The organism is Neoroseomonas oryzicola, from assembly GCF_012163135.1.
In the GTDB taxonomy this organism is placed as follows: Bacteria; Pseudomonadota; Alphaproteobacteria; order Acetobacterales; family Acetobacteraceae; genus Neoroseomonas; species Neoroseomonas oryzicola.
In genome coordinates, this window is record NZ_JAAVUP010000002.1 from 605,341 (window position 1) to 662,569 (window position 57,229).

49 protein-coding genes and 2 tRNA genes (1 of these 51 cut by a window edge) are annotated in these 57,229 nt (G+C 71.8%); 40 read left to right on the forward strand and 11 right to left on the reverse strand.

Annotated features, from left to right (window positions below; all coding sequences use genetic code 11):
* Positions 1-55 precede the first annotated feature (55 nt).
* Positions 56-379 (reverse strand): multidrug DMT transporter permease, encoded by a 324-nt coding sequence (locus GWK15_RS25860; RefSeq protein ID WP_245211512.1) that lies wholly within the window; start codon positions 377-379, stop codon positions 56-58.
* A gap of 63 nt (positions 380-442) precedes the next feature.
* On the opposite strand from GWK15_RS25860, the gene GWK15_RS09465 reads away from it, so the two are divergent.
* From GWK15_RS09465 to infC, 4 genes are all read left to right on the forward strand, one after another.
* Positions 443-1,579 (forward strand): glycosyltransferase family 4 protein, encoded by a 1,137-nt coding sequence (locus GWK15_RS09465; RefSeq protein ID WP_338147221.1) that lies wholly within the window; start codon positions 443-445, stop codon positions 1,577-1,579.
* Entirely contained in the window at positions 1,579-2,484 is a 906-nt protein-coding gene (locus tag GWK15_RS09470; protein WP_209442104.1) for a glycosyltransferase family 9 protein, read from the forward strand. The genes GWK15_RS09465 and GWK15_RS09470 overlap by 1 nt, the downstream gene beginning before the upstream one ends.
* Positions 2,485-2,545: 61 nt before the next feature.
* A complete protein-coding gene (gene thrS, locus GWK15_RS09475; RefSeq protein WP_168041036.1) occupies positions 2,546-4,489 on the forward strand; it encodes a threonine--tRNA ligase in 1,944 nt (647 codons plus the stop codon).
* A gap of 68 nt (positions 4,490-4,557) precedes the next feature.
* The gene (infC, locus tag GWK15_RS09480; protein ID WP_168041037.1) at positions 4,558-5,085 is read left to right on the forward strand and encodes a translation initiation factor IF-3; all 528 of its coding nucleotides are present in this window, start codon (positions 4,558-4,560) and stop codon (positions 5,083-5,085) included.
* Positions 5,086-5,112: 27 nt separating this feature from the next.
* Here infC and GWK15_RS09485 read toward each other — a convergent pair whose 3' ends face one another.
* Positions 5,113-5,508 (reverse strand): DUF1801 domain-containing protein, encoded by a 396-nt coding sequence (locus tag GWK15_RS09485; protein WP_245211513.1) that lies wholly within the window; start codon positions 5,506-5,508, stop codon positions 5,113-5,115.
* A 352-nt stretch (positions 5,509-5,860) separates the two neighbouring features.
* Between GWK15_RS09485 and ffh the strand changes: the two genes are divergently transcribed.
* The 10 genes from ffh to GWK15_RS09535 all read left to right on the forward strand — a co-directional run bounded on the left by ffh (position 5,861) and on the right by GWK15_RS09535 (position 12,870).
* Positions 5,861-7,246 (forward strand): signal recognition particle protein, encoded by a 1,386-nt coding sequence (ffh, locus tag GWK15_RS09490; protein WP_168041039.1) that lies wholly within the window; start codon positions 5,861-5,863, stop codon positions 7,244-7,246.
* Positions 7,247-7,269: 23 nt separating this feature from the next.
* Positions 7,270-7,605, forward strand: a complete 336-nt coding sequence (gene rpsP, locus GWK15_RS09495) for a 30S ribosomal protein S16 (protein WP_168041040.1) — start codon at positions 7,270-7,272, stop codon at positions 7,603-7,605.
* Between the two features lie 45 nt (positions 7,606-7,650).
* Positions 7,651-8,154 (forward strand): ribosome maturation factor RimM, encoded by a 504-nt coding sequence (gene rimM / locus GWK15_RS09500; RefSeq protein ID WP_209442147.1) that lies wholly within the window; start codon positions 7,651-7,653, stop codon positions 8,152-8,154.
* Entirely contained in the window at positions 8,151-8,891 is a 741-nt protein-coding gene (gene trmD / locus GWK15_RS09505; RefSeq protein ID WP_168041042.1) for a tRNA (guanosine(37)-N1)-methyltransferase TrmD, read from the forward strand. Before rimM ends, trmD begins: the two co-directional genes overlap by 4 nt.
* 25 nt (positions 8,892-8,916) lie before the next feature.
* Positions 8,917-9,324, forward strand: a complete 408-nt coding sequence (rplS, locus tag GWK15_RS09510) for a 50S ribosomal protein L19 (protein ID WP_168041043.1) — start codon at positions 8,917-8,919, stop codon at positions 9,322-9,324.
* A gap of 60 nt (positions 9,325-9,384) precedes the next feature.
* Positions 9,385-10,815: a 3-isopropylmalate dehydratase large subunit gene (leuC, locus tag GWK15_RS09515; protein ID WP_168041044.1), complete on the forward strand. Its 1,431-nt coding sequence runs from the start codon at positions 9,385-9,387 to the stop codon at positions 10,813-10,815.
* 1 nt (position 10,816) lies between these two features.
* Positions 10,817-11,428 carry a 3-isopropylmalate dehydratase small subunit gene (leuD, locus tag GWK15_RS09520; RefSeq protein WP_168041045.1) on the forward strand — a complete coding sequence of 204 codons (612 nt, stop codon included), beginning with the start codon at positions 10,817-10,819 and terminating at the stop codon, positions 11,426-11,428.
* A 67-nt stretch (positions 11,429-11,495) separates the two neighbouring features.
* A complete protein-coding gene (gene leuB / locus GWK15_RS09525) occupies positions 11,496-12,611 on the forward strand; it encodes a 3-isopropylmalate dehydrogenase (protein ID WP_168041046.1) in 1,116 nt (371 codons plus the stop codon).
* A 79-nt stretch (positions 12,612-12,690) separates the two neighbouring features.
* Positions 12,691-12,767 (forward strand) — tRNA-Arg (locus GWK15_RS09530).
* A 26-nt stretch (positions 12,768-12,793) separates the two neighbouring features.
* Positions 12,794-12,870: transfer RNA gene (locus GWK15_RS09535), tRNA-Arg, on the forward strand.
* A 639-nt stretch (positions 12,871-13,509) separates the two neighbouring features.
* On the opposite strand, the gene GWK15_RS09540 is transcribed toward GWK15_RS09535, so the two are convergent.
* Complete coding sequence (locus GWK15_RS09540) at positions 13,510-13,950, reverse strand: methyltransferase domain-containing protein (protein WP_168041047.1); 441 nt, start codon at positions 13,948-13,950, stop codon at positions 13,510-13,512.
* Between the two features lie 98 nt (positions 13,951-14,048).
* On the opposite strand from GWK15_RS09540, the gene otsB reads away from it, so the two are divergent.
* The 3 genes from otsB to GWK15_RS09555 are packed head-to-tail and all read left to right on the forward strand — an operon-like array spanning position 14,049 to position 17,930.
* Entirely contained in the window at positions 14,049-14,798 is a 750-nt protein-coding gene (gene otsB / locus GWK15_RS09545) for a trehalose-phosphatase (protein WP_168041048.1), read from the forward strand.
* Complete coding sequence (locus tag GWK15_RS09550) at positions 14,785-16,581, forward strand: glycoside hydrolase family 15 protein (protein WP_168041049.1); 1,797 nt, start codon at positions 14,785-14,787, stop codon at positions 16,579-16,581. The genes otsB and GWK15_RS09550 overlap by 14 nt, the downstream gene beginning before the upstream one ends.
* Positions 16,566-17,930, forward strand: a complete 1,365-nt coding sequence (locus GWK15_RS09555; RefSeq protein WP_168041050.1) for a trehalose-6-phosphate synthase — start codon at positions 16,566-16,568, stop codon at positions 17,928-17,930. The genes GWK15_RS09550 and GWK15_RS09555 overlap by 16 nt, the downstream gene beginning before the upstream one ends.
* A 9-nt stretch (positions 17,931-17,939) precedes the next feature.
* Here the strand turns inward: GWK15_RS09555 and GWK15_RS09560 are convergent, their stop codons facing one another.
* Entirely contained in the window at positions 17,940-19,331 is a 1,392-nt protein-coding gene (locus tag GWK15_RS09560) for a M20/M25/M40 family metallo-hydrolase (RefSeq protein ID WP_168041051.1), read from the reverse strand.
* A gap of 87 nt (positions 19,332-19,418) precedes the next feature.
* Here GWK15_RS09560 and GWK15_RS09565 point away from each other — a divergent pair, with 87 nt between their 5' ends.
* The 4 genes from GWK15_RS09565 to GWK15_RS09580 all read left to right on the forward strand — a co-directional run bounded on the left by GWK15_RS09565 (position 19,419) and on the right by GWK15_RS09580 (position 23,195).
* Entirely contained in the window at positions 19,419-20,288 is an 870-nt protein-coding gene (locus tag GWK15_RS09565; RefSeq protein WP_168041052.1) for an isocitrate lyase/PEP mutase family protein, read from the forward strand.
* Between the two features lie 17 nt (positions 20,289-20,305).
* Positions 20,306-21,430 carry an alpha-hydroxy acid oxidase gene (locus GWK15_RS09570; RefSeq protein WP_168041053.1) on the forward strand — a complete coding sequence of 375 codons (1,125 nt, stop codon included), beginning with the start codon at positions 20,306-20,308 and terminating at the stop codon, positions 21,428-21,430.
* Positions 21,427-22,644 (forward strand): MFS transporter, encoded by a 1,218-nt coding sequence (locus tag GWK15_RS09575; RefSeq protein ID WP_168041054.1) that lies wholly within the window; start codon positions 21,427-21,429, stop codon positions 22,642-22,644. The genes GWK15_RS09570 and GWK15_RS09575 overlap by 4 nt, the downstream gene beginning before the upstream one ends.
* A gap of 182 nt (positions 22,645-22,826) precedes the next feature.
* Positions 22,827-23,195 (forward strand): response regulator, encoded by a 369-nt coding sequence (locus tag GWK15_RS09580; protein ID WP_168041055.1) that lies wholly within the window; start codon positions 22,827-22,829, stop codon positions 23,193-23,195.
* A 6-nt stretch (positions 23,196-23,201) separates the two neighbouring features.
* Here the strand turns inward: GWK15_RS09580 and hemN are convergent, their stop codons facing one another.
* The gene (gene hemN / locus GWK15_RS09585; protein ID WP_168041056.1) at positions 23,202-24,551 is read right to left on the reverse strand and encodes an oxygen-independent coproporphyrinogen III oxidase; all 1,350 of its coding nucleotides are present in this window, start codon (positions 24,549-24,551) and stop codon (positions 23,202-23,204) included.
* A 356-nt stretch (positions 24,552-24,907) separates the two neighbouring features.
* Here hemN and tagH point away from each other — a divergent pair, with 356 nt between their 5' ends.
* Genes tagH through GWK15_RS09615 form a run of 6 tightly spaced genes read left to right on the forward strand, consistent with a single transcriptional unit; the run spans position 24,908 to position 35,334 of the window.
* Positions 24,908-27,052 carry a type VI secretion system-associated FHA domain protein TagH gene (tagH, locus tag GWK15_RS26290; RefSeq protein ID WP_168041057.1) on the forward strand — a complete coding sequence of 715 codons (2,145 nt, stop codon included), beginning with the start codon at positions 24,908-24,910 and terminating at the stop codon, positions 27,050-27,052.
* Positions 27,053-27,080: 28 nt separating this feature from the next.
* Positions 27,081-28,418 (forward strand): type VI secretion system baseplate subunit TssK, encoded by a 1,338-nt coding sequence (tssK, locus tag GWK15_RS09595; protein WP_168041058.1) that lies wholly within the window; start codon positions 27,081-27,083, stop codon positions 28,416-28,418.
* Between the two features lie 40 nt (positions 28,419-28,458).
* Positions 28,459-29,910, forward strand: coding sequence for a type VI secretion system protein TssL, long form (tssL, locus tag GWK15_RS09600; RefSeq protein ID WP_168041059.1), 1,452 nt, complete (start codon positions 28,459-28,461; stop codon positions 29,908-29,910).
* A gap of 2 nt (positions 29,911-29,912) precedes the next feature.
* Positions 29,913-33,380 carry a type VI secretion system membrane subunit TssM gene (gene tssM / locus GWK15_RS09605; RefSeq protein ID WP_168041060.1) on the forward strand — a complete coding sequence of 1,156 codons (3,468 nt, stop codon included), beginning with the start codon at positions 29,913-29,915 and terminating at the stop codon, positions 33,378-33,380.
* Positions 33,359-34,624, forward strand: a complete 1,266-nt coding sequence (tagF, locus tag GWK15_RS09610; protein WP_168041061.1) for a type VI secretion system-associated protein TagF — start codon at positions 33,359-33,361, stop codon at positions 34,622-34,624. The genes tssM and tagF overlap by 22 nt, the downstream gene beginning before the upstream one ends.
* Positions 34,621-35,334: a PP2C family protein-serine/threonine phosphatase gene (locus GWK15_RS09615; RefSeq protein WP_168041062.1), complete on the forward strand. Its 714-nt coding sequence runs from the start codon at positions 34,621-34,623 to the stop codon at positions 35,332-35,334. Before tagF ends, GWK15_RS09615 begins: the two co-directional genes overlap by 4 nt.
* 12 nt (positions 35,335-35,346) lie before the next feature.
* On the opposite strand, the gene GWK15_RS09620 is transcribed toward GWK15_RS09615, so the two are convergent.
* The 4 genes from GWK15_RS09620 to tssH form a co-directional block, all read right to left on the reverse strand.
* Positions 35,347-35,805 carry an Hcp family type VI secretion system effector gene (locus tag GWK15_RS09620; RefSeq protein WP_168041063.1) on the reverse strand — a complete coding sequence of 153 codons (459 nt, stop codon included), beginning with the start codon at positions 35,803-35,805 and terminating at the stop codon, positions 35,347-35,349.
* Between the two features lie 3 nt (positions 35,806-35,808).
* The gene (locus GWK15_RS09625; RefSeq protein WP_168041064.1) at positions 35,809-36,288 is read right to left on the reverse strand and encodes a type VI secretion system tube protein Hcp; all 480 of its coding nucleotides are present in this window, start codon (positions 36,286-36,288) and stop codon (positions 35,809-35,811) included.
* A 110-nt stretch (positions 36,289-36,398) separates the two neighbouring features.
* Positions 36,399-36,872 (reverse strand): Hcp family type VI secretion system effector, encoded by a 474-nt coding sequence (locus GWK15_RS09630; RefSeq protein WP_168041065.1) that lies wholly within the window; start codon positions 36,870-36,872, stop codon positions 36,399-36,401.
* A 70-nt stretch (positions 36,873-36,942) separates the two neighbouring features.
* Positions 36,943-39,615 (reverse strand): type VI secretion system ATPase TssH, encoded by a 2,673-nt coding sequence (gene tssH, locus GWK15_RS09635; RefSeq protein WP_168041066.1) that lies wholly within the window; start codon positions 39,613-39,615, stop codon positions 36,943-36,945.
* Between the two features lie 166 nt (positions 39,616-39,781).
* Between tssH and tssA the strand changes: the two genes are divergently transcribed.
* From tssA to GWK15_RS09700, 13 genes are all read left to right on the forward strand, one after another.
* Positions 39,782-40,900: a type VI secretion system protein TssA gene (gene tssA / locus GWK15_RS09640; RefSeq protein ID WP_168041067.1), complete on the forward strand. Its 1,119-nt coding sequence runs from the start codon at positions 39,782-39,784 to the stop codon at positions 40,898-40,900.
* 124 nt (positions 40,901-41,024) lie between these two features.
* Positions 41,025-41,528 carry a type VI secretion system contractile sheath small subunit gene (gene tssB / locus GWK15_RS09645; protein WP_168041068.1) on the forward strand — a complete coding sequence of 168 codons (504 nt, stop codon included), beginning with the start codon at positions 41,025-41,027 and terminating at the stop codon, positions 41,526-41,528.
* Between the two features lie 4 nt (positions 41,529-41,532).
* Entirely contained in the window at positions 41,533-43,026 is a 1,494-nt protein-coding gene (gene tssC, locus GWK15_RS09650) for a type VI secretion system contractile sheath large subunit (RefSeq protein ID WP_168041069.1), read from the forward strand.
* A gap of 63 nt (positions 43,027-43,089) precedes the next feature.
* On the forward strand, positions 43,090-44,622 hold the full coding sequence (gene tssC / locus GWK15_RS09655) for a type VI secretion system contractile sheath large subunit (RefSeq protein WP_338147222.1): 1,533 nt from the start codon (positions 43,090-43,092) through the stop codon (positions 44,620-44,622).
* Entirely contained in the window at positions 44,619-45,404 is a 786-nt protein-coding gene (locus GWK15_RS09660) for a type VI secretion system accessory protein TagJ (protein WP_168041071.1), read from the forward strand. The genes tssC (GWK15_RS09655) and GWK15_RS09660 overlap by 4 nt, the downstream gene beginning before the upstream one ends.
* 16 nt (positions 45,405-45,420) lie before the next feature.
* Positions 45,421-45,915, forward strand: coding sequence for a type VI secretion system baseplate subunit TssE (gene tssE, locus GWK15_RS09665; protein ID WP_168041072.1), 495 nt, complete (start codon positions 45,421-45,423; stop codon positions 45,913-45,915).
* Between the two features lie 4 nt (positions 45,916-45,919).
* A complete protein-coding gene (gene tssF / locus GWK15_RS09670; protein ID WP_168041073.1) occupies positions 45,920-47,746 on the forward strand; it encodes a type VI secretion system baseplate subunit TssF in 1,827 nt (608 codons plus the stop codon).
* Positions 47,743-48,942 (forward strand): type VI secretion system baseplate subunit TssG, encoded by a 1,200-nt coding sequence (tssG, locus tag GWK15_RS09675; protein WP_168041074.1) that lies wholly within the window; start codon positions 47,743-47,745, stop codon positions 48,940-48,942. Before tssF ends, tssG begins: the two co-directional genes overlap by 4 nt.
* Positions 48,943-48,993: 51 nt before the next feature.
* Entirely contained in the window at positions 48,994-50,496 is a 1,503-nt protein-coding gene (locus GWK15_RS09680; protein WP_168041075.1) for a class I SAM-dependent methyltransferase, read from the forward strand.
* Between the two features lie 30 nt (positions 50,497-50,526).
* Positions 50,527-52,029 carry a methyltransferase regulatory domain-containing protein gene (locus GWK15_RS09685; protein ID WP_168041076.1) on the forward strand — a complete coding sequence of 501 codons (1,503 nt, stop codon included), beginning with the start codon at positions 50,527-50,529 and terminating at the stop codon, positions 52,027-52,029.
* 141 nt (positions 52,030-52,170) lie between these two features.
* The gene (locus GWK15_RS26295; protein WP_168041077.1) at positions 52,171-52,830 is read left to right on the forward strand and encodes an OmpA family protein; all 660 of its coding nucleotides are present in this window, start codon (positions 52,171-52,173) and stop codon (positions 52,828-52,830) included.
* A gap of 10 nt (positions 52,831-52,840) precedes the next feature.
* A complete protein-coding gene (locus GWK15_RS09695) occupies positions 52,841-53,848 on the forward strand; it encodes a hypothetical protein (protein ID WP_168041078.1) in 1,008 nt (335 codons plus the stop codon).
* A gap of 85 nt (positions 53,849-53,933) precedes the next feature.
* The gene (locus tag GWK15_RS09700; protein ID WP_168041079.1) at positions 53,934-54,650 is read left to right on the forward strand and encodes a YopT-type cysteine protease domain-containing protein; all 717 of its coding nucleotides are present in this window, start codon (positions 53,934-53,936) and stop codon (positions 54,648-54,650) included.
* 6 nt (positions 54,651-54,656) lie between these two features.
* Here the strand turns inward: GWK15_RS09700 and GWK15_RS09705 are convergent, their stop codons facing one another.
* Positions 54,657-55,406 (reverse strand): dienelactone hydrolase family protein, encoded by a 750-nt coding sequence (locus GWK15_RS09705; protein ID WP_168041080.1) that lies wholly within the window; start codon positions 55,404-55,406, stop codon positions 54,657-54,659.
* Between the two features lie 10 nt (positions 55,407-55,416).
* A protein-coding gene (locus GWK15_RS09710; protein ID WP_168041081.1) for a serine/threonine-protein kinase crosses the window boundary here: on the reverse strand, positions 55,417-57,229 show its 3' portion. Its footprint extends 470 nt past the window's final position; the window shows 1,813 of its 2,283 coding nt (coding positions 471-2,283); its start codon lies off the right edge, out of view; it ends in the stop codon at positions 55,417-55,419.

Sequence of the window (57,229 nt, forward strand, 5' to 3'; positions counted from 1 at the left end):
CGCCTTCGCGGCCTCGGCCCTGCGGGCCGCAGGTTCGGGCTTCAGTGGCAGGGCTTCAGAAGAAGACGGTCGACCCGGCCACGAGCCCGGTGGCGCACAGCATCAGCGACAGGCCCGGCCAGGTCCGCATCGGGCCCCGCATCGCGACCAGCGCATTGACGCCGAGCGAGGCCATCACCGCGGCCAGCGGCTGCGACCAGTGCAATTCCCGGAAGCCCCAGATGATCAGGGCGATCCACATGACCAGCGCCGCGCGCGCCACCCAGCGCCAGGTCATGTCCGCCCCGGCCGAGGCGGGGCGCATCTCCGGCGCCTCGCAGCGGCTGTGAATGAAGCTGCCGGCGGAAAGCAGCATCATCGAGAGGAAATAGACGGACATGGCGCTCACTTGCGTCAGCGCCGGGTTCGGCGCAAGACCCGCCGGCCCGTCGCCCGACCGCCCGTGAACACTTCCCCCGCACCCCCCGCCGTCCTGCAGGTCCTGCCGAGCCTCGTCTCGGGCGGGGTGGAGCGCGGCACGCTCGAGATCGCGGAGGCGCTGGTCGCCGCCGGCTTCCGGGCCTTCGTCGCCTCGGCCGGCGGCCAGATGGTCGCCCCGCTCGAGGCACTGGGCGCGCGGCACGTGACGCTGCCCCTGGATACGAAGTCGCCGGCCGGAATCTGGCGCAATGCCGGCGCGCTCGCCGAACTGGTGCGGGCCGAGGGGATCGGCATCCTGCATGCCCGGTCCCGCGCCCCGGCCTGGTCGGCGCTGATCGCCGCGCGGCGCACCGGCGCGCGCTTCGTCACCACCTACCACGGCACCTACAACGAGGGCTTCCCGGGCAAGCGGCTCTACAACTCCGTCATGGCGCGCGGCGACCGCGTCATCGCCATCAGCGAGTTCATCGCCGGCATCGTGCGGGACCGCCACCACGTCCCGGCCGACCGGCTGCGGGTGATCCTGCGCGGCATCGACGAACGCCTGTTCGATCCCTCCCGCGTCGCGGCGGACCGCGTCGCCGCCCTGCGCGCCGCCTGGGCCGTGCCGCAGGACCGGCCGGTCGTCATGCTTCCCGGGCGCATCACGCGCTGGAAGGGACAGGGCGTGCTGGTCGAGGCCATGGCGCGCCTGCCCGGGGATGCCGTCGCGCTGCTGGTCGGCGATTTCGGCGCCAAGGCCGCCTTTCGCGAGGAACTCGAGGCGCGCATCGCCGCGCTTGACCTGCGCGATCGCGTGCGCCTGGTCGGCCACGGCGCCGACATGCCGGCGGCGCTGCTGCTGGCCGATGTGATGGTGCATGCGTCGACGGATGCAGAGGCATTCGGCCGCACGGTGATCGAGGCGCAGGCCATGGAGCGCGTGGTGGTTGCGAGCGACCTCGGCGGCCCGCGCGAGACGGTGGAGGACGGCGTCACCGGCTTCCGCGTCCCGCCCGGCGATCCGGCGGCGCTCGCCGCGGCGCTCACCCGCGTGCTGGCGATGCCGGCAGACGAGCGCGCCGCCATGGGCGCGCGGGCGCGGGCGGCCGTGCTCGCCCGCTGCACCACGGCGCGCATGGCCGCGGCGACGCTCGCGGTCTACCGGGAACTCCTGTGATGCGGATCCTGGTCATCAAGCTCGGGGCGCTCGGGGATTTCGCGCAGGCCTTCGGCCCCTTCGCGGCGATCCGTGCGCATCATCCCGGTGCGCGCATCACCCTGCTGACGACCAGGCCCTATGCGCCGCTCGCGCGCATGGCCCCCTGGTTCGACGAGGTGTGGGAGGACGGGCGGCCGTCCTGGACCGACATCCCGGCCGTGCTGCGCCTGACGCGCCGGCTGCGCGCGGCGCGCTTCGACCGCGTCTATGATTTGCAGACCTCGGCGCGGTCCTCCCGCTACCGGCTGATGGTCGGCACCCGGGCGGAGTGGTCCGGGATCGCGCGCGGCGCCTCCCATCCCCACGCGAACCGCAACCGGGACTTCATCCACACGGTGGAGCGCCAGCGGGACCAGTTGGAGATGGCCGGCATCAGGGACTTCCCGGAACCGGACCTGTCCTGGCTCGATGCCGACATCGCCCGCTTCGGCCTGCCCGAGCGCTTCGCGCTGGTGGTGCCGGGGGCCTCGCCGGGCCGGCCAGCCAAGCGCTGGCCGGCGGAACGCTTCGGCGCGCTGGCGGACGGCTTCGGCATCCCGGCTGTGGTGATCGGCGGGCCGGTCGAGGCGCCGCTGGCGGCGACCATCCTCGCGGCCGCGCCCTCGGCGGTGGACCTGACGGGCAAGACCGGCTTCGCCGACATCGCGGCCCTCGCGCGCCGCGCGGCGTTCTGTGTTGGCAACGATACCGGGCCCACCCATCTGATCGCGGCTTGCGGCTGCCCGACCCTCGCCTTGTTCGGGGAGGACAGCGACCCCGCGCTCTGCGCCCCCCGTGGCCCGCGGGCCACCTTCCTGCGCCATGTGCCCCTCGCGGGCCTGGAAACGGCCCAGGTGGCGGCGGAACTGGCCCGCCTGACTTGACCCGGAAGGGCGCGGTGCCCATGGTCCGCGCCCGTTTTTCACCCAAGGAGATGCCTTCCCGATGCCCGCGATCACCCTGCCCGATGGTTCCGTCCGGTCCTTCGATGGGCCGGTGACGGGCACGCAGGTCGCGGCCGCCATCGGGCCGGGCCTAGCCAAGGCCGCGCTCGCCATGCAGGTGGACGGCGCGACCCAGGACCTGGCGCGGACCATCGAGTCCGACGCGGCGGTGCGCTTCATCACCCGCAAGGACCCCGAGGCGCTCGAGCTGATCCGCCACGACGCCGCCCATGTGCTGGCGGAAGCCGTGCAGGAGCTGTTCCCCGGCACCCAGGTCACGATCGGCCCGGCGATCGAGAACGGCTTCTATTACGACTTCGCCCGCAACGAGCCCTTCACCCCGGAGGATTTCGGGGCGATCGAGGCGAAGATGCGCCAGATCGTCGCGCGCAATGCCGGCTTCGAGCGCATCGTCACCACCCGGCACGAGGCCATCGCGCTCTTCTCGGAGAAGGGCGAGCGCTACAAGGTCGAACTGATCGAGGCGCTGCCCCAGGGCGAGACCATCACCCTGTACAAGCAGGGCGACTGGATCGATCTCTGCCGCGGCCCGCACATGCGCGGCACCGGCGATGTCGGCACCGCCTTCAAGCTGATGAAGGTGGCCGGCGCCTATTGGCGCGGCGACCACCGCAACGCGATGCTCTCGCGCATCTACGGCACCGCCTGGCGCGACCAGAAGGAGCTCGACGCCTACCTCCATCAGATCGAGGAGGCGGAGAAGCGCGACCATCGCAGGATCGGCAAGGAGATGGGCCTGTTCCATCTCCAGGAAGAGGCCGTCGGCAGCGTCTTCTGGCACCCCAAGGGCTGGCGGCTCTATCGCACCGTCGAGGCCTATATGCGCCGCCGCCTCGATGCCGCCGACTACCAGGAGGTGAAGACCCCGCAGCTGGTGGACCGGAAGCTCTGGGAGGCCTCGGGCCACTGGGAGAAGTTCCGCGAGAACATGTTCATCGCGACGGTGGAGGACGAGGGCGAGAAGGACCGCGTCCTCGCGCTGAAGCCGATGAACTGCCCCTGCCACGTGCAGATCTTCAACCAGGGCCTGCGGTCCTACCGCGAACTGCCGCTGCGCATGGCCGAGTTCGGCGCCTGCCACCGCTACGAGCCGTCCGGCGCGTTGCACGGCATCATGCGCGTGCGGGCCTTCACCCAGGACGACGCGCACATCTTCTGCTCGGAAGACCAGATCGCCGACGAGACCGTGCGCTTCGTCGAGTTGCTGTCGTCCATCTATCGCGACCTGGGCTTCGCCGAATTCCGCGTGAAGTTCTCCGACCGCCCGGCCAAGCGCGCCGGGTCGGACGAGGTCTGGGACCAGGCCGAGGGCGCGCTGCGCGAGGCCTGCCGGATCGCCGGCGTGGAATACACGCTGAACCCGGGGGAGGGTGCCTTCTATGGCCCGAAGCTGGAATTCGTCCTGCGCGACGCGATCGGCCGCGACTGGCAGTGCGGCACCCTGCAGGTCGACTTCGTCCTGCCGGAGCGGCTGGACGCCGAGTACGTGGCCGAGGACGGCACCCGCAAGCGCCCGGTCATGCTGCACCGCGCCATCCTGGGGTCCTTCGAGCGCTTCCTCGGCATCCTGATCGAGCAGCATGCCGGCCGCTTCCCGCTCTGGCTCGCCCCGGTGCAGGTGGTGGTGACCACCATCGTCTCGGATGCCGACGACTACGCGCGGCAGGTGGCGGCCGCCTTGCAGAAGGCCGGCGTCGCCGTTTCGCTCGACCTGCGGAACGAGAAGATCAACCGCAAGATCGTCGACCATATCGACCAGCGCGTGCCGGTCCTGGCCGTCGTCGGCCGGCGCGAGGCCGAGGAAGGCAATGTCGTGCTGCGCCGCCTGCCGGGCCGCGAGCAGGAGACCCTGCCGCTCGCCGAGGCGGTGGCCCGCCTTGCGGCCGAGGCCACGCCCCCCGATCTGACGGTTGCAGCGGCGTGACCGCCGATCCATAAACGCCCCAAATCTGTCCGTCACTTCCACAGGAGACGACCATAGCCCGAGCCCCCATGCCCGCCGCCCAGGCCCCGACCCGCGACGGCCCGCGCATCAACGACGATATCCGCGTCCCGCAGGTGCGCCTGATCGACCAGCACGGCGAGATGCAGGGCGTGATGACCGCCCGCGAGGCGCTGATCCGCGCCTATGACGTCGGCCTGGACCTGGTCGAGATCTCGCCCAACGCGGTGCCGCCTGTCTGCAAGATCCTCGACTACGGCAAGTACAAGTACGAGCAGCAGAAGAAGGCGAACGAGGCGCGGAAGAAGCAGAAGGTCGTCGAGATCAAGGAAATCAAGGTCCGTCCGAACATCGACGACCACGACTACGATGTGAAGATGCGCCAGATGAAGACCTTCATCTCGGAAGGCGACAAGGTGAAGGTGACCCTTCGCTTCCGTGGCCGCGAGATGGCGCACCAGGATCTGGGCGTGAAGGTGCTGGACCGGATCCGGACGGAACTGGCCGAGACGACGAAGGTCGAGCAGTTCCCGCGGCTCGAGAACCGCCAGATGATCATGGTGCTGGCGCCGAAGTAGCAGAGTGGGGAGGGCGGTCCTCCCCCTTCAGCGGCGCGGCTTCCGGGCCGCGTTCAGCGCCACCGCGGCGCGGATCAGGGCCGTGAAGGCGGTTTCGTCGATCGCCTCTCCCTCGCGAATGTCGATGGCGCGACGGGTATTGCCCTCCAGGCTGGCGTTGAACACGCCGGCCGGGTCGTCGAGCGCCGCGCCCTTGGCGAAGGTCAGCTTCACGACGGCCTTGTAGGTCTCGCCGGTGCAGATGATGCCGGCGTGTTCCCAGACCGGCACGCCGCGCCATTTCCATGTCTCGGTCACCTCGGGGTCCGCCGCGTGGATCAGGGCGCGGATGTGGGCGAGGGTCTCGCCGCGCCAGTCGGCGAGGTCCTTGATCCGCTGGTCGATCTGCCGGGAGGCAGTGTCATCGCGGGGGCCATTGGCCAAGGTCGGTTCATCCTTCCGCAATGGCGGCGGTTGCCCCCGGCCATATGGGCGTGCGGTGCGCTCGTGTCTTCCCGGTCCCGGGCCGGCCGGGCTGCCTGCCTCTTCCGGATGCCAAATCATGGTTCCCAAAGGCCCTTCGGCCTTTGGCGGGGTGGTCCGGAGGGGCGGCGCCCCTCCGGTTCCGCTTGACCCCGCCCTGTCCCGGCCCTAAACGCCGCTCTCCCCGGTTCGCCCCGAACCGCCGGTCCGGCCCCCTATGGGCTGGGCTCCGCCGCTCCGCGAAGGCTCGCGCAGCGGCGCAAAGCCTTTTGGGGCGGCCGCAACGCGTGTGAAGGACTGAGCGGACCGCCCGATGTTCGAGGCATTGTCCAGCAAGCTGAACGGGGTCTTCGACCGGCTGCGCCGCCGCGGCGCGCTGTCGGAGGCCGACGTCACGGAAGCGCTGCGCGAGGTCCGCGTGGCGCTGCTGGAAGCCGACGTCGCGCTGCCGGTGGTCCGCGACCTGGTCAACAAGGTCCGCGAGCGCGCCGTCGGGCAGGAAGTCCTGCGCTCCGTCTCGCCCGCGCAGCAGGTCATCAAGGTCGTCAACGACGCGCTGGTCGAAGCGCTGGGCGGCGGCGCGTCCGATGACGGCAAGCGCGGCATCGACCTGAACGCGCCGTCGCCGGTGCCGATCCTGATGGTCGGCCTGCAGGGCTCGGGCAAGACCACGACCTCGGGCAAGATCGCGCTGCGCCTGCGCACGCGCGAGAAGAAGAAGGTGCTGCTCGCCTCGCTCGACGTGCATCGCCCGGCGGCGCAGCTGCAGCTGCAGACGCTGGCGCAGCAGGCCGAGGTCACCTCGCTCCCGATCGTGCCGGGCCAGACACCGATCCAGATCGCCGCGCGCGCGATGGATGTGGCGCGGCGCGAGCTCTACGACGTGGTGGTGCTCGACACCGCCGGCCGCCTCGCGATCGACGAGGCGCTGATGGAGGAGGTGGCGCAGGTCAAGCTCGCCACCAACCCGCACGAGACGCTGCTCGTCGTGGACGCCATGACCGGCCAGGACGCGGTGAACACCGCCAAGGCCTTCCACGAGAAGGTGGGTGTGACCGGCATCGTCATGACGCGCATCGACGGCGATGCGCGTGGCGGTGCGGCCCTGTCCATGCGCGCCGTCACGGGCGCGCCGATCAAGCTGCTGGGCGCGGGCGAGAAGCTCGATGCGCTCGAGGATTTCCATCCGGACCGCATCGCGTCCCGCATCCTCGGCATGGGCGACATCGTCTCGCTCGTCGAGAAGGCGGCGGCGACGATCGACCAGGAAGAGGCCGAGAAGCTCGCGGCCCGGATGCAGAAGGGCCAGTTCACGCTGGAGGACTACGCGTCCCAGCTGAAGCAGATCGGCAAGATGGGCAGCCTGCAGGGCATCCTCGGGATGCTGCCGGGCGTGGGCAAGATCAAGCAGCAGCTCAACGACGCCAATCTCGACACCTCGATCCTGAAGCGCCAGGCGGCGATCATCAGTTCCATGACGCCGCGCGAGCGCCGCGCGCCGGACCTGATCAAGGCGTCGCGCAAGAAGCGCATCGCCGCCGGCTCGGGCACTTCGGTTCAGGAAGTGAACAAGCTGCTCAAGCAGTTCGACGACATGTCCGTGATGATGAAGCGGATGAACAAGCTCGGCCAGAAGGGGCTGATGCGTGGCGGGCTCGCCGCGCTCCTCCCCGGGGCCGGAAACCGACGACCCTTCTGAAGACCTGACGAAAGGAAGCCTCTATGGGCCTCAAGATCCGCCTTGCCCGCGCCGGTGCGAAGAAGCGCCCCTACTACCACATCGTGGTGGCCGACAGCCGTTCGCCGCGCGATGGCCGCTTCATCGAGGCCGTGGGCTCCTACAACCCGATGCTGCCGGCCGAGCACGCCGAGCGCGTCCGCCTGAAGGACGAGCGCATCACCCACTGGCTCGGCCAGGGTGCGGTGGCGACCGATCGCGTCGCGAAGTTCCTGGGCAAGGCCGGCCTCGCGCCGATGCCGGCCTTCCGCGAGCAGCCGAAGCAGGCCGCGCCGAAGAAGAAGGCGCAGGAGCGCGCCGCGGCCGCCGCGGCGGGCTGACGCGTTCCGCGAACCGGGTGACGTGACGTGGCGGTGAAGCGCGTGATGGTGGGGGAGATCGGCAGGCCGCATGGCGTGCGCGGTCTCGTGCGCCTGCGCGCCTTCACCGAGGACCCGGCCGCCATCGCCGCCTATTCCCCGCTGACCGATGCCTCCGGCACGCGGCGCTTCGCGATCACGCTCAAGGGCGGCGACATCGCCGCCATCGAGGGCGTGGCCGACCGCGACGCGGCGCAGCGCCTGACCGGGACGAAGCTCTTTGTCGAGCGCGACCGGCTGCCGGCGACGGAGGAGGAGGAATTCTACCTGACCGACCTGATCGGCCTCGCGGCCGTGACGGAGGGCGGGGAGAGGCTTGGCACGGTGCGCGCGGTGGAAGACCACGGCGCCGGCCCCTTCCTGATCGTGGACGGCGCGGGGCGCGAGCACCTGCTGCCCTTCACGAAGGCCGTGGTGCCGGTGGTCGATGTCGCCGGCGGTCGCGTCACCGTGGTGCCGCCGGGGGAGATCATCGTCCGTCCCGAGGCCGGGGAGGAGCACGCGGCATGACCTGGCGCACCTCCATCCTCACGCTTTTCCCGGAGATGTTCCCGGGGCCGCTCGGCCTGTCGCTCGCCGGCCGCGCGCTGCGCGACGGCAAGTGGTCGCTGGAGGCGCACGACATCCGCGCCGCCGCCACCGACCGCCACCGCACGGTGGACGACACGCCGGCCGGCGGCGGGGCGGGGATGGTGATGCGCCCGGACGTGCTGGACGCCGCCATCGCGGGCGTCATGCCCGCGGGCGACGCCCGGCCGCTGATCTACCTGACCCCGCGCGGGCGGCTGCTGGACCAGGCGATGGTCCGCTCGCTCGCCGAGGGGCCTGGCTGCGTCCTGCTCTGCGGCCGCTACGAAGGCATCGACCAGCGCGTCATCGAGGCGCGCGGCATGGTCGAGGTCTCGATCGGCGACTACGTGCTGAGCGGGGGCGAGACGGCGGCCCTCGTGCTGCTTGACGCCTGCGTCCGGCTGCTGCCGGGCGTCATGGGCGCGGCGGACAGCGCGGCGGAGGAAAGCCACGGCGCCGAGGGGCTGCTGGAATACCCCCACTACACCCGCCCCGCCGAATGGCAGGGGCGGACCATCCCGGACGTGCTGCTCTCCGGCCACCATGCGGAGATCGCCCGCTGGCGGCGGGCGGAGAGCGAGCGGATCACCAAGGAGCGCCGGCCCGACCTGTGGGCACGGCACGAAGCGAAACAACGCGGGGCAGGGGGCATGGACGGCCACCCCGCCGCCGCCTAAACGGACTTAGGAAAGGACCACGAAGATGAACCTTCTGGAGCAGTTCGAGGCCGAGCAGCTGTCTCGCCTCACCGCCGCCCGCGCCACGCCGGACTTCGCCCCGGGCGATACCGTCCGCGTCATGGTGAAGGTGCAGGAAGGCGAGCGCGTCCGCACTCAGGCCTACGAAGGCGTGGTGATCGCGCGTTCCAACAAGGGCCTGCAGAGCAACTTCACGGTGCGCAAGCTCTCCTACGGCGAGGGCGTGGAGCGCGTGTTCCCGCTCTATTCCCCGAACGTGGCCGAGATCCAGGTGGTCCGCCGCGGCAAGGTGCGCCGCGCGAAGCTGTACTACCTGCGTGGCCGCACCGGTAAGTCGGCGCGCATCGCCGAGAAGCTGGGCAACAAGGCCGACGCGGCGCCCAAGGCCGCCGCCGCCGCCGCGGAAGCCTGACGACCTCAAGGGGCGCCGCGATGCGCGCGGCGTCCTGGACTGCACTTTCGGGAGAAAACGATGTCAGCGCAGAAGCCGCGCACTTTGTTCGACAAGATCTGGGACGCCCATGTGGTGGACACGCTCCCGGACGGCACGGCACTGCTCTACATCGACCTTCACCTTACCCATGAAGTGACGACGCCGCAGGCCTTCGACGGCCTGCGGGCGGCTGGCCGCAAGATCCGTCGCCCCGAGGCGACGCTCGGCGTGATCGACCACAACATCGCGACCGACGAATCCCGCTACACGGGCATCGTCGACCCCGAGAGCGCGCTGCAGGTCGCCACCCTCGAGAAGAACGCCGCCGAGTTCGGCATGCCGCTGATCCCGCTGCTCGATGAGCGGCAGGGCATCGTGCACGTGATCGGGCCGGAGCTCGGCCGCTCGCTGCCGGGCATGACGATCGTCTGCGGGGACAGCCACACCTCGACGCATGGCGCGATGGGCGCGCTCGCCTTCGGCATCGGCACTTCGGAGGTCGAGCACGTGCTCGCCACCCAGACGCTGCTGCAGAAGCCGGCGAAGAACATGCGCATCAGCGTGGACGGCAACCTCGCCTTCGGCTGCTCGGGCAAGGACATCGTGCTGGCCATCATCGGGCGGATCGGCACGGCGGGTGGCACCGGCCACGTCATCGAGTATGCCGGCGACGCGATCCGCGCGCTCGACATGGCGGGCCGCATGACGGTCTGCAACATGTCGATCGAGGGCGGCGCCCGCGCTGGCATGGTGGCCCCGGACCAGACCACCTACGACTACATCGCGAAGACGCCGAACGGCCCGAAGGGCGATGCGCTGAAGCGCGCGATGGAATGGTGGAAGACGCTGCCCTCCGACGCCGGGGCGCATTTCGACACCGAGCTCCGCCTCAACGCGCATGAGATCGCTCCGCAGGTCACCTGGGGCACCAACCCCGAGGCGGTGCTGCCGATCACCGGCGTGGTGCCGAACCCGGCCGAGGTCGCCGACGAGGCGAAGCGCGCGCAGATGGAGCGCATGGTCCAGTACATGGGCCTCACGCCCGGCCAGCGACTGCAGGACCTCAAGGTCGATGTCGTCTTCATCGGCTCCTGCACCAATTCGCGCATCGAGGACATCCGCGCCGCCGCGGCCATCGCCCGCGGCCGCAGGGTCGCCGATGGCGTGCGCGCCATGGTCGTGCCGGGCTCGGGCCTGGTGAAGAAGCAGGCGGAACAGGAAGGCCTCGATCGGATCCTGAAGGAAGCGGGCTTCGAGTGGCGCGAGGCGGGGTGCTCCATGTGCCTCGGCATGAACCCGGACAAGCTGACGCCGGGCCAGCGTTCGGCCAGCACGTCCAACCGCAACTTCGAAGGGCGGCAGGGCCCGGGCGGGCGCACGCACCTGCTCTCCCCGGCGATGGCCGCGGCCGCCGCGGTGGCCGGGCACCTCGCCGATGTGCGCGACTATCAGCCGAAGGAGACCGTGTGACATGCAGGCCTTCACGACGCTGACCGGCATCGCCGCCCCGCTGCCCAAGGCGAATGTCGACACCGACCAGATCATCCCGGCGCGCTTCCTCAAGTCGATCTCGCGCCTCGGCTTCGGGAAGAACCTCTTTGCCAACTTCCGTTACAAGGAAGACGGCTCGGAGAACCCCGACTTCGTCCTGAACCAGGAGCCGTACCGCAAGGCCGAGATCCTCATCGCCTTCGAGAATTTCGGCTGCGGCTCCTCGCGCGAGCATGCCCCCTGGGCGCTGCTCGACTTCGGCATCCGCTGCGTCATCGCGCCGGACTTCGCCGACATCTTCCACAACAACTGCTTCAAGAACGGCGTCCTGCCGGTGCGGCTTCCGAAGGAGGTCTGCGCGCAGCTGATGGAAGACGCGAAGCTGGGGGCGAATGCCCGCGTCACCGTCGACCTCGAGCGCGAGGTGGTGGTGCGCCCGAACGGGGAGGAGATCCCGTTCAAGATCGACCCGCTGCGCCGCCACCTGCTGCTCAATGGCCTCGACGACATCGGCCAGACCATGCAGCACGCGCCCGCCATCGACAGCTTCGAGGCGAAGCAGAAGGCCGCGCAACCCTGGCTCTACGCCTGACCTGATTCACACCCGGGTGGTGCCCTCCCGGGGCGCCTCCCGAGACTTCCAGGAGACGCCCCGAGACATGCCCTCCAACAAGAAGCTCCTCATCCTGCCCGGCGACGGAATCGGCCCCGAGGTGATGCGCGAAGTCCGCCGCGTCATCGACTGGATGGACCGCCGCCGCATGGTTTCCTTCGACATCGACGAAGGCATCGTCGGCGGCGCCTCGATCGACGCGCTGGGCACGCCCTGCTCGGACGAGACGGTGGCCAAGGCCAAGGCGGCGGATGCCGTGCTGTTCGGCTCGGTCGGCGGGCCGAAGTGGGACAGCCTGCCCTTCGAGCAGCGCCCCGAGCTCGGCATCCTGCGCCTGCGCAAGGATCTCGGCCTGTTCGCCAACCTGCGCCCGGCGCTGGTGATGGATCCGCTGGTCGAGGCCTCCTCGCTGAAGCCTGAGATCGTGCGCGGCGTCGACATCATGGTCGTGCGCGAATCGACGGGCGGCGTCTATTTCGGCGAGCCGCGCGGCGTCGAGACGCTGCCCGACGGCAAGCGCCGCGGCTTCGACACCGACGTCTACCACGAGGACGAAATCGCCCGCGTCGCGCGCGTCGCCTTCGACCTGGCGCGCAAGCGCCGCAACAAGGTGACCTCGGTCGAGAAGGCGAACGTCATGCAGTCCGGCCGCCTGTGGCGTGCCGTGGTGGGCGAGGTCCACAAGGCCGAATACCCCGACGTCCAGCTCGAGAACATGTACGCCGACAACTGTGCCATGCAGCTGTGCAGCCGGCCGAAGCAGTTCGACGTCATCCTCGGCAACAACCTGTTCGGTGACGTGCTGTCGGACCTGGCGGCGGCGCTGACGGGCTCGCTCGGCATGCTGCCCTCGGCGACGCTCGGCGCGGTCGACCCGACCACCGGCAAGCGCCATGCGCTCTATGAGCCGATCCACGGCTCGGCGCCCGACATCGCTGGCAAGGGTGTGGCGAATCCGCTCGCGCAGGTTCTCTCCTTCGCGATGCTGCTGCGCTGGTCCTTCGGCATGGAGGAGGATGCGCTGCTGCTCGAGACCGCGGTGGGCAAGGTCCTGGCCGGCGGGCTGCGCACGGCGGACATCATGCAGCCCGGCATGGCGCGCGTCGGGACCTCCGTGATGGGCGAGGCCGTGGTGCGCGAACTCGACAAGCTTTCGGCGTGACGTGATTTCAGGCGGCGGAGGGGTTGCGCCCCACCGCCGCCTCCGCTATTTCCGCCGCCTCGCCGCGGTGGCGGCAAGGGCGCCCGTAGCTCAGCTGGATAGAGCACCAGACTACGAATCTGGGGGTCAGAGGTTCGAATCCTTTCGGGCGCGCCATTCCTCCCATCACCGCCGCGCGGGCTGCGCCCGTAGCTCAACTGGACAGAGCACCAGACTACGGATCTGGGGGTTGGGAGTTCGAATCTTCCCGGGCGCGCCAGACCGCCGTCATGACGTCGGACATCGCCCAACTCGACGAAGCTGCCTGTCGCTAGGCGCGATTCCTCGAAGAACGGTTTCTCCCCATCCTTCGGCTGCGTGCGCGGATCAGCCTTGGCGTTTCGTGCTTCCTCGGGCATTCGGCCCAGGACAGGTCCCACCGCCTCTCCCTCACGCGCTTGGCCGCCGCCGCGAAATCCCGTGGCGCAGGTGCCCCGCAGCGCGGCTTGCGCGCCATCCGCCTGGAAACGGGGTGCGGGCTGCGCCGAGGACGCGATCGACGACATGCGCGGTTCGTCTGGCTTGGTGGATTGCCGTCACCTGGGGCGAACAGCGCCACAATGTCGCAAGCTTCGCAGCCGGCAGCGGGATCAGGCAGCCGTCGGCACAGGACAAGCGCATCCCGCCGGCGCTGCCGCGACTCGATGGGATGCGAGAAGCCATGGTGCCCCGCCGCCGCCTGGCTCGGCTGTCGGGGCTCGCGCGGCGGTGGTCTGGACCTTCGCGCGCCTCGGCCGGGGAGCGTTCCTGCCCTGTCGCCAGGCCCGGCCGGATTTCGATATTAAGCATGCACGCATGAGTTGTAAAATACCATCGTCGAAAAACTTTGGCGGGAATTCTGGTCCCGGAATGAAAGACCTCACGCCCGCCATGCGGCCAGGGAGACCTCCCGCAAGGGCGCCCCGCCGTCGATGAAGAGCCGCCCGCCGGGCGCCAGCGCCGCGGCGATGCGCGGCAGGGCACGGCGGCCGGCCTCCGGATGGCGGCCGTCCAGCGCGCCGACGCGGACAGCCAGGGCAAGGTCGTAGGGCGCCTCCCCGGGCGCGAGGGTGAAGTCCTCTACCGCCGCTTCGCGCAGCGACAGCAACCCGGCCGCGATCTCCACCGCGCAGGCGGACTGCGCCTGGGCGATCGCGCGCGGCGACCGATCGATGGCGAGCACATGCCCATCCCCGATACGCCGCGCGATGGCCCGCGCGGCGGCCCCCGGGCCGCAGCCGATCTCGATCACACGAATTCCCCGCCGCAGCGGCAGCGCCGCGACAATCGTCGCGAGTCGCGGTGACAGGTCGGAAGTCACGTCACACTCCCCCGCACAGTCGACGGGGCATCAGCCTACAGATCATCACGCGGCGTTACAGGGGTGTAATTCGGCGTGATCGATCCCATGTCCGGAGAATGACTTCCCTCGGTGTTCCCGAGATCGAGGCCGGCTGGGCGCTCTTCCTCGATCTTGACGGCACCCTTCTCGACATCGCGCCCAGGCCCGACGCCGTGGTGGTGCCGGCCGGACTGACAGGGGCCCTTGCCGGCGCCGCCGCCAGGCTCGGCGGGGCGCTCGCCGTGGTCAGCGGCCGGGCGCGGGCGACCGTGGATGCGCTCCTTGCCCCCCTGACGCTGCCAGGCGGCTTCGGCCATGGGGCGGAACTGCGCGACGCGGCAGGGCGGCTTGGGGAACCCGGCGCGGTGCCGGCGCCGCCGCCGCATTGGGCCAGGGCGCTCGAGGCCTTCGCCGCGACGCGGCCCGGCCTGCTGCTGGAATGCAAGCCGCATGGCCTCGCGCTGCATTACCGCGCCGCGCCGGACCACGCCGCTGCGGCGCGCGCGGCGATGGCGGCCCTGGCCGCCGAGGCCGCGCGCGACTTCGAACTCCTGCCCGCGCACATGGCCTTCGAGATCCGCCCCCGCGTCGCGACCAAGGCGCGCGCCGTCGCCGCGCTGATGGCGGCCCCCCCCTTTCGCGGCCGCCGCCCGGTCTTCGTCGGCGACGACGTCACCGACGAGGACGGCATGGCCGAGGCCCGCCGCCGCGGCGGCTTCGGCCTGCATGTCGGGCGCGACTTCGCCGGCGACCCGGCCGAGGTCCGGGCCTGGCTCGCCCGTGCTGCGGATGCACGCATGACGGAGGCGCCCCTTGCCCAATCTTGATTACGCCGTGATCGGCAATTGCGCCGTCGCCGCGCTGGTCTCGGCCACCGCGCGGCAGGAGTGGTTCTGCTTCCCGCGCCTCGATGGCGAGCCGGTGTTCAATGCCTTGCTCGGCGGCGCCGACCCCGCGCGCGGCTTCATGGACGTGCTGCTGCGCGGCCAGGCGCAGGCGTCCCAGCGCTACCGTCGCAACACCGCGGTGGTCGAGACGCTGCTGACCGACGAGGCCGGCGCGGCGCTGCGCGTCATCGACCTCGCGCCGCGCTTCCGCCGCTTCGGCCGCATCTATCGCCCGCCGATGATCGTCCGCAGGATCGAGCCCGTCTCGGGCCGGCCGCGGATCCGACTGCGCATCCGGCCCTCCTTCGACCATGGCGCCGATCCGGGGCGGACCAGCATCGGCAGCAACCACATCCGCTATGTCGGCGCCGAGACGGTGCTGCGACTGACGACCGATGCGCCGATCTCCTACGTCACCGAGGAAGCGGAATTCGGCCTCGACCGGCCCGTCAGCCTGATCCTCGGTGCCGACGAGAGCCTGCCCGAGGCGCCGGACACCGTCGCCCGCATGACGCTCGCGGAGACCGAGGCCTATTGGCTCGACTGGGTGCGCGGGCTGAACCTGCCCTTCGACTGGCAGGATGCGGTGATCCGCGCCGCGGTCACGCTGAAGCTCTGTTCCTACGAGGATACCGGCGGCATCGTCGCGGCGCTGACCACCTCCATCCCCGAGGCGCCGGGCAGCGGCCGCTGCTGGGACTATCGCTTCTCCTGGCTGCGCGATTCCTTTTTCACCGTCGGCGCACTCAACCGGCTGAACGCGACCCGCACCATGGAAGGCTTCATGCGCTTCATCATGGATGCGGTGCCCGACGGTTCGGCCGGGCCGATCCCGCCGCTGTTCCCGATCGCGCCCGGCACCCGGGTCGAGGAACGCATCGCCGCCGCCCTGCCGGGCTTCCGCGGCGACGGGCCGGTGCGCATCGGCAATGCCGCGGTCAGCCAGGTGCAGAACGACGGCTACGGCGCCATCGTCATGACCGCCGCGCAGATGTTCCACGACCAGCGCCTGTCGCGCGTGGGCGACATCGCGCTCTACCGGCAACTCGCGATCCTGGGCGACCAGGCGGAGCGCGCCGCCTTCGCCCCCGATGCGGGGCTGTGGGAGTATCGCGGCCGCGCCCTGCCGCATACCCATTCGGCGGCGATGTGCTGGGCGGCGCTCGACCGCCTCGGCGCCATCGCGGAGCATCTCGGCCTCGCCGCCGAGGCGCGCGACTGGGACCGCCGCGCGGGGGATCTGCGCGCGCGCATCCTCGCCGCCGCAACGGTGCCCGGCGAGGGCTGGCTGTCGGGCGCGCTGGACGGCACGCCGATCGCCGATGCCTCGACCTTCCTGCTGCCGGAATTCGGCCTGATCCGCGCGACCGACCCGCTCTTCCTGCGCACCGTCGCGGAACTGGAGAAGCGCCTGGTCCGCGGCGGCATCGTGCTGCGCTACGACCATGAGGACGATTTCGGCACGCCCGAGGTCGGCTTCCTGGTCTGCACCTTCTGGTACATCGACACCCTCGCCCGCATCGGCCGGAAGGAGGAGGCGCGCGCGCTGTTCGAACGCGCCCTGTCCTGGCGCAACCATGTCGGCCTGCTGTCGGAGGACGTGCACCCGGCGACCGGCGCGCTGTGGGGCAATTTCCCGCAGACCTACTCGCAGGTGGGGCTGATCCTGTCGGCCATGCGCCTGTCCCGGACATGGGAGGAAGGCCTGTGGCGCGCCTCGTGATCGTCTCGAACCGCGTGCCGCCGCCGCGCGCGCGGGGGGCGGCGAGCGCGGGCGGCCTCGCGGTCGCGCTGCAGTCCTTCGTCGCCCCCGGCACGCTGTGGTTCGGCTGGTCCGGCCGCGTGACCGAAAGGACCTCCTCGAAGCCGCGCATGGCGGAAGGGCAGGGCGTGACCTACGCCACCGTCGACCTCGGCGCTGAGGACTACGACCGCTTCTATGTCGGCTTCGCCAATTCCTCGCTGTGGCCGCTGCTGCATTTCCGCCTCGGGCTGATGCGCTACCGGCGGGAGGATTTCGAGGGCTACCTCGCGGTCAATGCCGCCTTCGCCGAGGTGCTGCTGCCGATGCTGCGCGAGGACGACATGATCTGGGTGCACGACTACCACTTGATCCCGCTCGCGGCGGCGCTGCGGGCGCGCGGCTTCACGGGGCGGATCGGCTTCTTCCTGCACATCCCCTTCGTGCCGCCCTCGGTGCTCGAGGCACTGCCCCCGGCGCGGGAACTGCTGCAGGCCCTGTGCGCCTATGACGTGGTGGGGTTCCAGACCCAGACGCATCTCGCCGACTTCCTCGACTGCGCGCATCGCTTCAGCGGCTTCGCGGTGGATGGCGACGAGGTGGTGACCGACGGCCGCCGCGTGCGCGCCATCGCCGACCCGATCGGCATCGACGCCGCGGGGTTTTCGCGCATCGCCGCGCGGTCGACCGGCACCGCCTACATCCAGCGCATGAAGGACAGCCTCGCGGGCCGCGCACTCGCGATCAGCGCCGAGCGGCTCGACTATTCCAAGGGCCTGCCCAACCGCTTCGAGGGCTTCGCCCGGTTGCTCGACCGCTTTCCGCAGCAGCAGCGCCGCGTCTCCCTGCTGCAGATCGCCGCGCGATCGCGCGAGGATGTCGAGGAATACCAGGCACTGCGGCGCGAGCTCGACCGGCTGGCGGGCGACATCAACGGCCGCTTCTCCCAGTTCGACTGGGTGCCGCTGCGCTACATGACGCAGACGGTCGAACGCACCAAGCTCGCCGGCCTGTTCCGCATCGCGCGCATCGGACTGGTGACGCCGCTGCGCGACGGGATGAACCTGGTGGCGAAGGAATTCGTCGCGGCCCAGGACCCGGCCGATCCAGGCGTGCTGATCCTCTCGCGCTTCGCCGGCGCGGCGGAGGAATTCGACCAGGCCGTCCTCGTCAATCCCTACGATCCCGACGAGATTGCCGAGGCGATGCAGGCCGCGCTCGAGATGCCTCTCGAGGAACGCCAGGCGCGCCACGCGGCGCTGCGGCGCGCAGTGTTCGACGTGACCGCCGCGCGCTACTGCAACGTCTTCGTGGACGCGCTGGCGGCCTGAGGGCGGCGTTCAGCGCCCGCGCAGCGCCTCCGGCGTCACCTTGCCGAGTTCGGTCAGCAGCAGCGGCCAGCCGCGCAGCCCTTCCTCGAGCGAGGACAGCCGGAAGAACTCGTTGGGCGCGTGCACGTCCTCATCCGGCATGGCGTAGCCGAACATCAGCGTGTCGAGGCCGAGCGTCTCCTGGAAGATCGCGGTGATCGGCAGGGTGCCGCCGATGCGCGCGCGGACGGGGGCACGGCCGGTGGTCGTCTCGATCACGCGCTCGGCCGCGACCAGCAGCGGATGGCCTTCGCGCAGGGTGAAGGCGGGCGAGCCGGCATCCTGGTCGAGGAATTCCAGCGTCACCCCCGCGGGCGCCTTGGCCAGCAGGTGGTCGCGCAGCACCTTCTGCACCCGCGCGGGGTCCTGCCCGGGCCCGAGGCGCATGGTGAACTTCGCATGGGCCTCGCAGGGCAGCACCGTCTTGCTCCCGGCGCCGGTGTAGCCGCCCCACATCCCGTTCACCTCGATGGTCGGCATCAGCGTGATGCGTTCCCGCAGGCCAAGCGCGGGGTCGCCATAGGGCACGGCGCCGATGTCGCCGTAGAACTCGGCCGCCTTCATCGCGAGCGCGGCGGCATCCGCGCGTTCCCGCAGGCCGATCGGCGCCAGGTCGTCGAAGAATCCCGGCACATTGATGCGGCCCGCCTCGTCGTGCAGCCCGGCGATCAGCTTCGCCAGTTCATGGTTCGCGTTGCGCACCGCCCCGCCGTAGCGGCCGGAATGCATGTCCTTCGACGCCGTGCGCAGGGTGACTTCCAGCTTGGTCAGCCCGCGCGACCCGACATTGACCGTGGGCAGGGTCGTGCTCGCCCGCCCGCCATCGGCGGACAGCACGGCATCGGCCACCAGCGCGTCCCGGTTCCGCTCGATGAGCGTGAGCAGGGAGGGGCTGCCGATCTCCTCCTCGCCTTCGAGGAAGAAGCGGATGTTCACCGGGCACCCGCCGGCCGCGATGAAGGCCGCGACCGTCTCGACCGCGATCAGCGTCGATCCCTTCACGTCCGAGGCGCCGCGGGCATAGAGCCGCCCGTCGCGGATGGTCGGCTCGAAGGGCGGGCTGGTCCACAGGTTCAGCGGATCGGGCGGCTGCACGTCGTAATGGCCGTAGACGATCAGCGTCGGCTTGCCGGGCGCGCCCATCCAGGCGCCGGTCACCGCCGGCTGGCCGCCGCCGTCCAGCAGCCGGACGTCGGTCAGCCCCGCTTCCTTCAGGCGGGCCAGCAGGAACTCCCGCGTCGCCTTCATCCCCTCGGCATAGGCCGGGTCCGTGCTGACGCTGGGCAGGCGCAGCAGCGCCTTCAGCCGCTCCAGGATCTCGTCCTTGCGCGCCACCAGCGCCTCGGCCACCGCTTCGCTCATGCTGCATCCCTCGACTGCGCCGGGCCAGCCTAGACCGGGCGGGCGGAGGGTTGCAGAGTGCCGGCCGACAAATCCGAGGGAACCGGGATGGGACGTCCACCGAGCACGGCCGAGCGCCGCGCGGCCATTCGCGCGATCCTGGCGGGGAATGCCTGCATCCACCCCGCTTCCGTGCACGATCCCATCGCCGGGCGGATCGCCGCCGACCTCGGCTTCGAGGCAGCGATGTTCGCCGGTTCCGTCGCATCGCTCACGGTGCTCGGCGCGCCCGACATCATCGTCCTGACGCTGTCCGAGTTCGCCGACCAGGCGCGGCGCATCTGCCGCGGCGGCGCCCCGCCGCTGCTGGTCGATGCCGACCATGGCTACGGCAACGCGCTGAACGTGATGCGCACGGTGGAGGAACTGGAGACGGCAGGGATCGCCGCCCTGACCATCGAGGACACCGACCTGCCGCGAGGCCACGGCGTCGCGGAGCCGGGCCTGCTGAGCCTGGAAGCGGGGCTGGGCAAGATGCGCGCGGCGGTGGCGGCGCGGGAGGACAAGGGCCTCGTCGTCGTCGCCCGCACCAGCGCGCTGAACCTGGTCGGGCTGGATGAGGCGGTGCGCCGCGCCAAGGCCTATGCGACCTGCGGCGCCGATGCGCTGTTCTTCACCGGCGTGAACGACTGGGAACAGCTCGCCGCGATCCAGGCCGTCGCGGGCGGGCTGCCGATCATCCTGGGCGGCACGCCGCCCAAGATGGCCGACAAGGCGCGGCTCGCCGCCCATGGCGTGCGCGTGGCGCTGCAGGGCCACCAGCCCTTCGCCGCCGCCGTCGCCGCCATCCATGCCACGCTGAAGGCGCTGCGCGACGGCACCCCGCCGTCCGACCTGCAGGGCATCGCGCCGCCCGCGCTGATGAAGCAGGTGACGCGCGAGGCCGACTACGCCGCCTGGACCCGCGACTTCCTCTGAGACCGGACGAGACCGCCATGCCCGTCGATCCCGACACCCTCGCCATGCTGCAGGACAAGTACCTGGTCCTGCATGAATTCGTGCGCGCGGCGAAGAATCGCCTCGACGCGAATCTCTGGGACTACCTGGTCGGCGCGACCGAGACCGAGACCACCATGCGCCGCAACCGCATGGGCATCGACGCGCTCGCCTTCCGCCCGCGCGTGCTGCGCGACGTGTCGCAGATCGACACCAGCTCGACGATCCTCGGCAAGGCGGTGCGGCTGCCGGTCTTCCTCGCCCCGGTCGGCGGGCTCGAATTCATGGCGGTCGGCGCGAATGGCGCGGTGACGGCGGGCGAGGGGGCCTCGGGCTTCGGCGTGCCGATCATGCTCTCCTCCGTCTCCAAGCCGGGGCTCGAGGAGGTCGCGGCGGCGACGCCGGGGATGAAGATCTACCAGCTCTATGTGCGCGGCGACGCCGCCTCGATCGAGGACAGCATCCGGCGCGCGGTCGGCAACGGCTACGATGCCTTCTGCCTCACGGTCGACACCGCGATCTATTCGCGGCGCGAGCGCGACATCGCCCGCCGCTTCGCCAAGCCGTGGCGCGCCACGGCGACTGGGGAAGCGCAGCGCTACCAGGCCGCGCTGAACTGGGACGACGTGAAGCGCATCAAGGATGCCCATCCCGACCTCAAGCTCATCCTCAAGGGCATCGCGACCGGCGAGGACGCGATGATCGCCTGCGAGCATGGCGTCGAGGTCGTCTATGTCTCGAACCACGGCGGCCGCCAGCTCGATGCCGGGCGCGGGTCGATCGAGGTGCTGCCGGAGGTCGTCTCGGCCGTCGGCGGTCGCGCGAAGGTCTGGGTCGATGGCGGCTTCTCGCGCGGGACCGACGTCGTGAAGGCGCTCTGCCTCGGCGCCGAATGCGTCGGGCTCGGGCGCCTGTATTGCTACGCCCTCGCGGCCGATGGCGCCGCCGGCGTGGTCCGGATGCTCGAGATCCTGGAGAACGAGATCCGCTCCTGCCTCGGCCTGCTTGGCGTGACCTCCATCGCGCAGCTCGGCGCGGGCTTCGTGCATGCGGCGATGCCGACCAACCTGCCGCATGTCCACAGCGCCTTCCCGCTGCTGCGCCTGGACGATTCCGGGTATTGAGCCCGCCCGGACCGGAGCGAAGTCCCGTCCGCGACCTGCTCGCGGACGCGGCCTTCGTCCGCCTCTGGGCGGCGGGCGGCCTGACCAACTCGATGCGCTGGGTGGAGATGCTCGTCAGCGGGCTCTTCGCCTATGAGCTGACGCGCTCGGCCTTCGCCGTCTCCCTCGTGCTGATGTCGCGCGCGCTGCCGATGCTCACGGCCGGCGCGCTGTCCGGGGCGCTGGCGGAAAGCCTCGACCGCAAGAAGCTGCTGATGGCGGGCCAGGCGGCGACTGCTGTCGGTGCGATGGTCGTCGCGGCGCTGGCCGCGAGCGGGTCCCTCGCGCTGTGGCACCTGTTTGCCAACGGCATGCTGGGCGGCCTCGTCTGGACCAACGAGCTCGCGACGCGCCGGCGCATGGTGGCCGAGGCGGCCGGGCCGCACCGCATCGTGCAGGCCGTCGCCTTCGACACCATGACGGGCAGCACCACGCGCATGGTCGGGCCGCTGGCGGGCGGCATCTTCTACCAGACCTTCGGCGTCACCACGGCCTATCTGATCGCCTCGGTGCTCTATGTCGCGGCCTTCATCCTTGTTTCCGGCGTGCGGCACGAACAGGAACGGCGGCGCCTGGTGCCGCGGCGCCTGGCCGCGGAGGTGGCGGAAGCGGCGCGCATCGCGCGGCGGATGCCGGTGCTGCGGCTGGTCCTCGGCGTCACCATCGCGATGAACGTGTTCGGGTTCTCCTACCAGTCGATCCTGCCGGCCTTCGGCGCCATCGCCTTCGCGGCGAGCCCCGCGCAGATCGGCCTGCTGGCGGCGGCCGAGCCGTTCGGCGCGCTGCTCTCGGGCCTCGCGCTCGCGCTGCGGCGCGGGGCGCCGCCGGGCGGGGCGGCGCTCGCGCTGGGCTCGGCCGCCTTCCTGGTGCTGCTGGTCTTCGCCGTGCGGGCGCCGACCCTGCCGGTCGCGGCGCTTCTGCTGATGCTGGGCGGCGCCGGCACGGCGGCCTTCGCCAGCCTGCAGACCGGCCTCGTCATCATGCATGCGCCGATCGAGGCGCGTTCCCGCGTCCTCGGCCTCACCACGACCTGTATCGGCATGGGGCCGCTGGGCGTGCTGGCGGTCGGTGCGCTGGCGGACGCCTTCGGGCCGCAGGACGCCATCACCGGCATGGCGGTGGCGGGCCTCGCCGCGCTCGGCCTTGTGACCCTGCTGGCGCGCGACAGGGGTTAACACTTCCCTGCTGGCGGTGACGCGCCGCGCGGCTTGGTCTACACGGGTGGAAGGGGCTCACGGCACGTGCCGATCCGCGTGTCCCGGACTGAATTTCAACCGTCGGTAGCGGATTGCGATTGCCGGACAGCCGGGCGACGCAGGCCGTGCCACCGGGCCCAGGATGGGAAGGATTGCGTGGCATGTCGCCAGCCGGGGCCAAGCGCCAGATTCTGGTGATCGAGGACGAGGCCCTGGTGGCCATGCTCGTCGAGGATGCGCTGCTCGATTCCGGCTTCGACGTGCTCGGCCCGGCCCGCTCGGTGGCCGAGGCGCTGGAACTGCTCGAGGCCGAGCAGCCCGCGGCCGCGGTGCTCGACCTTAACCTCGGTGGCGAGAACTCGCTCGCCGTGGCCGACGCGCTCCAGGCCCGCGGCATCCCCTTCCTGGTCGCGACCGGCTATGGCTCGGCCGGCCTGCCGCAGACCCACCGGCATGTCCCGGTGCTGCCCAAGCCCTATGACCCGGCGGATCTGACGACGCTGGTGGAGCGTCTCTGCGACGGCCGCTGACGCGCCCTACACCGCCGCGCTGTGGCGCGCGGGTGAGGGCTTGAGGTAGGCGTCGAAGCAGGCGGCGAGGTGCCGCAGGAAGGGCCGCCCCTCCGGCGTCATGGTCAGCCGACCGTCGCGGCGCGCGACCAGCCCGTCGGCGGCGAGGTCGCCCAGGCGATCCCGCGAGCCGGCCAGGATGTCGGCGGGAATGTCGGCTTCCGGGATGCCGCCTTCGCACATCACGCGCTCGATCAGCCGGGCGCGGGTCCGGTCCTCGGCCGTCAGGGCCAGGCCGCGCGCGGTCGGCAGGCGCCCGGCCTCGACGGCGGCGAGCCAGGCCTTCTCCTCCGGCGCGTTCTGCACGTAGCCCTGCGGCATCGCGCCGATCGCCGAGGCGCCGAAGCCGATCAGGTAGGGCGCGGTGTCGGTGGTGTAGCCCTGGAAGTTCCGCCGCAGCGCGCCCGTCGCGGCGGCGACCGCCATGGCATCCCCCGGCTTGGCGAAATGGTCGAGGCCGATCGCGACATAGCCCGCATCGGTCAGCACCCGCGCCGCGGCCTCGGCCTGGCGCATGCGCAGCGCGGCGTCGGGCAGGTCCTCGACGCGGATGCCCTTCTGGTGGGGCTTCATCCACGGGACATGGGCGTAGCCGAAGACGGCCAGGCGATCGGCGCCGCAATCGAGCGCGAATCGGGCGGAATCCTCGACCTCGGCGACGCCCTGGCCGGGCAGGCCGTAGATCAGGTCCATGTTGATGCCACCGACGCCGATCGCGCGCAGGCCCCGCACCGCGGCCTCCACCTGCGCCTTGGGCTGGATGCGGCCGATGCGTTCCTGCACCGCCGGCGTGACGTCCTGCACCCCGAGGCTCGCCCGCGTCAGGCCTATGTCGGCCAACGCGGCCAGCAGGTCGTGCCCCAGCGTGCGCGGGTCGAGTTCGGCCGCGACCTCCGCCCCCGTGCGGAAGGCAAAGAGCCGGCGCAGCGCCGCGGCGATCCGGCGCAAGCCCTCGGCGCCGAGCGCCGTCGGCGTGCCCCCGCCCAGATGCAGCGCGGCGACGCCGCCATGCCCGGGCAGCAGCGCGGCGACCATCGCCGCCTCCTTCTCGAGCCCGGCGCCGTAGCGCGCGATTCGCGCCGCCGAGCGCGTCACCGAGGTGTGGCAGCCGCAATACCAGCAGAGCTCATGGCAGAATGGGACATGCACATAGAGCGAGAGCGCGTCCTCCGGCCGCGCCGACAGCAGCCAGCCGGCGTAGGTCGCGGGGTCGAGCGGGCCGAAATGCGGCGCGGTCGGATAGCTGGTGTAGCGGGGCAGGGGGGTCGCGGCGTGGCGGAGAAGCGTCTCGCCGGACGGGTTCGGTGTCTCGGGCATGGCGATTCTTCACCACGCGGGCGGCGCGGGTGCCTTGCGCTGGCGCAACCTTTCGCCGTCGGACGGTGCGTTGTGATACCGGACCATTGTGGTCCGTCGCCGGGTGTTCCAGGCTGCGCGAAGGTCGGCGTATGCTGGCAGCGAAACGGAGGACGGCGGATGCCGCGCGGCACGCACCAGCATGCAGGGAGGGTTCGGGCGGCGAGCGCGTCGCATGCGATGCGACCCGTCCCGCGCGCCGGGCGTGTTGATGCTGCTGCGCCCCGTCCCCGCACGATCGAACCCTTGCCGTCCGCCGGCCGCCGCGGCCCCCGCCCCGAGGGCGCCGCCGCGAGGCCGGGCGGAGGAGCCCGCCGATGCAACTGACCCTGTCCGTCCTGCGCTGTCCCGACAGCGTCGTCCCCGAGCAGCGCCGCGTGCCCGGCGGCGACTATGTGCTCGGCCGCGGCGCCGATGCGAGCTGGGTGCTGCCCGATCCCGACCGGCTGCTGTCGAAGCATCATTGCGTGCTCGAGTTCCGCGGCGGCGGGTGGCAGGTGCGCGACCTGTCGACCAACGGCACCTTCGTGAACCATGCGACGACGCCGGTCGGCCGCGACCAGGTGAAGATGCTCGAGGACGGCGATCGCCTGCGCCTCGGCGCCTATGAGATCGAGGTGCGCGTCGAGCAGTCGGGCGCGCAGCCCTCCGCCTGGGGCGGCGGCCTGCCGGGCGCCGCGCCGCCGCCGCCGGCCGGCGGTGGCTGGGACCAGCCCGCCGCGACGCCGTCCTGGGACCAGCCCGCGGCCGCACCCGCCTGGGGCCAGCCGGCCGCGAGCCCCGGCTGGGATCAGCCCGCGGCCTCGCCGGGCTGGGATACGCCGCCGTCCACGCCCCCGGCCTGGGGCGCGCCCGCCGAGGCACAGCCCTGGGGCCAGCCTGCGCCGCGCGACGAACCGCTGCAGCCGCGCATGGCGGGCGATCCCTTCGTCGGCGGGCGCCCGTCTCCCGCGCCGATGCCGGGGCTGCCGAGCGCCTCCGGCCTGCCGGCCGACTTCGATCCCTTCGCCGCGGCGCCGCCCGCGGCGGATCATCGCCCCTCGACCTCGGACGCCTTCGTGCCGCCGCGCGCCATGCCGCAGCCGGGCGGGGGCATCCCGGACAGCTGGGACCTCGGCGCCGCCCCCGCGGCACCTGCCGCCCCGGCCGCGCCCCAGGCGCCGCAGCCCGCGGCCGGCGGACCGGGGCAGATCCCGGACGACTGGAACTTCGATCTCTCCCCGGCCCCCGCCGCGCCGACGCCCGCCCCGCGCCCGGCCGCGCCACCGCCGCCGCAGCCTGCCGCGCCCTTCCCGGCCGGCGGCCCGGATCCCTTCGCCGCGCCCGCGGCGGCGCCGTTCCCGGCGGCCGCGCCGACGCCATTCCCGGCGGCCCCGCCGCCCGGCGGGCCCGACCCTTTCGCTGCCCGGCCGGTCGCCGCACCGCCGCCGGTCCCGCACGGGCCACCGCCGGGCCACGATCCCTTCGGCGCCCCGCCGGTGGCCGCGCCGCCGCCCATGCCGCCGGGCCCGCCACCCGGGCACGATCCCTTCGCAGCGCCGCCGGTGGCCGCGCCGCCCCCGGTCCCGCATGGCCCCGCACCGGCGCACGACCCCTTCGCGGCGCCGCCCGCGGCACCGGCGGGATACCCGGCGCAGCAGCCGGCCGCCTTCAGCCCGGCGCCCGGCCCCGACCCCTTCGCGGCCGTCGCCCCGGCCGCACCGGTGCCGCAGCCCGCGGTCGCCCCCTACACGCCGCCCCCGACGCCGCCGGGCGCGAGCAGCGATCCCTTCGCCGAACCACCGCCGCCCCCGCGCGCGGCCGTGCCGCCGCCTCCGCCGCCGGCACCCGAGCCCGCGCCGGTCGCCCGGCCCGCGGCACCGGCACCCGCCCCCGCGATGGCGGGCGGCGGCAGCGCCGATGGCGGCCTCGCCGCCTTCCTCGCCGGTGCGGGGCTGCCTGCGCATCTCGCGGGCAACACCGATCCCGACGCGGCGCTGCGCGCGCTCGGCGCCGCCTTCCACGCGGCCATCTCGGGGCTGCGGCAGCTGCTGATCGCGCGCGCCGACGTGAAGCGCGAATTCCGCATCGAGCAGACCATGCTGCGCTCCGCCGGCAACAACCCGGTGAAGTTCGCCGCGTCCGACGAACAGGCGCTCGCCGCGCTGATCTCGGCCGGCACGCAGAACGGCCCGCGCGCGGTGCGCGAGACGGTCGAGGACCTGACCGCGCACCAGGTCGCCACGCTGGCCGCGACCCAGGCCGCGGCGCGCGCATTGCTCGCGCGCCTCGCGCCCGAAGGGATCGAGGGGCAGGACGGCGGGGGCGGCGGGGGCCTCTTCGCCAGCAAGGACAAGAAGCTGTGGGAGGCCTACAAGCGGCTCCACCAGCAGGTCACCGAACAGTTCGACGACGATTTCGACAGCGCCTTCGGCAAGGAATTCGCGCGCGCCTACGAACAGGCGTCGCGGAAGGATCGCTAGGGGCCGGGGGCAGGGGAGCGCGTAGCGGATGCTCTGGCACGACAAGGTGGTCTGGCAGGAGGGGATGTTCCTCCGTGCCCAGCACTTCCAGCAGCAGGACCGGCACTTCGAGTGGATGCTGCAGGCGCGCGCCGCGCCGCTCAGGCCGCATCCCTGGGGGATCACGGAACTCTCGCTCGACCGCGACCTGCTCGCGGCGGGCAAGTTCGCCGTGGCCTCGGCGACCGGGGTGATGGAGGACGGCACGCCCTTCTCCATTCCCGGCCATGCCGACCAGCCCGCGCCGCTCGACCTGCCGGAGGGCACGCGCAACTGCGTGGTCTACCTGGCCCTGCCGGTGCGCCAGCCCGGAAGTCCCGAGATCGCCTTCAGCGAAGGCCCCGAGATGGCCGCCGCGCGCTACGGCATGCGCGGCTTCGAGGCCTTCGACACCCATTCCGACGCGACGGTGCCCGCCGAACTGCAGGTCGGCCGTCCGCGCCTGCGCTTCATGCTCGAGACCGAGGAACGCGCCGGCTTCTCGGCCATCGGCCTGACCCGCGTGGTCGAGGTGCAGGCCGACCGCCGCGTCGTGGTCGATGAGCGATTCATCCCGCCCTGCCTGCGCGTCTCGGCCTCCCCGCCGCTCGGCAACCTGGTCAGCGAGCTGGTCGGCATGTTGGGCCAGCGCGCGGAAGCGCTCGGCGCCCGGCTGTCCCAGCCCGGCGCGCGCGGCGTCGCCGAGGTCGCCGACTTCCTGCTGCTGCAGGCGGTGAACCGCTGGCAGCCGCTGCTGGCGCACTGGGCCGATGCGGGCAACGTGCATCCGGAATCGCTCTACGCGGCGCTGGTGCAGCTCGCGGGCGAGCTCGCGACCTTCACCGATCCGAAGCGCATGGCCGCGACCTACCCGGCCTACCGGCACGAGGACCTGCAGCGGTCCTTCGCCCCCGTGGTGGCCGACCTGCGCCGCAGCCTGTCCATGGTGCTCGAGACCAGCGCGGTGTCGATCCCGCTGCAGGAACGCCAGTTCGGCGTGCGCGTCGGCCCGATCGTCGACCGCACCGTGCTGCGCTCGAGCCAGTTCGTGCTCACCGTCCAGGCGGACATGCCGTCCGAGCAGATCCGCCGCGTCTTCCCCAACCAGGTGAAGATCGGCGCCGTCGAGCATATCCGCGAGCTGGTGAACGTCGCGCTGCCGGGCATCCAGGTGCGCCCGCTGCCCGTGGCACCCCGCCAGCTGCCCTTCCATGCGGCCGCGGTCTACTTCGAGCTCGACCGCGGCAGCCAGCACTGGGCGCAGATGCAGAATTCCGGGGCCTTCGCCATCCACGTCTCCGGCGATTTCCCGAACCTCAAGATGGAACTCTGGGCGATCCGCGGCTGATGCCGCGGATGGTCGAGGCTGAACCGAAGGACCGCGCGCGATGAGCGACAATCCCTTCGCCGAACCGGACGACAGCGACCGCACGGTCGTCCGGGGCCCAGGCGGCGCCGCGCCGCCGCCGCGCCCGCAGCCGGCCGGGCCCGCGCCCTACCGGCCTGCCGGGCCACCGCCGATGGGCGGCATGCCCGGGCTGCCGACCGGCGCCGGGTCGGGTGCCGGTGCTGCGCCGCGCGGTGACTCCGCCCCGCGCCTTGCCGGGGAGGCGGACCAGCTGCCCAAGGTCGGCATCGGTCCGCTCGTCGCCGCGTCCCAGCCGCTGCTCGACCTGCTCGCGCGTCTCGCCAATGCCGGCACGACGGCGCCGCCGCAGGGCCAGGAACTGCGCGAACGCACGCTGCGCGCCTTCGCGCAGTTCGAAAAGGACGCCCAGGAACTCGGCGTGAGCCAGGAGCAGGTGCGCGCGGCGCACTACATCCTCTGCGCCAGCCTCGACGACGTGGTGCTGTCCTACAATTGGGGCCAGGGCAGCGTCTGGTCGGTGCAGTCCCTCGTCGCGACCTTCCACCAGGAAGTGAAGTCGGGCGACCGGTTCTTCGACGTGCTGGCGGGCATGCAGAAGGATCCCGGGCGCTGGAAGGACGCGCTCGAGCTGACCTATTTCTGCCTCGCCCTCGGCTTCCAGGGGCGCTACCGCCTCTCCCCGCGCGGCGCCTCGGAACTCGAGCGCATCCGCGAGGGGCTCTACCAGCTGCTGACGCAGGTGCGCCCGCCATGGGAGCGCGAGCTCTCCCCGCATTGGAAGGGCGTCGACGCGCCGCATCGCGGCCCGCGCAAGGGCGTGCCGGCCTGGGTCGCCGCCTGCGTCGCGGTCTTCGGCCTCGGCATGGGCTACGCCTGGCTGGCGAATGCGATGAACGAGGGCTCGGACGGGCTCTATGAGCGCATGGCCGCGCTGCCGCCGGGCATGGTGCCCGAGATCGTGCGCGCCGCGCCGCCGCAGCCGCCCGCGCCGCCGCCCGCGCCGCCGGCCTTCCTGCCGCCGCCGCCACCCGACTTCCTGATGACGCTGCAGCAGTTCCTCAAGCCCGAGATCGACCAGGGCCTGCTGACCGTGTTCGGCGATGCGCGCTCGGTGACGGTGCGGCTCAAGGGCACCGGCATGTTCGCCTCGGGCTCGGCGACCGTCGAGCCGCGCTTCATCCCCATCCTGCAGCGGGTCGGGCAGGGCCTGCGGACCGAGCCCGGCCGCGTGCAGGTGATCGGCCATTCCGACAACCAGCCGATCCGCACCGTGCGCTTCCCCTCGAACTTCCACCTCTCGCAGGCGCGCGCCGAGGCGGCCGAGCAGATCATCGCCGCCGCGACGGGGGAGCCTGCACGCTTCACCGCCGAAGGGCGTGCCGACGCCGAGCCCATCGCCGACAACCGCACCGCCGAGGGGCGCGAGCAGAACCGGCGTATAGAAGTGACCCTGCTGCGGGGGACCCGCTGATCATGCAACTGCTGTCGGTCCTCCGTCCCTTCCTCTCGGGTCGCGCGCTCGCCGCCATGGCCGGCGTCGCACTGCTCATGCCGATCATCTGGCTGTTCGGCCCCTTGCTGACGGTCGGCGGGGTCACCCCGCTCGGCAGCGAGATGAACCGCATCATCCTCTGCGCGGTTCTCTTCGTGATCGTGCTGCTCGTTCTCTGGTTCATGGACCGGCGCAAGCGGCGCCGGGATGCGCTGCTGGTGCAGGGCATCGCCGAGCCGGAACCCGGCGCCGACCGCGCCGCCGAGGAGGAGGCCGAGCTCCGCGACAAGCTCACCGCCGCGCTCGACAAGCTGAAGGCGACCTCGGGCAAGAAGGGCGGCTTCCTCTACGAACAGCCCTGGTACGTCATCATCGGCCCGCCCGGGTCGGGCAAGACGACGGCGCTCGCGAATTCCGGCCTGGAGTTCCCGCTGACCGACGGCGGCAAGCTGCAGGGCGTGGGCGGCACGCGGCTGTGCGAATGGTGGCTGACCGACAACGCCGTGCTGATCGACACGGCCGGCCGCTACACCAGCCAGGATTCCGACGCGGCGGCGGACAAGGCGGGGTGGGAACGCTTCCTCAACCTGCTCAAGAAGTCGCGCCCGCGCCTGCCGCTGAACGGCGTGCTGGTGACCTTCGGCGTGGACATGATCTCCCGCCTCGGCCCCGCGGAGCGCGAGCAGCATGCCCGCGCCGTGCGTCGCCGCATCAAGGAGCTCGAGGAAAAGCTCGGCCAGCGCCTGCCGGTCTACTTCATGATCAGCAAGTCCGACCTTCTGGCCGGCTTCATGGAATTCTACGACGACCTCGACAAGACCGCGCGCGAGCAGGTCTGGGGCTTCACCTTCCCCGTCCAGACCGCGAGCGAGGTCGGCCCCGTCTCCAAGTTCACCGAGGAATTCCAGGCGCTGCTCTCCCGCCTGCAGGACCGCACGCTGGAACGGCTGCAGCAGGAACGCGGCCCGCAGCAGCGCGCAGCCCTCGCGGGCTTCCCGGCGCAGTTCGCCTCGCTCGAAGGGCCGCTCTCGGCCTTCGTCACGGCGGCCTTCGGCGGCACGCGGCTCGACCCGGCGCCGATGCTGCGCGGAGTCTACTTCACCTCCGGCACGCAGGAAGGCAGCCCGCTCGATCGCCTCGCCGGCGCGCTGTCGCGCTCCTTCGGCCTCGACCCGCGCCGCCCGGCGGCGGTCATGCAGCAGAAGGGCCGCGCCTACTTCATCACCAAGCTGCTGAAGGACGTCATCTTCAACGAGGCGCGGCTCGCCTCGGGCGACCGCAAGGCGGACAAGCGGCGGCGCGTCGTCGCCATCGCCGCCTGGTCGGTCGCCGGCCTCGTCATGCTCGGCGGCGGCGCCTATGGCTGGATGTCCTGGAGCAACGAGCAGGCGCGCGAGCGCCGTCTCGCCGAGCAGGTCGCGAAGGCCGAGCAGGCCAGCCAGGGCATTCCCTTCGAGCGCATCAGCGAGGCGGAGTTCCGCCGCGTCCTTCCCTACCTCGACGCGGCGCGCGACCTGCCGCCGGCGGCGCGCGGGGATGGCGGCGGGCTTGGGCTGAGCCAGGAAAGCAAGCTCGTCGCCGGGGCCAATGCGGCGTATCGGCGCGCGCTGGATCGTTCCTTCCTGCCCCGGCTGCTCGCGCGGCTCGAGCAGGAGATGCGCGCCTCCTTCCAGCGCCCCGACGAATTGTATGACGCGACCCGCGCCTACCTGATGCTGGGGCAGGAGGGGCCGCTCGACGCGGACCTCGTGAAGTCCTGGTTCGCGCGCGACTGGCAGCGCACCTTCCCCGGCCAGGTGAACCAGCCGGTGCGGGATTCGCTGATGGCGCATCTCGACGCGACGATCGGGCGCAACTTCCTTCGCTATCCGGTCGACGGCGCGCTGGTCGATGCCTCGCGGCGCATCTTCTCGCGCCTGCCGCTGGCGGACCGCGTCGCCTCCCGCCTGCAGACCGCAGCGGCGGCGGCGAACGTCCAGCCGTGGCGGCCCGCGGACGCGCTCGGGCAGGCGGGGCAGCGCTACTTCACCCGGGCCTCCGGCGCGCCGCTGACCGATGGCGTGCCGGCGCTCTACACGCTCGATGGCCTCTATCGCGGGCTGCTGCCAGTGCTCGGCCAGGCGGTGCGGCAGGGTGTCGCCGAATACTGGGTGCTTGGGCCGGAGGGTGCGAACCTCGGCACCGACGACCCGGTGCGGCTGGAGCAGGAGGTGCTGCGCCTCTACGCGGAGGAATACGTCCGGCAGTGGCAGCGCATGCTGGATGACATCAACCTGCTGCCCTTGCCGCCGGCCCTGCCGGCGCAGGCGGAGGCGCTGAACATCCTCGGCGCGCCCAACTCGCCGATGAAGGACCTGCTGCGCTCGATCACGCGGCAGCTGACGCTCGGCACGCCCCCGCAGGGCTGGGCGCCGCCCGGCCGCCAGCCGCGGCCCGCGCCGCAGCCCGGCCAGCCGCCGCAGCAGCAGGAGCCGACCGGCGCCGAGCCCGTCGCCGCGATCGTGGAGCAGCGCTTCGAGGCGTTGCGCACCGCCTCGGGCGACCCGATCGACGGCGTGCTGCGCATCGTCAACGACCTCTTCGTGCAGGTGCAGCGCCTCGCCACCGCGCCGCCCGGCACGGTGCCGGCGCAGCCCGCGGGGCTCGACCCCGGGCAGCGGCTGCAGGCGGAAGCGGCGCGCCAGCCGCAGCCGATCCAGCGCTGGCTGAACGCGATGGTCACCCAGACCAACGTCGCGCGTGGCGGCGGTGCGAAGGCGGCGATCGCGGCGGCGGCGGCCCAGCAGCTTGCGCCGGCCTGCCGCGGGCTCGACCAGCGCTTCCCCTTCAACATCAACGGGGAAGACCTGCCGGTCGACGACTTCAACCGGCTGTTCGGCCGCGGCGGCGTCTTCGACCAGTTCTTCACGCAGAACGTCCGCCAGTATGTCGACACGACGCAGAACCCGTGGCGCCCGATGGCGACCGATGGGCTGCCCCCGCCGATTAGCGCGGCGGACCTGATGCAGTTCCAGCGCGCGGCGCAGATCCGGGATGCCTTCTATCCCTCCGCCGCCTCGCTGGGCCTGCGCTTCGACCTGGTGCCGCGCAGCATGGATCCGGGCGCGACGCAGGCGATCCTCGAATTCGAGGGCACGCGCACCGAGATCGCGCAGGGTGGTTCGGCCCGGCCGATCGCGATGTCCTGGCCGGCGCGCGGCAACACGACGCTGACCTTCGATCCGCCGTCCACCGTCGGGCCACTCGCCTATGACGGGCCGTGGTCGGCGATGCGGCTCGTCATGCGCCGCAACAGCACGCTCGCCGCAGGGCCGTCGCCCGAGCGCCTGCGCCTTCGCGTCCAACAGGGGGAAAGGACGATCGACTTCGAACTGCGCGCGGGGAGCTCCCAGCATCCCTTCGGCCTGGCCGCGCTCCAGCAGTTCCGATGCCCGACCTTCTCCCCCTGACCGGCCTCTACGGCAAGGTGCCGGCGCATGGCGACTTCGTGCGCCGGGGCCTGCCGTCGAGCTTCGTCACGCCCTGGGACGATTGGCTGCAGGCCGCGATGTCCCGCGCCCGCGCGGCGCTGGGGCCGCGCTGGGAGGAGGCCTGGGACGCCGCGCCGGCCTGGCGCTTCGCCTTGCCGGCCGGCGCCTGCGGGCCCGATGCGGTGGCAGGCGTGATGCTGCCGAGCGTCGACACGGTCGGCCGGCGCTTCCCGATCACGCTGGCGGCGCTTCTGCCGATGGCGGCTGCGGCGCCCGAAGATGCCTGGTTCGACGCGCTGGAAGGCGCGGCGCTGGCAGGCCGCGCAGGACATGCCGATGCCGATGCGCTGGCGGCCGCGATCCCGCCGCCCGGGGAGCCGGTTCGCGCCGCGTCCTTCCCCCTGGCCGCCGCGTCGCTGCCCGACCAGGTCGCGCATGGCGGCGCCGTGGCCGCCGAGGACGCCTGGGGCGTGGCGCCGGATCCGGGGACGGAGGACGTGCTCACCGGGCTTGGCGGCGCGGCGCCGGCACCGGACCCGGTGACGCCGGGCTCTGAGGACGTGCTCGCCCTCCTCGGCACCGGGGCTGGACCGGTTGGGCCGGCGCCGGTCGCTGATTCCATCGTCGAGCTCGACGTGCTGTCCGTCTTCGCGGGCGGTGCGGCGACGCCGCCGGCACCGGCGGACGGGACGCTCGCCATGCTGCTCGGCGGCGACCCGGCACCCGAGACGCTCGCCCCGTCGGCGCCCGATCCCTTCGATGCCTTCCTCGGCGACTTCGCCGCACCGGCGCCGGCAGTGCCGGAGGCCGCGCCCGCCCCTGTCCCGGCCGACCCGCTTCTCGCGCTGCTCGGCGGCGCCGAGAGGGCGGCGCCGCCCGTGGCACCGCTGCCGTCGTGGTCCGCCGATGACGGTCCCGATCCGCTCGCCGCGCTGATGGCCGCGGCACCGGATCCGCCGCCCGAGGAACCGCAGCCCCTTGCCGACGACTTGACGCCGCCGGCGATCCCCGACGATGCCGGCTTCCTCGGCTTCGCCGAGCCCGCGGACGAACCATCGCCTGGGAAAGCGCCGGCCGCCGCGCCCGTCCTCGCCGCCCCGCCCGCGCCCGAGGGCGGCGGCTGGTGGACGCGCGGTGCGTCGCATGTGCCGCCGATGGTCTGGCCCCTCCGGGGCCTGCCGTCCCCCGACGATTTCGCCTACCTCCTGGAAGCCGAGGCATGAGCGTGCGCCTGATATCCCATGCAGCGACCCATCCCGGCGCCGTGCGGCCCCGCAACGAGGATGCGCTGCTCGACCGGCCCGAGATCGGCCTCTGGGCCGTCGCCGACGGCGCCGGCGGGCACGGCGCGGGCGACGTCGCCTCCTCGGCCATCATCGCCGCGCTGCAGACCATCCCGCCGGGGCTGTCTGCGGCGGAACTGCTTGCGCAGGTGCGGCTCAAGCTGATCACCGTGCACAGCGACCTGCAGGAGGAGGCGGAACGGCGTGGGCCGGGGCGGATCGTCGCCTCGACGGTCGTCGTGATGCTCGCGCGCGGGGACCATTTCGCGATGCTGTGGGCCGGCGATTCGCGCGGCTACCTGCTGCGCGGGGGCGTGCTGCAGCGCGTGACGCGCGACCACAGCCTGGTGCAGGAACTCGTCGACCAGGGTTCCCTGCGGGAGGAAGAGGCCGAGAGCCACCCCCAGGCCAACGTCATCACCCGCGCCGTCGGCGCCCATGGTGAACTCGAACTCGACAAGGTGTCGGGCCGCATCATGGAGGGCGACCGCTACCTCCTCTGCACCGACGGCCTGTTCAAGACGATCCCCGAAGCCGAGATCGGCGCGATGCTGTCCAATGGCAGCGACCCCGCGGCCATCGTCACCGAGGCGGTGGGGCGCGGGGCGCGCGACAACGTCAGCGTCGTCGCGGTGGCCTGCGAAGGCTGACGCCCGAAGCCGTCAGCCCTTCGGGAGTTCGTAGGTGACGACCTGCTGGGACGCATTGATGGTGTCGTCGAGCGCGAAGTAGATGAACTCGATCTCCTCGTAGGAGAACTTGACCGTCTCGAGGGGGCGGTCGCCGCCCGACGTGTCCTCGATCGACGATACGCGGGCGTTGGTCAGCGAGACCTCGAGGAAATGCGTCGCCGCCGTCGCCTTGGGGCGCAGCCAGCGGATCTGCACCTTGAGCGTTTCCTGCTTCTGCACCTGCATCCAGAGCGCGGCCGAACTGCTGTCGGCCTGCCGCCGCACCACCGCTTCCTTCATCTGCGCGGCGGAAGTCATCTGCGCCATGCCGTGCGTGAAGGTGTAGTTGCGCGTCGCGCCCCATTCGAAGCCGTCGACCGGTATCCAGCCCGCTTCCTCGCCAAGCTTGCTCTCCCCGGTCACGCCGGAGATCTTCATCAGCATCGACATGGCTCACACCCCGTTCATGATCTGGGTGACGGACTGGGCGCCGCGGACCTGTCCCTCGAAGGTCCAGGTGATCAAGGTGAAGTCGTCGACGGCGAGGTCGTAGGTTTCCGTCGGCCTGTCCGATCCCGAGTCCCAGCGGCACCCGACGATCCCGACATCCTTGAGTTCGAGCCGCATGTACTCGACCGGCGCATCGGCTTCCGTGCGCATGAAGACGATGGCGGCCTTGCTCCTCGGGCTGCCCCAGAACAGCTCGCTCAGCAGTCCGACGCTCGACCCGTCGGTCGGCTTGCTGATGCGGATGATGTTGATCGAGGTGTCCACCTTCGCGCCCAGGCGGCTGTGCGGCTGGCCCGAGAAGCTGCAGGACTTCAGTTCGATCCAGTCACCCGAGGCGGGGGTCGTCGGGATGTCGCCGGGCACCTTCGCCTCGCCCTTGAGCGGGCCCGTCTTGGCCCCCTCGAAACACATGAAGATTGCCATCGCCGCCGGTCTCCCTGGCAGGTCCCATCATGAAAGATGCCGCCCGGATCGCTCCGGGCGGCATGCGCGAGCGACGGGGTGCGCCGGCCCGGGGGCCGGCGCCGGCCACATCAGAACGTGTCGCCCTTCGAGAGGTCGTAGCCGACCACTTCCGGGCTGTTGTTCAGATCGTCGCCGATCAGCAGGTACTTGAAGGAGATCTTGTCGAAGTTGAGGCTCACGGACTCCGACGGACGGTCGCCGCCCGAGGAGAGGCTGTAGCCCGAGATGCCGCAGCCTTCGAGCTCATAGACCATGTAGGGCTGCACCGAGCCGGACGCCGTGCGGACCATCGAGACGGTCACCTTCTTGTCGAGCGTGCCGGTCAGGGCCGCGACGAAGAGCTTCGGCGAGGAGCCGTCCGACGGCTTCGTCACCACGATCTCGCTGACGGAGGCGATGCCGCTCTCACGCGTGGACTGGCCGTAGGCGGAGCTGATGCCGCGGCCGATCCCGAACTGGAAGCTGTTGACCTCGATCTGCTTCTCGAAGCCCGTCGTCGTGGCTTCGCCTTCGATCCCGTCGTACTTCACAAAAATCGGCATTGTCTTTCCCTTTCCCATCCTGCCCCCGAGGGGCGGCACCGCGCCGCGCCCTGGTGAGCAATCCTATACGTCAGTTGACGTCGTAGCGGAACGACCCGTCGTCGTTCATACCCACCTTCACCTGAAGGATTTCATGCCCCTCCGCGAGACGCTCCAGGATGCGCGCGGAGAGCTCGGGCAGCACCGTGCGGCTGAGGATGTTGTCGATGTTGCGCGCGCCCGAGGAGACTTCCTTGCAGCGCTCGACGATGGCGTCGATCACCGCGTCGTCCACCTGCAGCGGCACGTTGTAGGATTCCTTCAGCCGCTTGCCGATGCTGCGCAGCTTGAGGCCCGCGATCTTCTTCAGGATCTCGGGCTTCAGCGGGTAGTAGATGACGACGTTGGTGCGGCCGAGGAAGGCCGGCTTGAAGGATTTGAGCAGCTCGGGCATCAGCGCCTCGCGCAGCTCGTTCGGCTCGGGCGTCAGGTCGGGGTCGGCGCAGAGCTTGTCGATCGCATCCGTGCCCGCGTTCGATGTCATGATGATGACGGTATTGCGAAAGTCGATGTCGCGACCCTCGCCGTCCTTCATCGCGCCCTTGTCGAAGACCTGGAAGAAGACGTCCTGCACGCCCGGATGCGCCTTCTCCATCTCGTCCAGCAGGACGACGGAGTAGGGACGCCGGCGGACGGCTTCCGTCAGCACGCCGCCTTCGCCGTAGCCGACATAGCCGGGCGGCGAGCCCATGAGCAGGGAGACCTTATGCTCCTCCTTGAACTCGCTCATGTTGATGGTGGTCATGTTCTGCTCGCCGCCATAGAGCAGGTCGGCGACCGCGAGCGCGGTCTCGGTCTTGCCGACGCCGGAGGTGCCGGCCATCAGGAAGACGCCGATGGGCTTGCGCGGGTCCGTGAGGCCCGCGCGCGAGGTGCGGATCGCCTGCGCGATCGCATCCAGCGCATGGTCCTGGCCGACCACGCGCTCCATCAGGTGGTCACGGAGCTTCAGGACGGTGTGGATCTCGTCCGAGACCATGCGGCCGACTGGGATGCCGGTCCAGGTGCCAACGACGTCGGCGACCGCCTGGCCGTCCACCACCGGGAAGACCAGCGGCTCCTCGCCCTGCAGCTTCTTGAGCGCGTCGGCGGTCTCGCCGAGCTCCTTCTTGAGAGCCTCGGCGTCGACCGGCTCGGCGGGCTTGCCGTCGGGGCCGGGCATCGGCACCGCCGCGGCCTCGATCTGGTGGCGGAGGTCGCGCATCTTCGCGACCAGCGCCTTCTCCTCCTCCCAGCGGTTCATCACCTCGGCCAGCTCGGCCGAGACCTTGGCGTGCTCCTGCTCGAGCGCCTCGCGCCGGGCCTTGTGGTCGGCGCCCGTCGCCTCCTCGCGCGCGATCGCGCCGAGCTCGGTGTCGATCAGCGACAGGCGGCGCTGGCGGTCCTCGACCGGGGCGGGGATCGCCGCCTGGGACATGCCGACGCGCGCGCAGGCGGTATCCAGCAGTGACACGCCCTTGTCGGGCAGCTGGCGCGCCGGGATGTAGCGGGCCGAGAGCTTGACCGCCTGGGTGATCGCCTCGTCCAGGATGCGCACGCCGTGGTGCTTCTCGAGCGTGCCGACGAGCCCGCGCAGCATGGCCGCGGCCAGCGGCTCGGAGGGCTCCTCGACCTTCACCACCTGGAAGCGGCGGGTGAGGGCAGCGTCCTTCTCGAAGTACTTCTTGTACTCGGCCCAGGTGGTCGCGGCGATGCAGCGCATCTCGCCACGGGCCAGCGCGGGCTTCAGCAGGTTCGCCGCGTCGTTCTGCCCGGCCGCGCCGCCGGCGCCGATCAGCGTGTGCGCCTCGTCGATGAACATGACGATCGGCGTGGGGGAGGACTTCACGGCGTCGATGACGCCCTTGAGGCGGTTCTCGAACTCGCCCTTCACGCCGGCCCCGGCCTGCAACAGGCCCATGTCGAGCGAGTAGAGCTTCACGCCCTTCAGCGCGTCGGGCACGTCGCCGGCGGCGATGCGCAGCGCGAGGCCCTCGACCACCGCGGTCTTGCCCACGCCCGCCTCGCCGGTGAGGATCGGGTTGTTCTGCCGGCGCCGGGTGAGGATATCCACCATCTGGCGGATCTCCCCGTCGCGGCCGAGGATCGGGTCGATCTTGCCCGCCTTCGCCTGCGCCACGAGCTCGGTGCAGTACTGGTCGAGCGGGCCGCCCGAGCGCGGGGCCTCGCCCGAGGGCGCGCCGCCGGGCGCGCCGCCGGCGGTGGGTTCGGCCGCGGCCTCGGCGGCCTCCTCGCTGCCCTCGGCCATCTCGCCCAGGTTGCGGCGCACGGCGTCGGCCGGGAGGTTCAGGAGCGAGGGCGCGCTCTCGCGCACCGAACGGCCGAGCGTGTCGTCGTTCAGCAGCGCCGCGAGGAGGTGGCCGGAGCGGATCTTGGTGCTGCCGCTCTCGAGGCTGGTCAGCAGCCAGGCCTCGCGCAGCCAGGTGACGATGTCGGGGGACAGCGAGGGCGCGCGGGCATTGCCCGTCTTGAACTTGTCGAGGGCGCGGGTGATCTCGTTCGCCACCCTGCCGGCATCGACGCCGCCCTTGCGCAGCACCGCCGCCACGTCGGACCCCGACGTCTCGACGAGCTTCAGCAGCACGTGCTCGATTTCCACATTGTAATGCGTTCGGGAGAGCGTGAGCCCAGCCGCCGCCTCGAGCTGCCGGCGCGTGAGCGCGTTCATCCGGCCGACGAGAGATTTCAGGTCGATCGCAACCATGCCAGGCGCATCCCTGTGTCTATTTCTGCGCGGCACGGCCCCCCGTCCGCTCCTGAAACGTTAGGGGGGCGTGCGAAACGAGTCCAGCGTGCTAGCGTGACCTTCATCGGCCCCGCGGATGTGCGGGGTGAGGGGCATCACACGGGAGTTGAGGATGGCGGAAGGGGTGCTCGACGTTGAGGCGCTGTTGGCGCCGCTCGGGACAGGCGACGGCGCGGGCGAGGATATCCGGGAGGACTATTCGCCGACCTCCATCTACCAGCGCATCCGGACGCAGCGGAACGACGCGCGCGCCGGGGAACGCCTGCTCGACGGCGGCGATCCGGACGCCAACCCGGCGACGATCCTGGGCGCGTGGCGGCAGGTGAAGTCGCTCGGCATCGATTGCCTCTCCTCCAAGGCCAAGGATTTCGAGATCGCGGCCTGGATGGCCGAGGCGGTGATCCGCCTCGACGGCCTGAAGGGCCTCTCCGATTCCTCCCTGCTCATCGCTGGGCTCTGCCAGCAATACTGGGACAACGGCCTGCCGCGGCTGGACGGCGAGGACGGGATCGACGGCCGCGCCGCCCCGATCGGGGGCCTGTCGGGGGATGGCGCCGACGGCACGCTGATGGCGTCGATCCGGCGTTACACGCTGTTCCGGCGTGCCGACGGCGCGCCCTGCGACCTGTTCACCTGGCAGCGGTCCGAGGAGACCGCCGGCATCGCCGACAAGGCGCGCAAGGAGCAGCGCCTCAAGTCGGGCGTGCCGGACTTCGATGCCCTTCAGAACGAGGCGCGGGCCGACGCCCCCTACATCCGGGGCGTCGGGATCGAGGCGCGCAACGCGCTCAAGGCCTGGACCGCGATGGACGCGGTCCTGACCGAGAAGTTCGGGTCCGATGCGCCGACCACGCGCCGCGTCGCGGATGCCCTCACCGCCATCGTCGACATCAGCACCGCCATCGCCGGGGCGCCGCCCCCCGAGGCGACCGAGGCCGAATCGGAGGAAGCCATGGCCGAAGCGGGAGCAGAGGAGGGGGGCGCCGCGGCTGGCGGCGTGGCGGTCGCGGCCGGGGCGCCGCGCGCCATGCGCACGCGCGACGACGCCATCCGCCAGCTCGAGGACATCGCGAACTTCTTCCGCAAGACCGAGCCCCATTCGCCCCTGGCCTTTGTCCTCGACGACGCGGTCCGCCGGGCGCGGATGCCGCTGATCGACCTGCTGGCCGAGATCCTGCCGGATGCGGCCACGCGCACGAAGATGCTGACCGTCCTGGGCATCCGGGTTCAGGAAGGCCAGTGAACCCCCTGGCGGGGGACGAATGGTGACCCAGATGCGTTGACCCCGGTCCGGGGGCCTGCGTAATCTCCTTCGCGACCGAAACTTTTTTTTGGGCACGGACCTCGCCCGCAGGAGGAACCTCTTCATGAGCAGCGTGCACGACAAGCTCGCGCGGGTCCGCAAGCCGCGCGTCCACATCACCTACGAGGTCGAGACGGAAGGCGCGCAGATCGAGCGCGAGCTGCCCTTCGTCGTCGGCATCCTGGGTGACTTCGCCGGCGATCCGACCGAGCCGCTGAAGCCGCTGAACGAGCGCAAGTTCGTCCAGATCGACCGCGACAACTTCAACGACGTGATGGCGCGCATCCAGCCGGGCCTGAACATCAAGGTCGACAACACGCTTGCCGGCGACGGCAGCCAGATGGCGGTCAACCTGAAGTTCCGCAGCCTCGAGGACTTCGAGCCGACCAAGGTCGCCGAGCAGGTCCCCGCGCTGAAGGCGATGCTCGAGACCCGGGCCAAGCTGCGCGACCTGATGTCGAAGGTCGACCGCTCGGAGGAGCTGGAAGGCCTTCTCGAGCAGGTGCTGCAGGACAAGGACAAGCTCGACAAGCTGTCGGCCGAGCTCGGCCTTGACAAGAAGGGCTGAAGACATGAGCGAGACCCAGACCTCCGCCGCCGGCGCCACGACGACCGAGCTCGAGGGCGGCCTCGGCCTCCTCGACCAGGTCATCGGTGCCACCAAGCAGACCGAGAAGGACCGGGCGCAGGACCTGATCAAGGCCCTGACCGAGGAAGCGCTGAAGGGCACCGTCACCTTCAGCCGCAACCTGCAGCAGACCTTCGATCGCGCCATCGCCGCGATCGACCAGAAGGTCAGCGAGCAGCTCAACAAGGTGATGCACCACGAGCGCTTCTCGAAGCTCGAGGGCTCCTGGCGCGGCCTGCACTACCTGGTCATGAACTCCGAGACCGGGACCTCGCTGAAGCTGCGCCTGCTGCAGGCGAGCAAGCGCGAGCTGTCGCGCGACCTTCAGAAGGCGGTCGAGTTCGACCAGTCGCAGCTGTTCAAGAAGATCTACGAGAACGAGTTCGGCACCCCGGGCGGCGAGCCCTATGGCGCGCTGATCGGCGACTACGAGTGGACCAACCACCCCGACGACATGGAGACGCTGCGGCTCATCTCCTCCGTCGCGGCGGCGTCCTTCGCGCCCTTCATCTCGGCGGCCTCGTCCCAGCTGTTCGGCATGGACGACTACCGCGAGCTGTCGAAGCCGCGCGACCTCGCCAAGATCTTCGAGACGGCCGAGTACACCAAGTGGCGCGCGCTGCGCGACACCGAGGACGCGCGCTTCCTCAACCTCGTCATGCCGCGCACCATCGCCCGCCTGCCTTATGGCGCGGCGACCGTGCCGGTCGAGGAGTTCAACTTCGAGGAGGCTCCCTACGACGCCGCCGGCAAGCCGAAGGCGATGGAACACAACGACTACTGCTGGATGAACGCGGCCTATGTCATGGGCGCGCGCCTGACCGACGCCTTCGCCCAGTACGGCTTCTGCGTCGCCATCCGCGGCGCCGAGGGCGGCGGCAAGGTGTCGAACCTGCCGACGCACGTCTTCACCTCGGACGACGGCGACAGCGACACCAAGTGCCCGACCGAGATCGGCATCACCGACCGTCGCGAGGCGGAACTCTCGGGCCTCGGCTTCCTGCCGCTCTGCCACTACAAGAACACCGACTACTCGGTCTTCTTCGGTGCGCAGTCCGTGCAGAAGCCGAAGAAGTACGACCGCCCCGAGGCGACGGCGAACGCGGCGATCTCCGCCCGCCTGCCCTACCTCATGGCGACGTCGCGCTTCGCGCACTTCCTCAAGGTGATGGCGCGCGACAAGATCGGCTCCTTCATGGAGGCGTCGGACGTTGAGGTCTGGCTGAACCGCTGGATCAAGAACTACGTCAACTCCAACGCCAATGCCGGTCAGGAGATGAAGGCGAAGTACCCGCTGCGCGAGGCGAAGGTCGAGGTGAAGGAAGTGCCGGGCAAGCCCGGCGTCTACAACGCCGTCGCCTATCTCCGCCCGTGGCTGCAGATGGAGGAACTCTCGACCTCCATGCGCATGGTCGCGCGCATTCCGCAGAAGGCGTGATCACGGCCGGGCGGGACAGGGGAGTGCGGCGCCATGCCGCAGACTACCGGACCTGAACCGCCCGTGCCCCTCCGTGCCGTCGTCCGCTCTGGCCAGTTCCTGGGCCAGGGCGGCGGTGCGGAGGGAGCGGAGCGGATCGCGGCTTTCATCACCGAGCCGTCGGCCGCCACCGCCCTCCAGGAGTGGTTCGGGCCACACCTTCCCTTGATGCTGCGCCATGACGGCAGCCCGGCGGGCCGCCGTCGCGCGATCGCGCGGCTCGAGGAGGCGGTGGACCGCGACATCGCGGCCCTCGATCGCATGATCGGGGTGCAACTCGACCGCGTGCTGCACCACGACCGGCTGCGCCGCTTCGAAGGGTCGTGGCGCGGCGTCGCCTGGTTGCTCGACCGCGTGCCTTTCGGCTCGCGGATCAAGATCCGGCTGGTGACGGCGCGCTGGGCCGAGATCTGCCGCGACTTCGAGCGCTCGCTGGAATTCGACCAGTCCAACCTTTTCAAGATGATCTACGAGGGCGAGTTCGGGACGCCGGGCGGCGAACCCTTCGGCATGATCCTCGCCGACTATGAGATCCGGCATGCGCCGGGCCCGGGCAGCCCCACCGACGACGTGGCGGCGCTCGACGGGCTCTCGGCGGTCGCGGCGGCGGCCTTCGCCCCGGTCGTGATCGCGGCGCACCCCGCGCTGCTCGGCTTCGATGCCTGGACGGGCCTCGGCGCCGCGGCGGACCTGACGGACGTGCTGAAGGCGAGCGACCGCAACCGCTGGCGGTCTCTCCAGGGGCGCGAGGATACGCGCTTCCTGTCGGTCGTCCTGCCGCGCGCCCTCGCCCGGTCGCCCTGGCCCGACGACGCGACGCGCGCCGACGGGTTCCGCTACCGCGAGCATGCCCCCGATTCGGGCGCGCGGGTCTGGATGAATGCGGGCTATGCGCTCGCCTCCGCGGCGATCCGCGCCTTCTCCCGGTCCTCCTGGCCGGCCGATGTGCGCGGCGCGGCCGTCTCGCGCGAGGCGATGGGCGGCGTGGTCGACGTCCTGCCGTCCGAGCGTCTGTCCGGCGACCCCCGTACCGGGCCGCTGCGCCCGCCGGTCGAGGTCGCGCTGACCGACGAGCAGGAACGCCAGGCGGTCGAGCACGGCCTGGTGCCCTTCATCGGGCTCGAATTGCTGCCGGAGGCGACCTTCGCCGCCGTCCCGTCGATCCATCGCCCGCCGCGCCAGACCGGCGAGACGGCGACGATCGCCAATGCGAATCAGCGCCTGTCGGCGCAGTTCAACGCGATGCTTTGCGTCAGCCGCTTCGCCCATTGCGTGAAGCTGATGGGGCGCGACATGGTCGGGTCCTTCAAGACCCATGACGAAATCCAGAGGCGCCTGCAGAAATGGCTGCAGGGCTTCACCAACGTCTCCTCCGCCTCCGGCGACCAGGGGGCGAGGTACCCGCTGCGCGACGCGCGGGTCGAGGTGAAGGAAAAGCCCGGGCAACCGGGCGTCTTCGGCTGCATCATCCAGTTGCAGCCGCACTACCAGTTGGACGAGGTGGGGGCGGCCTTCCGTCTCGTCACGGATCTCCAGGCGGCGAGGCAAGCAGCATGAGCACGGCAGGCGACGCATTCAAGGCGGGCGACATCGAAGGAGCGGTCGCCGCGGCGACGGCGGCGGTCAAGGCGGCCCCGCGCGAGCCGGGGCCGCGCTGGCTGCTGGCCGAGTTGCTCTGCTTCGCGGGGGAGTTCGAACGCGCCGACCGCGCGCTCGACGCGGTGATCGAGGACAACCCCTCGCCGACCGTGATGGAATTCCGCCAGTTGATCCGCGGCGAGGTGGTGCGCCGGCAAGTCCTGCTGGAAGGCCGCGTGCCGAAGTTCCAGGGCGAGGACCCGACGGACGCGCAGAAGGCGGCGGCCCAGGCCGTCACCCTGCTGCGCGCTGGCGACAAGGCCGGCGCCGCCGCCTCCTCGGCCGAGGTCGAGGCCCTTCGCCCGCGCGTGCCGGGGAAGATCGACGGCGTCGCCTTCGACGATTTCCGCGACGCGGACGATGTCTTCGCCGCGATGATCGAGGTGATCACCGCCGGCGGCGAGTATATGTGGGTGCCGACCGAGCGGCTGCGCATGCTGTCCTTCGACGCGCCCAAGCGGCCGCGGGACCTGTTCTGGCGCCGCTGCACCATCGAGATGAAGGACGGCCAGGAAGGCGTGGTCTACGTGCCGACGATCTACGGCTGGACGGCGAAGGACATGCCGAACCCGCTGCGCCTCGGGCGGGGGACCGAATGGCAGGACGAGGGCGGCCTCGTCCGTGGCCTCGGCCTGCGGGAATTCCTGGTCGGCGAGGATTCGAAGTCGCTGGCCGAGCTCGAAGAGATCGCCTTCGACTGAGGCACGCCACCGGGCCATGAGCGACACACGCACCAGTCCGCGGATCCGCCTGCCGCTGCTCGATCGGCTGATCGACGCCGATCCGGACAGCCCGCGCGAGCCGCCGCTGTCGCAGTCGCTCGCCATCGAGCAGCTGCGCCTCGCGGTCCGCCGCGACCTCGAGGCGCTGCTGAACGCGCGGCGGCGCCGGCTGCCGCCCGAACCGGGGCTGACCGAGCTCGTGCTCTCCCCGATCGGCTACGGCGTGCCCGACCCGACTGCGGGCTCCTTCACCGAGGAGGAGCGGCGCACGGCCATCTCGCGCGAGATCCAGGCGACCATCGCGCGCTTCGAACCGCGGCTGACCAACATCAAGGTGCAGCTCCGCAAGGACGAGCGCGACGCCGTCGACCGCGTGCTGCGCCTCAGGATCGAGGCGATCCTCAGGACCGACCCGGTGCCCGAGCAGATCTCCTTCGAGACGCTGGTGCGTCCGACGACGCTTGACGTCGCGGTGAACGAAGGCAGGTAGGGCCATGTCCGAAAGCCTGCTGCCCTACTACAACCGGGAACTCGCCGCGATCCGCAAGGCCGCGGGCGAATTCGCCGACGCCTACCCCAAGGTCGCCGCGCGGCTGCGCGTGACGCCCGAGGCGGTGGACGACCCTTATGTCGAGCGCCTGCTCGAAGGCGTCGCCTTCCTCGCCGCGCGGGTCCAGCAGCGCCTTGACGACGAGCTGCCCGAGTTCAGCGAGACGCTGCTCGAGATGCTCTCGCCGCACCTGCTCGCGCCGGTGCCGTCCATGACCACGCTGAAGCTCAGCCCGCCGCCCGACGCCACGGGACCGGTGCGCGTGCCGCGCGGCCTGATGCTCGAGACGGACCCGGTGCGCGGGGAGCCGGTTCGCTTCACCACCTGCCACGACGTCACCATCTGGCCGGTCACGATCGAATCGGCGCGCCTGTCGGGCCAGCCCATCGCGGCGCCGGCGAACAACCGGGTCCAGGGGGCCATGGCCTGCCTGCGCCTGGTGCTGCGGACCACGGCGCCCGACCTGCAATTCGCCAAGGTCGGCCTCGACCGGCTGCGGCTGCACCTGCGCGGCGTGGGCGCGATGCCGGCGCTGCTGCACGAGCTGCTCTGCACCTCGACCCTCGGCCTCGCCGTGGCCGACGGGCCCGCCGATCCGAAGCCGACCCTGCTCGGCCCCGAATGCCTGCAGCCGGCCGGCTACGACCAGAACGAGGCCGCGCTGCCCTGGCCGCGCAGGGCCTTCGCCGGCTACCGGATGCTGACCGAGTGGTTCGCCTTCCCGGAGAAGTTCCTCTACATCGACCTCACCGGCCTCGAGGCCCGCACCCTGTCGCAGGATAGCGGGAAGATCGAGATCTTCATCTACCTCTCCCGCGCCATGCCGGAACTCGAGCGCACCCTCGCGGCCGAGAACCTCGCGCTTGGCTGCACGCCGGCGATCAACATCTTCCCCCATCGCTGCGAGCCCATCTCGCTCGACGGCACCCAGTCCGAATGGATGGTGGTGCCCGATGCGCGCCGGCCGACCGCGCTCGAGATCTACGCCATCGAGCAGGTGCGCGAGAGCCGCCCCGACGGCCAGCGCCGCCCCGTCCTGCCCTTCTACCGCCTCGGCCGTGAGGAGGAGGACGCCGATGAGGTCGCGGCGGCGAACTACGTCACCTTCCGCCGCGGCGCGACGCCGCCCATCACCGGCACCCAGACCTGGATCGAGTTGCGCGACACGGCCTTCGACCCGCTGCGCCCGCCCGAGGGCGTGCTGACGATCGAGGCGCTGTGCTGCAACCGTGACCTGCCGGTGCTGCTGCCCTTCGGGGCCGGCCAGCCGCGGCTGCGCGTGTCGCAGGGCGGCATGCCGCTCGCGGGCGTGGACTGCCTGTCTCCGCCCACGCCGACGCTGCGGCCCGGGCTGAACGACCGCGGTGCCTGGCGGCTCATTTCCCACCTCGCGCTCAACCACCTGTCGGTGACCGGGGGCGAGAACGGCGCGGCCGCGCTGCGCGAGATCCTGCGCCTGCACGACCTGCGCGACACGGCCGAGACACGCTCGGCGCTCGCCGCCCTCGTCTCGGTCGACACGCGCCCCGGCGTCGCGCGGCTGCCCGGCGGGCGGGCAGGGGCCTTCGCGCGCGGCCTCGACGTGACGCTCACCTTCGACCAGCAGGCGTGGGTGTCGGCCGGGCTCTATCCGCTCGCGCAGGTGCTGGAACGCTTCCTGGCGCTGCAGGTGTCGGTCAACGCCTTCTCGCGCACCATGGTCGCGCTGCGCGGGCGCCCCGGCGTGGTGGCCCGCTTCGCCCCGCGCAGCGGCACGCGGACCCTGTTGTGAGCAACCCCGGCACACCCCTGCCGTCGCTCGAGGACCTCGCCGTCGCCGCGCCGGCCGACCCGCCGCCGCAGCCGGAACCGCCGATCTCCGAGCCGCCGGTCCCCGAGGCGTCGGCCGAGCCGCCGCCCGAACCGCCGCCGGTGCTGCCGGACCTCGAGGCGCTGTCGGTCGCGACCGAGGAGGAAGCGGCCGCTGCCCGCCCGCCGCCGGAACCGCCCGCCTCACCCTCGCTGAACCCGGTCCCGCCGGTGGACCGGCTGCGGCGCGACCCGTCGCGCTTCGACCTCGACCAGGCCTTCGCGGTCGCCATCGCTGCCTCCCGCGGCAATTCCGACGCGCCGGAGGAACTTCGCCTGCGCAGCGCCGCGCGGCTGTCGATGCCCGCCGGCCCGGTGGTGGGGGCGAAGCCGGAGGACGGGGAACTCACCCTTGGCACCTTCGGCCTGATCGGCGCGGGCGGCGTGCTGCCGCGCCACCACACGGCGCTGGTCGCGGCCGAGCAACGCAAGCGCTCGACCGCGCTGCACGCCTTCCTCGACATGCTGGCGCGGCGCGCAGTCGGCCTCTACGCCAAGGCCGGCGCGAAATACCGCCCGACGCGCAACGCCGAACCGACAGCGCGCGCCCTGTCCGCCACGATCGGCATGGGCACGCCCTTCCACGAAGGGCGCATGAAGGTCCCGCCGGAGGACCTGCTCTTCCACGCCGGCAACCTCGCCTCCCGCACCCGCAGCGCCGAGCGCCTGCGCGCCATGCTGGAGGCCGAGACCGGCCGGCGCGTCGAGATCGAGGAATTCGCCGGCGGCTACATCCGCCTGCCCGCCGCCGAGCAGACGCGCATGCCGCGCGGCCGCGGCCCCGTGCAGCACGCCGCCCTCGGCGTCTCGGCGGTCGCCGGCGCGCAGGTTTGGGACCCGCATGCGCGCTTCATCATCCGCTTCGGCCCACTGACGCGGCAGGAGTTCGAGGCGCTGCTGCCCGGAACGCCGGCCTGGCTGACGGTGACGCAGCTCGCCCGGCTGTTCGTCGGGCCCGACACCTCCTTCGCCGTGAACCTGGTGCTGAAGAAGGATGAGGTGCCCCCCGCCCGCGCCGGCGGTGGCGCGCGCCTTGGCTGGTCGAGCTGGAGCGGCACCTCGCGGGCCCGCACGGCGGATGCGCGCGACGCCGTCTTCGAACCGCGGGAGGTCGTTTGACCTCTCGCGCCCGCCTTTCCCGCGCCGGGCGGCGCCACTGAGGAGCCTGCCTTGTCCGACGCCAAGACGCGCTATGGCGCGGCCGACATCCGCTACGTCGCGGCCTTCAATCCCGACATCTCCCCCGCGCGCGTGCAGGTCGCCCTCGCACTGCACGATACGGTGTGGAACCCGCCGGACCGGGAACGGCTCACCTTCCTCGACATCGGCTGCGGCCGCGGGCTCACCTCCTGCATGCTGGCCGCGGCCAATCCGGGATGGGAGGTGGTCGGTCTCGACCTGCAGCCGGTTCACATCGCCGAAGCGCGCGAGATCGCCGCCGAGGCGGGCCTCGACAACGCCCGCTTCATCGAGGCCGACCTCGCCGAGCTGGACGAGGAAGCGAGCGCGGCGCTGCTGCCCGAGGTCGACATCGTCATCTGCAACGGCGTCTGGACCTGGGTACCGGATCCTGTGCGCCAGGGCATCGTCACCCTGTTGAAGTCCCGCCTGCGCGCCGGCGGCGTCGTGCTCATGGGCTACAATTCCCTGCCGGCCTTCGCGGACTGCATCGTCCTGCAGCGCATCCTGCGCGAGGTGGCGGAGGGCGTGGCCGGCGGCGAGGCGGAGAAGGGCGCCGCGGCGCTCGCGGTACTCGAACAGCTGCGCGAGTCCGGCTCGCCGCACCTGCCGCACCCCAAGGTGCTGAGCCACATCATCGCTGCGGGACGGAGCGCGCCGGCCTACATGGCCCACGAATGGTTCACGCCCTTCTGGCGGCCGGTGTTCCATGCGGAGCTGGCGCATGATCTGGCGGCCGCGCGGCTCGACTATGGCGGGCCGGCGCGGCCGGCGGCGAACCTGCTGCACCTGAACCTCGACCGGGAGCGCCGCGAAGCCTTGGCGCAGCTTCCCGCGACGATGGATCCGGAGACGATCGGGGATGCCTTTCTCGAACGGCGCTTCCGGTCGGACCTCTTCATCCGCGGCCGCCGCCCCGGCGGGCGGCAGGCACTGGGCGATATCCGCTTCGCGCTCGGCGTGAACCCTGAACACGCCGTGATGCGTATCGGGACGCAGACTGGCGTGGCCAATTTCGGGGAGGCGGCGGAGCAGGCGATCCTCGGCGCGCTGGCGGCCGGGCCGCAGCGGGTGCGTGACCTCGCCGCGCTTCCGGCCTGCGCGGGCCTGACCGAGGCCGATGTCGCGCTGATGCTGCTCGATACCTTCACCGCCCATCCGCTCTGGCGCGACGTCCCGAACGACCCCGCCTTCGCGGCGCGTGCGGCACGCTGCAACCACGTCATCGCCCGTCGCCTCGGACGCGAGGCCTTCGCCAGCAAGGCGCCGCTCGGCGCCGTCGTGCCGGCCCTCGGCAGTGCCCTGGTCCTCGGCATGTCGGATCTCGCGATCATTGCGGCCATCCAGGGGGGCGTGCCGGCGGAACGCGACGCGCTGGCCCGGCGGCTGACGCCGCGGCGCGACGACCCCGAGGCCGTCGCGACGGTGCGCGAGGCGGTGGGGGCGACGCTGACCCATCATCTCGGCGCCTGGCGCGCCCTCGGCGTGGTCTGAGGCGATGCGCGGCAGGCAGGGAGCCCCGACGTGACCCACGCAACCGCCCGCTACGGTGCCGCCCATGTCCGCGGCATGGTCGATTTCGAGTCCGCCGCCTCGCCGGCACGGCTGCACCTCGCGCTGGCCATCGCGGACACCGACTGGGAACCTCGCGACCGCGACCGGCTGACCGTGCTCGACATCGGCTGCGGGCGTGGCACCACGGCTCTTCTGCTCGCCGCGGCCAATCCGGGCTGGGACGTCATCGGGCTGGATCTGCAGCCGGCGCATGTGGCGGAAGCGCGGGAGATCGCGGCCGAGGCAGGCCTTTCGAACCTGCGCGTGATCGAGGCGGACCTCGCCGGGTTCGACGAGGCGTGCGCCGCCCGGCTGCTGCCCGAGGTCGACATCGTGATCTGCCGCGGCGTCTGGACGTCGGTGCCGGACGTGGTGCGGCAGGGGATCGTCGCGCTGCTCAAGTCCCGCCTGCGGCCCGGCGGCCTGGTGCTGATGGGCTACAACGCGCTGCCGGGCTCCTCCGGCGCGATCGTGCTGCAGCGCCTGCTGCATGAGGCGGCGCGCGGCATGCCGGGCACCGAGCCGGAACGCAGCCGCCGCGCGCTCGCCGTCCTTCAGCAGCTGCGCGAGATCGGCTCGCCCTACCTGCCGCCGCCCAAGGTGCTCGACGGCATCATCGGGCTGGGCAACGCCTCGCCGGCCTACATGGCGCATGAATGGTTCACCGGATTCTGGCGGCCGGTCTTCCACGCCGACCTAGCGAAGGACCTCTCCGCCGCGCGGCTCGAATTCGGCGGTCCGGCGTGGGCCTCGGCCGGCATGGCGGACCTTCAGTTGCGCCCGCAGCAGCAGCAGATCCGCAAGAACCTGCCGGAGTGGATGCATCCGGAGACGACCTACGACCTCTTCCTCGAGCGCCGCGTCCGTACCGACATCTTCGTGCGCGGGCGGCGGCCGGGGGGGCGGCGGCGGCTGGGGGAGATCCGCTTCGCCATGGCCGGCAATCCCGACCATGCGACGATGCGCCTGCCCACCCAGGCCGGCCAGGCGGCCCTGCCCGAGCCGCAGCAACGCACGCTGCTCGAGGCGCTGGCCCGCGGGCCGAGGACGCTCGCCGAACTTGCCGCCCTGCCTGGCATCGAGGACCTGACGCTACCCGACATCGCGGTGATGCTGGCCGACACCAACACGGCACTGCCGCTGTGGCGGGACCCGTCGAACGATACGGCCATGTCCGCGCGTGCGGCCCGCTGCAATGCGGCTCTGGTGCGGCACTTCGCGGTGGAGGCTTCGGCCGCCAATTCCCCGCTCGGCGCCGTCTGCGAAGCGTTCGGCAGCGCCTTCCCGATCTCGGGCACCAACCTTGCCATCGTCGTCGCGCTGCAATCGGGCGTGCCGGCGGATCCGGACCTCCTGGCGCGCGACCTCGCGCCCGATCTGGAGAATGCGGAGACGCTCGCGGCGCTGCGGAAGGAGATCGACAGGACCCTCGCGCTCTATCTCGGCGCTTGGCGGGCCCTCGGCGTCGTATGACCGGGCGGCCCGTCGAGGAGATCGCCGTACTGCTCGCGCGCCACGGCGATGCGTGGCGTGATATCGTCCAACTGTGAACCGCTTCGGATGCGCACCCCACGCACCCGTGATACCCATAACGTCATCGAAGGAGGGATCACCATGACCCGCTCGCTGCTTCTCGCCGGCGCTGCCGCGCTGGCCCTGTTCTCCGGGGCGCCGGCCGCGCTGGCGCAGTCCGATCCCGCCGCGCTGCAGCTGATCGAGCGCCTGCGCCCGCAGGCCGGCGGCCAGACCCGCGGCATCCGCGTCCCCGGCGCCTCCGAAGGCACGACGCAGCCCGCCACGCCGAGCCAGCCGCCCGCCGCGGTCGCCGGCCCCGGCGCGCCGACCGTCTCCCCCGGGGCGACCAGCAGCTCCCGCCCGACCCAGGCCGTCGCCCGCCCGCCGGTGCGCGAGACCACCTCGGACGCGCCCTCGGCCTCGATCACCGTGATGTTCGCCTCGGGCTCCGCGGTGCTGACGCCCGATGCCGAACGCGCCCTCGCGCCGCTCGGCCGCGCGCTGAACTCGCAGGACCTCGCCGGCTTCCGCTTCCGCATCGAGGGCCATACCGACACGGTCGGCGACAACGCCTCCAACCAGGCGCTGTCGGAGCGCCGCGCCGCGGCGGTGCGCGAATACCTGATCAACAAGTTCGGCGTGAACCCCGGCCGCCTCGAGGCGGTGGGGCTGGGCGAGACCCAGCTCCTCGTCCCGACGCCGGACGAGACGTCCAACGCGCGCAACCGGCGCGTCCAGGTCGTCAACATCGGCAGCTGACGGCGGGCGCATGAACGACCCGGACGCGACGGTCGTCCTGCCACGGCCCCAGGCGGTCGCGCCATCGGCCGGAAAAGCGCCGCCGCCCCGGCCGGGCGTGGTGCCGGGCCGGACCCTGGCGCTGGCCGCCGCCGGCGCGGTGGTCGCGGCCGGCGTGGCGGGGGCGGGGGCCTGGTACTGGCTCCGCTCCGGCACGCCGGAACCGCCGCCCAAGCCCGAAGGACCGGCGATCGTCCAGGCGCCGCCCGCGCCGCCGGCGGTGCAGGTGCCCGCCGATGCGATGCCTCGCCTTGCGGCCGCCGATGCCATCTACGGCAACCGCGCGACGGCGCCGACGCTGTTCCGGCTGGCGGAGAACCCCCGCGTCTTCGTCTTCGACTTTCCCGACCTCGATGCCCAGGCCGCGATGTTCAACCGCGTCGCCGCGCTGGTGGAGAAGGTCGGCCTGCCGCGCGACCGCCTGCTCGACGACACCGCGCTCGCCGCGGCCATCGCGCGCAGCGGCGACACGGCGGCGACCTACTACTACGGCCACAACTACCGCGGCCGCGACCTCGAGCGCTTCTTCGCGCTGGCCGACCGCGACCGGATTACGCTGAACCCGGCCGAGCAGCGCCTGCGGCAGGAGGTCGAGCGCCTGCGCCGCATCGTGCCGCCGCCGGCGGACTTCGCGATCATCTCGGTGCCCGGCCTCGAATCCCGTGTCGATCCGACGATGCGCCGCGCGATCCTCAACCACGAGATCGGCCACGGCCACTTCTTCACCAACCCGGACTTCGCCGAGCATGTCGCGAAGGTCTGGCGCGAGGTCTTCACCGAGCAGGAGCGCGCGACCTTCCGGGCCTTCCTCGAACGCGAGGGATACGATCCCGCGCTCGAGGAGGTGATGATGAACGAGGCGATGGCCTACCTCGTCTTCACCCCCGATGCCCGCTTCTTCACGCCCATGCATGCAGGTCTGACCGAGGCGCGGGCCGAGCAGCTGCGCGCCGCCCTGCGCGCCCGCGCGCCGATCTGACCCCAGGCCTGCGGCACATGCGGCGGCGAGTCCCGTCCCGTCCCGTGCCGTCCGGCGGATGGCCGCCGCATCCGGGTGGCCGCGCATGAGGGAATTCGTCCAGCGCATTCGCGCGGCGGCGACCGGGGTAGGCGGCGCCTGCATTCCCTTCTCGCAGTGCCTCGAGCCGACGGCGACGCTGATCCGCACCCTGCCGGCGACCGCGGGCGGCATCTGCCAGGCGCTCTGCGCCAAGTGGATCGCCGAGCACGCGAACGAGCGCTCGGTGTGGAACTGGCTCTGCACGCCGGGGACGATGAATGTCCGCCCGGCGATGATCGCCAACCTGATGATCAACTTCGCCGAGGGCGTCGCGGCACCGGGCAGCGCGGCGGCGAACGCCACGGTCCGGCGCGGCGCCGGCCAGGGCGACATGCTGTTCCAGGACGTGGTGACCGAGAAGTACCTCGCCCTGCACGGCGTCGTGCGCCGCGGCCTGGCACGCGCCAGGATGACGCGGCTGCACGCCTCGCGCGGCAGCCCGGTGATGGGCGCGCGCATCGCACGCGACCTCGATCCCGACCAATGGAACGGGCAGAACTTCTACGTGCTGGTCTCGGTCCTCGGGCCGGGGGGCGGGCACGCGCTCTGCGTCCATGTCGGCAGCAAGGACGTGTCCTTCTTCGACCCCAACTTCGGCGAGTTCTATTTCGACACGCGCGCGAAGTTCAAAGCCTTCATGCGGGATTTCTGGCGGATCTCGGCCTACCGGGACGCCTTCGACGCCTACTACATGCTTGATTTCGGCAGGAAGCCGGGCTGAGGCGCATCACCGCCGCGGCACGCGGCCGAGGATGCCCAGCATCGCCGCCCAGTGCCGTTCCGCTGCCACCGCGTCGAAGCCCGCCGAATCCGGCTGGGCGAAGCCGTGGTGGACGCCGGGATAATGCTCGATCCGGTGTTCCACGCCGCTGGCCGCGAGCGCTGCGGCGACCTGGCCCGGCACGCCGGCGGGGATGAAGGGATCCTGCTCGGCGAAGCAGAGATAGGCCGCGCCCCGCCGCATGCGCGGGATCCAGAGATGCGGGCTGTCCGGCGCGTCGGTCACCATGCGCGTGCCGTAGAAGGACGCCGCGACGGCGACGCGGTCGGGCTGCTCGGCCAGCGCCTGCAGGGCGAAGCGCCCGCTCATGCAGTAGCCGACCGCAGCACCGGGGCACGCCGGCGTGACGCCGAGCGCGTCGAGCATGGCCGTCAGGTCCGTGCGGAACTGCGCGTGGCCGTAGCCGCGGGCGAGGTTGAAGATCCGCTCGCGCTCCGGGTTGCCCTCCTGGCTGAAGGCGGCGCGGTCGAAGCCGATGTCGCGCGCGCTGCGCCAATAGAGGTTCGGCAGCAGCGCCCGGTAGCCCGCCGCGGCGAGGCGCGCGGCCATGCCCTGCAGCGCCGGCCGGACGCCCGGCGCGTCCATCAGCACCAGCACCGGGGGCGCCGCTTCGGGCGCGACGGCGGGGGCGTAGAGATGCGCATTGATCGCCCCGCCGGGGGCGGGGATGTCGATGGCCGTGCCGGTGATCGCCATGGCGCGCCGTTCAGCGCCGCGCCACGGTCTCGACGACGATCGGGCGGACCACGACGCGCGTGCCGCTCGCCCGCGCGTTGCGCAACGCGGCGGCGAGGGCGGACATGTAGGCTTCCTGCGATTCCACCAGCGGGCGGGAATTGCCGAAGAGCGGCCGGTCGGAGGCGATCACCACCGCGAGGTCGGTGCCGAAGGGCTCGTCCACCTCCCAGCCGGTGAAGCTTCCGGTGGGTTCGCCAAGCCGAACCCGCGCGCTGGCCTGGTAGAGCGTCGAGGGCACCAGGTTCGCGACCTCGCCCGACTTCATGAAGTAGGCGAGGTAGAGATGCGCCGGCCAGTCGGGCATCTGCACGTCGAACTGCAGCAGCTCGCCCTTCTGGAGCGGCATGCGGCCCACGACCTGCACGGTCGGCGCCGCCCCTGCGGGGCCGAGCACCGGGCGGAACAGGTCGAGCGCGGCGCAATAGGGCCCGTCGAAGGAGGTCAGCGCGAGCTGCGCCGCATCGTCGGGCACGCCGCGCGAGGAGAGGTTCTGGCGGATCGCCGTCTCGTCTCCGCGGCGGACCACGCCGGCCAGCGACATGGTGCGGTCGGTGGCGGACCAGGCGATGAGCGAGCAGGGGGTCTGCGTCGCGAGCGCCTGCGCCGCCGCGCGCAGGTCGAGCCGCGCGGCGGCGACCTGCGGCTGTTGCTGTTGCTGCTGTTGCTGCTGACGCGCGGCGGCCTCGCGGGCCGCCTGGTCGCGAGCAGCCTGTTCACGCGCCGCCAGGTCACGAGCCGCCTGTTCACGTGCGGCCTGCTCGCGTGCGGCCTGTTCCCGCGCCGCGGCCTCGCGCGCCTGTGCCTCGGCGGCGGCGCGCTCGCGTGCGGCCTGGTCGCGGGCGGCGGCGTTGCGGGCGGCCTGTTCGCGCGCGGCGGCGTCACGGGCGGCCTGTTCGGCGGCGGCCTGGTCCCGCGCGGCCTGGGCCTGGCGGGCCTGGGCCTCGGTGGCGGCCTGGTCGCGGGCCGCGGCTTCGCGCGCCGCCTGTTCGCGGGCGGCCTGCTCGCGGGCGGCGATCTCGCGGGCCTGGGCGTCGCGTGCCGCCTGCTCGCGCGCCGCGGCCTCGCGCGCGGCGGCATCGCGCTGCGCCTGATCTGCGGCCGCCTGTGCGCGGGCCTGGGCGTCGCGCGCCGCGGCCTCCTGCTCGAGGCGCTGGCGCTCGAGCACGGCCGGGTCGGGACCGGCGCCGGGGCCGGCGAGGAAGAACCAGGCCGCGCCGGCGGCGGCGACCAGGGCGCCGGCCCCGCCGGCGATCAGCGCGACCGGCGGGCCCTTCTTCTCGCCGCTGGCGGCGGGTGCGGGCGTGGCTGGCCGGGACTGCGTGCCGGCAGAAGCGGTCGCGCCGGCCACGGGCCGCGCGGTGACCACCGTCGCATCCTCGTTCAGGCCAGGCAGGCCCGGCAGGCCGCCGCCCATCGCAGGCTCGGGCGCGTTGCCGCTGGCCGCGGCGCGGATCGCATCGGCGAATTCCGCGGCGGATCGAAAACGGTCGTCGGGCCGCTTCGCGAGCGCGCGCGAGATCACCCCGTCGAAGGCCCGCGGCGTGGTGACGGACAGGGTGGAGGGCGGCGGCGGCTCGGTGTGCAGGGCCTTGTGCATGACCGCCGAGAAGCCGCCCTCGAACGGCTTCTCCCCGGTCAGCAGCTGGTAGAGCATGACGCCCGAGGCCCAGATGTCGGCGCGCAGGTCGACCGGTTCGCCGCGGAACTGCTCGGGCGCCATGTAGGAGGGCGTGCCGATCAGCGTGCCCACCTGCGTCATCGAGGAGTTCTCGAGCCGGGCG

Bases quoted from the DNA above. Each gene is read 5' to 3' on its own strand.
- GWK15_RS09660 (WP_168041071.1), top strand. From the start codon at position 44,619: ATGAGCACGGCAGGCGACGCATTCAAGGCGGGCGACATCGAAGGAGCG.
- thrS (WP_168041036.1), top strand. From the start codon at position 2,546: ATGCCCGCGATCACCCTGCCCGATGGTTCCGTCCGGTCCTTCGATGGG.
- GWK15_RS09580 (WP_168041055.1), top strand. From the start codon at position 22,827: ATGTCGCCAGCCGGGGCCAAGCGCCAGATTCTGGTGATCGAGGACGAG.
- tssL (WP_168041059.1), top strand. From the start codon at position 28,459: ATGAGCGACAATCCCTTCGCCGAACCGGACGACAGCGACCGCACGGTC.
- tssB (WP_168041068.1), top strand. From the start codon at position 41,025: ATGAGCAGCGTGCACGACAAGCTCGCGCGGGTCCGCAAGCCGCGCGTC.
- trmD (WP_168041042.1), top strand. From the start codon at position 8,151: ATGACCTGGCGCACCTCCATCCTCACGCTTTTCCCGGAGATGTTCCCG.
- tagF (WP_168041061.1), top strand. From the start codon at position 33,359: ATGCCCGACCTTCTCCCCCTGACCGGCCTCTACGGCAAGGTGCCGGCG.
- GWK15_RS09625 (WP_168041064.1), bottom strand. From the start codon at position 36,288: ATGGCAATCTTCATGTGTTTCGAGGGGGCCAAGACGGGCCCGCTCAAG.
- hemN (WP_168041056.1), bottom strand. From the start codon at position 24,551: ATGCCCGAGACACCGAACCCGTCCGGCGAGACGCTTCTCCGCCACGCC.
- GWK15_RS25860 (WP_245211512.1), bottom strand. From the start codon at position 379: ATGTCCGTCTATTTCCTCTCGATGATGCTGCTTTCCGCCGGCAGCTTC.
- leuD (WP_168041045.1), top strand. From the start codon at position 10,817: ATGCAGGCCTTCACGACGCTGACCGGCATCGCCGCCCCGCTGCCCAAG.
- GWK15_RS09570 (WP_168041053.1), top strand. From the start codon at position 20,306: ATGCCCGTCGATCCCGACACCCTCGCCATGCTGCAGGACAAGTACCTG.
- tssH (WP_168041066.1), bottom strand. From the start codon at position 39,615: ATGGTTGCGATCGACCTGAAATCTCTCGTCGGCCGGATGAACGCGCTC.
- tagH (WP_168041057.1), top strand. From the start codon at position 24,908: ATGCAACTGACCCTGTCCGTCCTGCGCTGTCCCGACAGCGTCGTCCCC.
- GWK15_RS09470 (WP_209442104.1), top strand. From the start codon at position 1,579: ATGCGGATCCTGGTCATCAAGCTCGGGGCGCTCGGGGATTTCGCGCAG.
- GWK15_RS09620 (WP_168041063.1), bottom strand. From the start codon at position 35,805: ATGTCGATGCTGATGAAGATCTCCGGCGTGACCGGGGAGAGCAAGCTT.
- GWK15_RS09695 (WP_168041078.1), top strand. From the start codon at position 52,841: ATGAACGACCCGGACGCGACGGTCGTCCTGCCACGGCCCCAGGCGGTC.
- infC (WP_168041037.1), top strand. From the start codon at position 4,558: ATGCCCGCCGCCCAGGCCCCGACCCGCGACGGCCCGCGCATCAACGAC.
- tssE (WP_168041072.1), top strand. From the start codon at position 45,421: ATGAGCGACACACGCACCAGTCCGCGGATCCGCCTGCCGCTGCTCGAT.
- leuB (WP_168041046.1), top strand. From the start codon at position 11,496: ATGCCCTCCAACAAGAAGCTCCTCATCCTGCCCGGCGACGGAATCGGC.
- tssM (WP_168041060.1), top strand. From the start codon at position 29,913: ATGCAACTGCTGTCGGTCCTCCGTCCCTTCCTCTCGGGTCGCGCGCTC.
- rplS (WP_168041043.1), top strand. From the start codon at position 8,917: ATGAACCTTCTGGAGCAGTTCGAGGCCGAGCAGCTGTCTCGCCTCACC.
- ffh (WP_168041039.1), top strand. From the start codon at position 5,861: ATGTTCGAGGCATTGTCCAGCAAGCTGAACGGGGTCTTCGACCGGCTG.
- leuC (WP_168041044.1), top strand. From the start codon at position 9,385: ATGTCAGCGCAGAAGCCGCGCACTTTGTTCGACAAGATCTGGGACGCC.
- rpsP (WP_168041040.1), top strand. From the start codon at position 7,270: ATGGGCCTCAAGATCCGCCTTGCCCGCGCCGGTGCGAAGAAGCGCCCC.
- GWK15_RS09565 (WP_168041052.1), top strand. From the start codon at position 19,419: ATGGGACGTCCACCGAGCACGGCCGAGCGCCGCGCGGCCATTCGCGCG.
- GWK15_RS09560 (WP_168041051.1), bottom strand. From the start codon at position 19,331: ATGAGCGAAGCGGTGGCCGAGGCGCTGGTGGCGCGCAAGGACGAGATC.
- otsB (WP_168041048.1), top strand. From the start codon at position 14,049: ATGACTTCCCTCGGTGTTCCCGAGATCGAGGCCGGCTGGGCGCTCTTC.
- GWK15_RS26295 (WP_168041077.1), top strand. From the start codon at position 52,171: ATGACCCGCTCGCTGCTTCTCGCCGGCGCTGCCGCGCTGGCCCTGTTC.
- rimM (WP_209442147.1), top strand. From the start codon at position 7,651: ATGGTGGGGGAGATCGGCAGGCCGCATGGCGTGCGCGGTCTCGTGCGC.
- GWK15_RS09630 (WP_168041065.1), bottom strand. From the start codon at position 36,872: ATGCCGATTTTTGTGAAGTACGACGGGATCGAAGGCGAAGCCACGACG.
- tssK (WP_168041058.1), top strand. From the start codon at position 27,081: ATGCTCTGGCACGACAAGGTGGTCTGGCAGGAGGGGATGTTCCTCCGT.
- tssF (WP_168041073.1), top strand. From the start codon at position 45,920: ATGTCCGAAAGCCTGCTGCCCTACTACAACCGGGAACTCGCCGCGATC.
- GWK15_RS09700 (WP_168041079.1), top strand. From the start codon at position 53,934: ATGAGGGAATTCGTCCAGCGCATTCGCGCGGCGGCGACCGGGGTAGGC.
- tssC (WP_168041069.1), top strand. From the start codon at position 41,533: ATGAGCGAGACCCAGACCTCCGCCGCCGGCGCCACGACGACCGAGCTC.
- GWK15_RS09705 (WP_168041080.1), bottom strand. From the start codon at position 55,406: ATGGCGATCACCGGCACGGCCATCGACATCCCCGCCCCCGGCGGGGCG.
- GWK15_RS09615 (WP_168041062.1), top strand. From the start codon at position 34,621: ATGAGCGTGCGCCTGATATCCCATGCAGCGACCCATCCCGGCGCCGTG.